At 59.9% G+C, this 42,746-nt stretch carries 23 protein-coding genes and 1 pseudogene (1 of these 24 only partly in view); 16 read left to right on the top strand and 8 right to left on the bottom strand.

The features are described 5' to 3' along the window. Positions 1 to 88: 88 nt before the first annotated feature. Both PHW69_00395 and PHW69_00390 read right to left on the bottom strand, forming a co-directional pair. The gene (locus PHW69_00395; GenBank protein ID MDD4003646.1) at positions 89 to 964 is read right to left on the bottom strand and encodes a hypothetical protein; all 876 of its coding nucleotides are present in this window, start codon (positions 962 to 964) and stop codon (positions 89 to 91) included. A 25-nt stretch (positions 965 to 989) separates the two neighbouring features. Next, positions 990 to 2,063 carry a deoxyhypusine synthase gene (locus PHW69_00390; protein MDD4003645.1) on the bottom strand — a complete coding sequence of 358 codons (1,074 nt, stop codon included), beginning with the start codon at positions 2,061 to 2,063 and terminating at the stop codon, positions 990 to 992. A 218-nt stretch (positions 2,064 to 2,281) separates the two neighbouring features. Here PHW69_00390 and PHW69_00385 point away from each other — a divergent pair, with 218 nt between their 5' ends. The 16 genes and pseudogenes from PHW69_00385 to PHW69_00310 all read left to right on the top strand — a co-directional run bounded on the left by PHW69_00385 (position 2,282) and on the right by PHW69_00310 (position 18,645). Further along, complete coding sequence (locus PHW69_00385; GenBank protein ID MDD4003644.1) at positions 2,282 to 2,908, top strand: DUF47 family protein; 627 nt, start codon at positions 2,282 to 2,284, stop codon at positions 2,906 to 2,908. A gap of 1 nt (position 2,909) precedes the next feature. Continuing rightward, the gene (locus PHW69_00380) at positions 2,910 to 3,893 is read left to right on the top strand and encodes an inorganic phosphate transporter (GenBank protein ID MDD4003643.1); all 984 of its coding nucleotides are present in this window, start codon (positions 2,910 to 2,912) and stop codon (positions 3,891 to 3,893) included. Between the two features lie 124 nt (positions 3,894 to 4,017). Next, positions 4,018 to 6,414, top strand: a complete 2,397-nt coding sequence (locus PHW69_00375) for a sodium-translocating pyrophosphatase (protein ID MDD4003642.1) — start codon at positions 4,018 to 4,020, stop codon at positions 6,412 to 6,414. Positions 6,415 to 6,863: 449 nt separating this feature from the next. Further along, positions 6,864 to 7,994: a GAF domain-containing protein gene (locus tag PHW69_00370; GenBank protein ID MDD4003641.1), complete on the top strand. Its 1,131-nt coding sequence runs from the start codon at positions 6,864 to 6,866 to the stop codon at positions 7,992 to 7,994. After that, on the top strand, positions 7,982 to 8,686 hold the full coding sequence (gene rsmI, locus PHW69_00365) for a 16S rRNA (cytidine(1402)-2'-O)-methyltransferase (protein ID MDD4003640.1): 705 nt from the start codon (positions 7,982 to 7,984) through the stop codon (positions 8,684 to 8,686). The genes PHW69_00370 and rsmI overlap by 13 nt, the downstream gene beginning before the upstream one ends. Continuing rightward, entirely contained in the window at positions 8,667 to 9,284 is a 618-nt protein-coding gene (locus PHW69_00360) for an L-threonylcarbamoyladenylate synthase (GenBank protein MDD4003639.1), read from the top strand. The genes rsmI and PHW69_00360 overlap by 20 nt, the downstream gene beginning before the upstream one ends. A 54-nt stretch (positions 9,285 to 9,338) precedes the next feature. Beyond that, positions 9,339 to 9,716: pseudogene (locus tag PHW69_00355) on the top strand (low molecular weight phosphatase family protein). Between the two features lie 48 nt (positions 9,717 to 9,764). Beyond that, entirely contained in the window at positions 9,765 to 11,015 is a 1,251-nt protein-coding gene (locus PHW69_00350; GenBank protein ID MDD4003638.1) for a serine hydroxymethyltransferase, read from the top strand. Positions 11,016 to 11,039: 24 nt separating this feature from the next. Then, entirely contained in the window at positions 11,040 to 11,936 is an 897-nt protein-coding gene (mtnP, locus tag PHW69_00345) for an S-methyl-5'-thioadenosine phosphorylase (GenBank protein ID MDD4003637.1), read from the top strand. Between the two features lie 299 nt (positions 11,937 to 12,235). Beyond that, positions 12,236 to 12,652, top strand: coding sequence for a cytidine deaminase (locus PHW69_00340; protein ID MDD4003636.1), 417 nt, complete (start codon positions 12,236 to 12,238; stop codon positions 12,650 to 12,652). A 19-nt stretch (positions 12,653 to 12,671) separates the two neighbouring features. Continuing rightward, positions 12,672 to 13,049: a hypothetical protein gene (locus PHW69_00335; GenBank protein MDD4003635.1), complete on the top strand. Its 378-nt coding sequence runs from the start codon at positions 12,672 to 12,674 to the stop codon at positions 13,047 to 13,049. An 8-nt stretch (positions 13,050 to 13,057) separates the two neighbouring features. Next, the gene (locus PHW69_00330) at positions 13,058 to 14,341 is read left to right on the top strand and encodes a hypothetical protein (protein MDD4003634.1); all 1,284 of its coding nucleotides are present in this window, start codon (positions 13,058 to 13,060) and stop codon (positions 14,339 to 14,341) included. Positions 14,342 to 14,358: 17 nt separating this feature from the next. Continuing rightward, positions 14,359 to 15,747 (top strand): acetyl-CoA carboxylase biotin carboxylase subunit, encoded by a 1,389-nt coding sequence (accC, locus tag PHW69_00325; protein ID MDD4003633.1) that lies wholly within the window; start codon positions 14,359 to 14,361, stop codon positions 15,745 to 15,747. After that, positions 15,744 to 16,217 carry an adenylyltransferase/cytidyltransferase family protein gene (locus tag PHW69_00320; GenBank protein MDD4003632.1) on the top strand — a complete coding sequence of 158 codons (474 nt, stop codon included), beginning with the start codon at positions 15,744 to 15,746 and terminating at the stop codon, positions 16,215 to 16,217. The genes accC and PHW69_00320 overlap by 4 nt, the downstream gene beginning before the upstream one ends. 115 nt (positions 16,218 to 16,332) lie before the next feature. Beyond that, the gene (locus tag PHW69_00315) at positions 16,333 to 17,538 is read left to right on the top strand and encodes a pyridoxal phosphate-dependent aminotransferase family protein (protein ID MDD4003631.1); all 1,206 of its coding nucleotides are present in this window, start codon (positions 16,333 to 16,335) and stop codon (positions 17,536 to 17,538) included. Between the two features lie 3 nt (positions 17,539 to 17,541). Then, positions 17,542 to 18,645, top strand: coding sequence for a hypothetical protein (locus PHW69_00310; protein MDD4003630.1), 1,104 nt, complete (start codon positions 17,542 to 17,544; stop codon positions 18,643 to 18,645). A gap of 175 nt (positions 18,646 to 18,820) precedes the next feature. On the opposite strand, the gene PHW69_00305 is transcribed toward PHW69_00310, so the two are convergent. The 6 genes from PHW69_00305 to PHW69_00280 form a co-directional block, all read right to left on the bottom strand. Continuing rightward, positions 18,821 to 20,776: a hypothetical protein gene (locus PHW69_00305; protein ID MDD4003629.1), complete on the bottom strand. Its 1,956-nt coding sequence runs from the start codon at positions 20,774 to 20,776 to the stop codon at positions 18,821 to 18,823. Between the two features lie 49 nt (positions 20,777 to 20,825). After that, positions 20,826 to 22,298, bottom strand: a complete 1,473-nt coding sequence (locus PHW69_00300; GenBank protein ID MDD4003628.1) for a cupin domain-containing protein — start codon at positions 22,296 to 22,298, stop codon at positions 20,826 to 20,828. A 151-nt stretch (positions 22,299 to 22,449) separates the two neighbouring features. Further along, positions 22,450 to 23,703, bottom strand: coding sequence for a glycosyltransferase (locus PHW69_00295; protein ID MDD4003627.1), 1,254 nt, complete (start codon positions 23,701 to 23,703; stop codon positions 22,450 to 22,452). 167 nt (positions 23,704 to 23,870) lie between these two features. Beyond that, positions 23,871 to 25,763: a sulfatase-like hydrolase/transferase gene (locus PHW69_00290; GenBank protein MDD4003626.1), complete on the bottom strand. Its 1,893-nt coding sequence runs from the start codon at positions 25,761 to 25,763 to the stop codon at positions 23,871 to 23,873. A gap of 45 nt (positions 25,764 to 25,808) precedes the next feature. After that, a complete protein-coding gene (locus tag PHW69_00285) occupies positions 25,809 to 26,783 on the bottom strand; it encodes a PorV/PorQ family protein (protein ID MDD4003625.1) in 975 nt (324 codons plus the stop codon). 25 nt (positions 26,784 to 26,808) lie between these two features. After that, positions 26,809 to 42,746, bottom strand: partial view of a DUF2012 domain-containing protein gene (locus PHW69_00280; protein MDD4003624.1) — the 3' portion only. It continues 2,107 nt past the right edge of the window; the window shows 15,938 of its 18,045 coding nt (coding positions 2,108–18,045); its start codon lies off the right edge, out of view — the gene reads right to left on this strand; its stop codon occupies positions 26,809 to 26,811.

Here is a 42,746-nt window from a genome sequence, read left to right as displayed (position 1 = left end):
AACGGAACGCCGGGAATCACGACCCGGCGGCGCGACGGGGCCGGTATCCTCCGGGCCCTGCCCCCCCGGAGGAAAGGTCTGAACCGGATCAGAACGCCAGGCCGGCGCCCAAAGACATCGCGGTGCGGTTATCGCCCGACGAACCCGGATCGAATATCTGGTAATTGGCGTAGATATTGACCATATTAAGGCTTGTGGACGCGCCCAGCAGATAGGTTTTGGAACTGTCGAAAGTGTTTTTGTATTTCGTGTAAGTATAGGAAAGATACGGCGTCACGACCGGCAGCATTCCCCAGTCCAGCCGCACGTTCCAGCTCTGGTCAATATAGCCGCGCTCGAAAGTCATCAGCCCGGGCTCCTCGTCCATATAAGGCTGGCAGGCCGCGTCAATATCCTTGCTGTAGCCGAGGTTTTTCAGGTAAGTGCCGCTGAGCACGGTGCCCAGAATCTGCGCTCCCGCGAACAGGGACATGTCGGTTTCGTTATTTTCGTAGGACACGCCCGTCCCGCTGAATTTGTGCCGGTAATAGGAAAGCGAGCCGCCCACGTCTATCCGGGTCACGCCTTTGGCGGATTTCGCGCCTGCCCCTCCCGACCGGGGTCCGGCCAGCCGGCCGCTGTCGGAGTTGGACGGGGTGAGCGAAAAAGTCACGTCGGCCGCCAGGCCGGTGCGTTCATAACCGTTCTTTTCCGGCACCAGAGAGCCTTTCAAACCCACGCCGTAAGTGTCTTTGTCCAGCCCGGCGCGCAGGCCGTAGTTGAGCATCGTGTCGGACACATATTTGTCCTTGAACGTGTCTATCGTGGGACGGAGCGAAAGCCCGCCCCCGGTGCCCAGTTCCCCGAAGAACCGGTAGCTCTGGTAATCGTCCGACCCCGTCACCGCCGACGCGCCGCCGTTGAAATACGCGAAAGCGCCCGCCGGCAGCGCCAGCAATGAAACAAATGCGATCAATTTTTTCACTGTCGTTCTCCTTTTATAAACGGAATTACCGGCTTTTTTTCAGCGCCACACCGCGGGTTCTGGCGTCTTCCCTGTCAAGATACCCGGAAAAATTGCGCGGTTTGCGGGCCTTCCAGCCTTTCTTGTGGTAAGCGTAACCCACGATAAGCGGCATGGCGAGAGTGGCTTCGGAATAAACCATCTGCTCATGCACGGTGTCCACCTTGCCCCAGGAACAGGCTTCCTTGAGCGTGGAGCCGGACAGCGCGCCGTCGCGCTCGTCGGCCACGGTAACCTGCACCGCGTATTTGTGCATCGGAACCTCCGCGCCCAGCACGTCGGCGCAGACTACGGTGTCCTGCGCGAAATTCTTCGGCACGCCGCCGCCGATCATCAGCAGGCCCGTTTCGCCGGCCTTGATTTTAAGCAGCGTAAGCTCAAGAAAATCCTTGGCGGAATCTATGGACATGTGGCTTTTGCCGTTCTTCCACTGGTGCAGCACCACGCCAAATCCCGCGGAACAGTCGGAAAACGCGGGCACGAAAACAGGCACGCCTTTTTTGTAGGCCGCGAGAACCACGCAGTTTTTCTCCTTGCCGTGCCGGTCCAGATAACGGCCCATCTCCCTGATTATTTCGCGGGAGGAATAGGGGCGGTGCTCGAGGCCGTTGGAGATCTGGTGCATGGTTTCGTCGCACACGCGCAGTTCTTCTTCGTCAATAAAGGTGTCGTAGATGCGGTCAATTTCAAGCTTTCGCAGCCACTGGTCATCCAGCCCCCGGGACTGGCCTTTATAATGCTTGAAGCCGAGCCCTTCAAAGAAATCCTGATCAACGATATTTGCTCCGGTCGAAACGATCGCGTCCACCATGTTGTTGTTGATCATGTCAACCACGATCTGTTTCAGGCCCGCGGAAAACAGCGAACCCGCGAGGCATAAAATGACGGACGAGCCTTTGTCTTTGAGCATCATGTCGTAAATCCGGGCGGCGCGGGCCAGATCGCGCGCGGAAAAAGCCATCTCATTCATGGCTTCCACCAGCGGGACGACGTTATGTTTTTTGATATCAATATGTTTGATCACGTCTTTGAGCAGATCGGATTTTTTGGGGGTTGCCATTATATAATCTCCTGAATTTCAGCTTCCGGCTTCATTATGCGGACTGTCTGATATTATACGAAAATACGGCGCGCTTTACACTGATTTTCGCGCCCGGTTCCCGCGATCCTGCGCGCGCGGTTTTATTGTGCTAAAATATAGACGGGAACATGTTTTCCGCGCGCTGCCGCGCCGGACCGCCGGTTCCCGCCAAACCAACCAATCACAGCGAGGTGAGCATGGCATTCTCATTGATTCCCAAGGAAGTGAAATTCTTTGACCTGCTGGACCAGCAGGCTGAAAACGCCATCACGGTGTCGAAGTATTTCCGCGAAATAGCCGTCAACGGAGTATTTGACGACGCTTCCGTCAAGAAAATGAACGATCTGGAAAGCGAAGGCGACACGCTCTGCCACGAAATCACCGACATGCTCAACCGCACCTTCATCACCCCGCTCGACCGGGAAGACATCTACGCGCTTGCCCACGAGCTGGACGATATCGTGGATTTCATCAATTCCATCTCCTCGCGCATGAAACTTTACAAGCTCGCCAAAGCAGACGACGAGATCAAGCGGTTCGCCGACGTGATCGAAGAAGCGGTCGCCATTCTGGCCAAGGCCGTCAACGGCCTGCGCGATTTCGAGCGGTCGCGCCGGATACTGGATTACTGCATAGACATCAACCGGCTGGAAAACGTCGGCGACCAGCTGCGCGACAACGCGCTCGGCAAGCTGTTCGACACCGAGAAAGACCCTATCATGGTGATCAAATGGAAAGGCATTTACCAGTCGGCGGAAGTGGTGCTGGACAAATGCGAGCACGTCGCCAAGACGATAGAAGCCATCGTGGTCAAACAGAGCTGACATGACGATCGCGCTCGTTCTGCTTATCCTGCTGGCGCTGGCGTTTGATTTCCTGAACGGGTTTCATGACGCCGCCAACTCCATCGCCACGGTAGTGTCCACGCGGGTGCTTTCGCCCCGCCACGCGGTCATGTGGGCCGCGTTTTTCAACTTCATAGCGTTCCTGTTTTTCGGCACGCATGTCGCCGGCACCATAGGCAAGGGGATCATAGACATCGCCATCATGGACCAGCGGATCATACTGGCCACGCTTTCCGGCGCGTGCCTGTGGAACCTCATAACATGGTATCTGGCGCTGCCGACCAGTTCGTCGCACGCGCTGATGGGCGGGCTGATAGGCGCGGCGCTGGTAAAATCCGGCTCGGGCGCGCTGGTTTGGTCCGGCATAGAAAAAACGCTGCTGTTCATGGTCATCTCGCCCATACTGGGCCTGGCGCTGGGCCTGGGTTTTGGCGTGGTGGTGTTCAGGCTGTTCCAGCACTCCTCGCCGTCAAAAGTGGATCATCTGTTCCGCAAGGGCCAGCTGCTTTCCGCGGCGGCCTACAGCCTCGGCCACGGCGGCAACGACGCGCAGAAAACGATGGGCATCATTGCCGGCCTGCTTTTTTCGTCCGGTCTGCTGGGCACCCACTTCTACATTCCGCTGTGGGTGGTGCTTGCCTGCCAGGGCGCGATCGCGCTGGGCACCATGTGCGGCGGCTGGCGGATAGTCAAAACAATGGGCCAGAAGGTTACCAAGCTCAAACCGGTCGAAGGGTTTTGCGCGGAGGCCGGAGCGGCGATAACGCTGTTCGTGGCGTCGGCGGGCGGCATTCCCGTAAGCACCACGCATACCATCACCGGCTCGATCATGGGCATAGGCTCGATCAGGCGGTTCAGCGCGGTCAAATGGGGCGTGGCGGGCCAGATCGTTTGGGCCTGGGTGCTTACGATACCCGCCGCGGCCGGCATTTCGGCGGCCACTTACTGGCTGGTGAAAATATAGCGGGACGCGGGTTTTTCCGGGCAGGAGCCTTTTCTTCCGCCCGTGGACTTGCGCGCGCAAATTAAGTAGCATTTAGGCGGCTGGTCTGCGCGACGGACCCGCCTGAATATCCACAGGAGGATGAATGAAGCGTCTTACAAAGCTGTTCTCCGCGGCCTTTGCGGCTGCCGCGCTGCTGGGCGGAAATGCGTTCGCCAGCGAAGCCAGTATTAAAATCCCGGATCTCGGTTCCGTTGACTTTGTGGGCATGTCCGGCCACAGCCTGCTTGTAGTGGGCATAATAATCTGTCTGCTGGGCATAGCGTTCGGCCTGATGCAGTTCAACCAGATCCGCCTGCTGCCGGTCCACAAATCAATGCTCGAAATTTCGGAGCTGATTTACGAAACCTGCAAAACATACCTTATAACCCAGGGCAAATTCATCGCCATCCTGTGGGGATTCATCGCTGTGGTCATGGTCGTGTATTTCGGCTTCATGCTCAAATTCACGATGCTGCAGTTGAGCATCATCATCATTTCCAGCATCGTGGGCATTCTGGGCAGCTACTCGGTGGCGTGGTTCGGCATCCGCATCAACACCTACGCCAACTCCAGAACGGCGTTCGCCTCGCTGCGCGGCAAACCGTTCCCGACAATGGATATTCCGCTTAAATCCGGCATGAGCATCGGCATGCTGCTCATCAGCGTGGAGCTGGTGATGATGCTTGTCATCCTGCTGTTCATTCCCGGAGATTACGCGGGCCCGTGCTTTATCGGGTTCGCGATCGGAGAATCGCTCGGCGCGGCCGCGCTGAGAATAGCGGGCGGCATCTTCACGAAAATAGCCGACATCGGCTCCGACCTTATGAAAATCGTCTTCAAAATCAAGGAAGACGATGTCCGCAACCCCGGCGTGATTGCCGACTGCACGGGCGACAACGCCGGCGATTCTGTCGGCCCCACCGCCGACGGTTTTGAAACTTACGGCGTTACCGGCGTGGCGCTGATCACCTTCATCGTGCTGGCGGTGAAAGATCCCACGGTGCAGGTGCAGCTGCTGGTCTGGATTTTCGTGATGCGCATCGGCATGATCGTCACCAGCGCGGTTTCGTACTGGATCAACAACGCGGTCGCGGCGGCGAAATACGGCCAGGCCAACCGCTTCGACTTCGAAAAACCGCTCACGTCGCTGGTGTGGATCACTTCCATTATCTCGATCGTGATGACCTATATCCTTTCAAAAATGATCGTGCCGGAACTGGGCGGCTCGCCGGATCTGTGGTGGAAACTGGCCACGATCATCACCTGCGGCACCATCGCGGGCGCGCTTATTCCCGAACTGGTGAAAGTGTTCACGTCCACCAATTCCGGCCATGTGCGGGAGATTATCAGCGCATCGAAAGAAGGCGGCGCGTCGCTTAATATCCTGTCCGGCCTTGTGGCCGGCAATTTCAGCGCGTTCTGGATGGGCATTACCATAGTCGCGCTGATGGCGGGCGCGTGGGCGATGAGCACCTTCGGGCTTGACGCGATCATGACGGCGCCGGCCATTTTCGCGTTCGGCCTTGTGGCGTTCGGGTTTCTGGGCATGGGCCCGGTGACGATCGCGGTGGACTCCTACGGCCCGGTGACGGACAATGCGCAGTCAGTCTACGAACTGTCCATGATCGAAGCCCTGCCCGGCATCGCGGACGAGCTGAAAAAAGATTTCGGCTTCACGCCGGACTTTGAAAACGCGAAACGCCATCTTGAGGAAAACGACGGCGCGGGCAACACGTTCAAGGCCACCGCCAAGCCGGTGCTGATCGGCACGGCGGTAGTCGGCGCGACGACGCTGATCTTTTCGATCATCAAGCTGCTCGGCGAAAAATTCGGCGAGTCGGACATGATCAGCGGGCTTTCGATAGTGAACCCGGTGTTTCTGCTCGGCCTGATTACGGGCGGCGCGATCATCTACTGGTTCTCCGGCGCGAGCATGCAGGCGGTGACGACCGGCGCGTACCGCGCGGTCGAGTTCATCAAAAAGAACATCAGGCTGGAATCGGCCGAGAAAGCCTCGGTGTCCGACAGCAAGAAAGTGGTTGAAATCTGCACCCGTTACGCGCAGAAAGGCATGTTCAACATCTTCGTGGCGGTGTTTTTCTTCACGCTGGCGTTCGCGTGCGTGAACCACTACTTCTTCATAGGCTATCTGATTTCGATAGCGATTTTCGGGCTGTATCAGGCCATTTTCATGGCCGATGCGGGCGGCGCGTGGGACAACGCCAAGAAAATCGTTGAGACCGAGCTGAACATGAAAGGCACCCCGCTGCACGACGCGACGGTGGTGGGCGACACGGTGGGCGATCCGTTCAAGGACACCTCGTCCGTCGCGCTCAACCCGATCATCAAGTTCACCACGCTGTTCGGCCTGCTGGCGGTGGAATTCGCCATAGAGATTGACCCCGTGACGAACCTTTTCATCGCGGCGGTGTTTCTGGCAATTTCGCTGACGTTCGTATGGCGCTCGTTCTACGACATGCGGATCAAAACGGAGGAATAACCGCGCTTTTGCCGGTTTTTAAACCCGTCCGGTTTCAACCGGGCGGGTTTTTATAAATCCGTTCGGAAAAACCCGGCGCGTGCGCGCCGGGATGAAACGCGCCTCTCCGCTGCCGGGGTAACCTACAGCTTGCTTAAAACGAACCGCCCCGGCGCAAGCCGGGGCGGTTCGTTTTCAATCACAGATATCGCAGAATGAGCTGTATGGAACGCCTTTTTATCCTTCTCGCGGCGGCAGGCCTGTGCGCCTGCGCAAATTTCAGCAAAACATGGACGCCATCACAAAGTTCCTGTCAAAAACCGAGCGCAAGCGCTAATATATACATACTATTGTCGAAAAGCGGCGGATTATGCTAACCTACAGATAGCTAGGCAGACAATCCCTACAGAATTCATGTAGGCGCGGCCCGGTCCCTCTTGGGCCGCAAAGCGTAAAACAAGGACTCCGATATGCTTCCCGAAAGCGCATCCAACTGGATAAAACTCGACAGTCTTCTTGCCAGCCTCATGCATATCCACGACATAAGCACCGGCTATACCACCTCGCATTCGCTTAACGATCTGTGCCAGTCGGTGCTAAACCAGGCCTGCGGCCTGACCGGCGCGAAACGCGGCTCCGTGATGATCTTCAACGGCAAAACGCAGGAACTGGAGTTTACCGCTTCGCGCAACCTGACGCGGCAGGTGCTGGAAACGGCGCATTTCAAATCCGGCGAAGGGATCGCCGGGCGGGTTTACCAGTCGGGCGAGAGCGTGGTTGTGACTGACCCGGCGAACGACCCCAATTACGCCAGTTTCATCGGCGCGCCTGAACAGCAGGAACCGTTCGCGGCGATCCCGATAAAAACCCGCACCAACATCTACGGAGTGCTTAACCTGCACGACGCGAACAAAGAGGATATCCTCAACGAATATAATCTGAAACTGCTTTCCGTGCTGACCGGGAAAGCCGCCATGACAATCGAAAACATGCGGCTGTACAACACCCTCAAGAACTTTAATTTCGACATGGTGGAAACGCTCACGCGCGTGATTGACGCGAAAGACTCCTATACCCACGACCACGGCAGCCGCGCGCGCCTTAAAGCGCGCAGCATAGCGCAGGCGCTTGAGCTGGAGCTGGACGAGATAGAGAAAATCGAATACGCGGCCCTGCTGCACGACATAGGCAAAATCGGCATCCGCGAGGCGGTGCTGCTGAAACCGGGCCGCCTGACGGATCTGGAATACGCGGAAATCAAAAAACATCCCGAAATCGGATACCAGATAATTTCGCCGGTGGAATTCCTGGCCGACGTGTCGCGCATGGTCCTGCACCATCAGGAATGGTACAACGGCAAAGGCTATCCGTCCGGGCTGGCGGGCGAAAAAATCCCGCTCGGTTCGCGCATAGTGTCGGCCATAGACGCGTGGGACGCGATGGTTTCGGACCGGCCCTACCGCCGCGCCCTGCCCCGCGAAACCGCGATCGCCGAGCTGCGCAACGGCGCTGGCACCCAGTTCGATCCGGCGATAGTGGACGTGTTTCTCGCGCTCGAAGAAAAGGAATGGCGCGACACCCAGGGCCAATGCTGTATATAGCGGCAACCCCGATCGGCAATCTTGACGACATCACCCGCAGAACACTTGATATTCTGTGTTCCGCGGGTTTGATTTTCTGCGAAGACACCCGCATGACGCGCCGTCTGGCCGACGCTTACGGCCTCAAGGCGCGGCTGCTGCGCTATAACGAACACAGCGGCAAATCGCTCGACGAAGCCATGCGCCTGCTGCACGAAACCGAAGTGGCGGTACTGGTGTCGGACTCCGGCACGCCCTGCATCTCCGACCCCGGCTGGAAGCTGGTGGCGCGGGCGCGCAGCGAAGGAATAAAGATAGTTTCGATGCCCGGTCCCTGCGCGGCGGTGACCGCGCTGGCGGGAGCGGGCCTGGGCGGCGGCGGGTTTGTGTTTCTGGGGTTCCTGCCCAAGCGCAAATCGCGGGCTGTCACGGCGGTGAGAAACGCGCTCGCGCTGGAAAAGCCGGTAATTATCTACGAATCGCCTTTCCAAATAGCCGGGCTGCTGCGCCTGCTGTCCGAAAATATTGAGCCGGACACGCAAGCCGTGCTGGCGCGCGAACTCACGAAAATACACGAAGAATGGCTGAGCGGCACGCTGGCACGGATAACCGCGGAAATAACCGGGCGTGACAGGGTGAAAGGCGAAATAGTCCTGATCCTGCGCGCGCCGGCGGAAGCGGACACGCAAACCAATGAAAACACTGATCCTTAATATTGACACGGCCGGGCCGGACGCGCTGGCCGAAGCGGCGAGGCTGGTGCGGGACGGCGCGCTCGCGGTTTTCCCGACCGACACGGTGTACGGGCTCGGCGCAAACGCGCTGCGCGCGGAAAGCGTCGCCCGGATCTACGCGCTCAAAAACCGCCCGCCCGGCAAACCGCTGCCGGTGTTTGCCGGCTCGGTCGTGACGGCGCGCAAAATTGCACAGTTCACGGCTCCGGCGGAAAAGCTGGCCGCGCGGTTCTGGCCCGGCCGGCTGACCCTGATACTGCCGCCCGCACCCGGCTGGGCCGCCTTTGCGCGCGGCGCGGCGGGCATAGGTGTGAGAGTGCCGGGCCACAGCCGGCTGCGCGGCTGGCTGGCGACAATCGGCGAACCGCTGGCTCAGACGAGCGCGAACAGCTCCGGCTCACCCGCCCTGACCGATGAAGCGGGCGTGCTGGCCCGGTTTGACGGCGCGGTTGACATCATACTGACCGGCGGGCAATTGAACGGAACCGAATCCACCGTAGCCGATCTGACCGGCCTTGCCCCGGTGCTTCTGCGGCAAGGCGCCGTCACGGCGGAAGATTTTCTGGCCGCGCTGTGAACCGGGCGCGGATCCGCCGGTTACTGTCGCCGGTTATTTGAAAAGACGGCAAAAATGAATATACTCATAATATGCGCTGGCAACACCTGCCGCAGCGTCATGGCGGGGCGGTATCTGGCGCGGCGGGCCGGCGCCAGAGCGCAGGTAGCGACGCGCGGACTCAGGCCCGGCGGGCAGGTGCCGGAGGAAGTGTTTGCCGCGCTGGCCAGGTCAGGACTGGCCGGGTTTGCGCACACGCCGCGTAAAGTGACCGCGCGCGACATTGCAAAAGCCGATCGCGTTTTTGTAATGGAAACCCGCCATAAAACGGACTTGGCGCGAATGTTTCCGCAGGCGGCGCGGAAAACGGAACTGTTCGGCCTGACACTGGAGATAACCGATCCGTTCGGCCGGGGCCCGGCGGCCTATGAAGCCGCGCTGGGCCTGATAAAAACCGCGGCTGACAGGATTTTGACAGAATTACCGCAAGGAGATCAAAAAATGTACGAACATGTAAAAACCCAGGATCCGGAAGTATATTCCGCTATCCGCAAGGAAGTTATCCGGCAGCAGACCAAGCTGGAGCTCATCGCATCGGAGAACTACACCTCCCAAGCGATTATCGAGGCGCAGGGCTCGCTGCTTACCAACAAATACGCCGAAGGCTATCCCGGCAAACGCTATTACGGCGGCTGCGAATATGTGGATATCGTGGAAACGCTGGCCATCGAGCGCGCGCAGAAACTGTTCGGGGCGGACTACGCCAACGTGCAGCCCCATTCCGGCACGCAGGCTAATATCTGCGCCTACCTTTCGCTCATCAAACCGGGGGACACGGTGCTGGGGCTCAACCTGTCGCACGGCGGACACCTGTCGCACGGACATCCGCTCAATTTTTCCGGCAAATACTTCAACATCGTGGCGATGAACGTCAGCCGCGACACCGAAACGATTGATTACGAGGAAGCGGAGAAGCTGGTAGAGCAGCACCGCCCGAAACTGATCATGGCGGGCGCGTCGAACTATTCGCGGATCTTCGACTGGGCGCGCTTTAAAAAGATGGCCGACAGCGTGGGCGCGTATCTGGTCTGCGACATAGCGCATTACGCGGGGCTGGTGGCGGCGGGCGTTTATCCCTCGCCGGTTCCCTACGCCGACTGCGTGACCACCACCACCCACAAAACCCTGCGCGGGCCGCGCGGCGGGCTGGTGCTGTGCAGGGAAGAGCATAAAAAGGCCGTGGCGCGCACCAACTTCCCCGGCAATCAGGGCGGGCCGCTGATGCACGTCATTGCGGGCAAGGCCGTGTGTTTCGGCGAAGCGCTCAAGCCTGAATTCAAAACCTACCAGAAACAGGTCATGGCCAACGCCAAAACACTGGTGAAAGAGCTGGTGGACCGGGGCTACAGGATCGTGTCCGGCGGAACCGACTGCCATCTCTGCTCCGTGGATCTGCGCTCGAAGAATCTTACCGGAAAAGACGCGGAAATCGCGCTCGACAAGGCCGGCATCACCGTCAACAAAAACACCATCCCCTACGATCCTCAGCCGCCCATGGTGACCAGCGGAGTGCGCATCGGCACGCCCGCCATCACCACCCGCGGCATGAAAGAGGCGGAGATGGGCGAAGTGGCGGAGCTGATAGACGACGCGCTCGGACACCACGATAACGACGCCTATCTGGCCAAAGTGGCCCGGAAAGTGGAAGAGCTGTGCGCCCGCTTTCCCCTTTACCAGGGCCACGAGCTGTAATCCCGGCCCGGAGCGAAAACGACCATGCCAGAAAAAAAGAAACCCGCGAAAGGCGGTCTGCCGCGCGCGGAAATAGGCGTGATAGGGGGCAGCGGAATATACCGGCTCGACGGCCTGCGCGCGCGCCGCGAAGTGACCGTTAAAACCCCGTTCGGCGCGCCTTCCGGCGCGTTTACGCTGGGCGAACTGGACGGAACGCGGGTGGCTTTTCTGCCCCGGCACGGGCAGGGGCACCTGCTCAACCCGTCGGAACTGCCGCAGCGGGCAAACATCTGGGCGTTTAAAGCGCTGGGCGTAAAAACCCTGCTGAGCGTAAGCGCCGTCGGCTCGCTGAAAGAAGAACTGGCGCCGGGCTGCTTCGTGTTTCCCGACCAGCTGGTTGACCGCACGGCCGGCCGGCCGGGCACTTTTTTCGACAGGGGCGTTGTGGCGCACGTTGACTTCTCGCGCCCGTTCTGCGACAGCCTGTCGGACCGGCTCTATTCGCTGGCCGAAACGCTCGGCATAGCGTGCCGCCGGGGCGGCACGCTGGTCTGCATGGAAGGCCCGGCTTTTTCTACGAAAGCGGAAAGCGAATTTCACCGCCGGATGGGTTATTCGCTTATCGGCATGACAGCCTGCCCGGAAGCGAAACTGGCGCGCGAGGCGGGGCTATGCTACGCGCCGATTTCGATGGTAACCGACTACGACGTGTGGAAAGAGAACGAGCAGGTGACCGCCGGCAAAGTGCTGGAGATCATGTCGCGCAACTCCGAACAGGCCGGAAAACTGCTGGCGCGCGCCATACCGGAAATAGCGAAAACGCACACCGGCTGCGCCTGCCGCGCGGCGCTTAAAGGCGCCAGCCCGACCGACCGGAAACTGATACCCGCGGCGGCAAAAAAACGGCTGGCCCTGTTTCTCGGCGAATTACAGGCCTGAATCAAATGAAACTCCCCCGGCTGTGCCATTGGCCTGCCGGTTGTTATTACGCTTTACCGGCAAGCCGGGGGGGTCTTTCGGTCCAGATTTTGTTTGCCCTGCTTGCGCAGGGTTACACACTCCATACCCCTGCTTGAGCTGTGCCATGCCGGCAATCATTATGTCGTGCCGGCCGGCGCCGGGTTTTTGTGAGCTGAATTTATAAAACGAAAAAGCGGCCGGAATTTCCGGCCGCTTTTTGTTTTTGCTATTGATATATACTAGAATATGGATATCCGGCAGGAAATGGAGAACAACAATTGTTTACACCCGAAATTGAACAGCAGCTCATAGAAACCGCCATAGCGGCGCGCGCGCACTCCTATTCACCGTATTCGGAGTACAAGGTGGGCGCGGCAGCGCTGGGCGGTTCGGGTAAAATCTACAGCGGCTGCAATGTGGAAAACGCGTCCTACGGGCTGAGCAACTGCGCCGAACGGACCGCGATATTCACGGCGATAGCGGCGGGCGAAACGAAGATCAAAGCCCTTTGCGTAGCGGCAAAAGTGTCAAACCCGTGCGGCGCGTGCCGCCAGGTTATGATGGAATTTATGGCCGGCTCATCCCCCGTCACCACGGCAAACGTGGATGACGAAACCGGCAAATACCGGCTCCAGCGGTTCACGCTGGCCGATCTGCTGCCCCGCGCATTCGACCCCAAAAAAGCGGGGCTTTAACCACTACAGGAGCAACCCCATGAACACAAAAACCCTCAGCGACATAAGCGGCTGGCTTAAAACCACCGATCTGGCGGAGTTAATCTACAAAAAAGGCCGGGCGGGTTTTGAACTGCGAACAGAAGAAGCGCTTCCCCGCACCGAACTGCCGGCCTGCGCGTACACCACGATTTCCTCGCCGGGCGTAGGCATCTACCGGCGCAGCGTAAAAGGCAAAACCGCAGTTTTCAGCGAAGGCGCGCGCATTTCCCGGGGCGACAGCCTGGGTTATATAGAAGTGCTCAACACCGAAAAGCCCGTTCTCGCCGACACTGACGGGATAATCCGCATTGTCTGCGTGGAGGACGGCGCGCCGGCCCATTACGGGCAGCCGCTGTATTTCATCGAACCCAGCTGACCAGCCAAATGCCAGAACCCCCGGAAGCGGCCATCTGCGACAGTTGCGGCAAAACGAATTCCGCTGCGCTCGGTTTTTGCGTATATTGCGGCGCGCCTCTGCCGGCAGCCGCGACTGCGGAGCAGCGCTCCACGCAGGCGGGCCAGCCGGAATCGGCGGCTCTTAAATTTCTGTTCATCGTGCTGTTTTTCGCGCTGCTGACGGGTCTGGCGGCTTTCGTGCTGCTGCGCCCGGCATTGCGGCAGCGCCAGCTGGATTCTGCGGTAAACGGCTATTTCGAGGCACTGCGCTCCGGCAATTACCTCAAAGCGTACGCGCGCCTGTCGGGCGGCTCGAAAAAATACTGCACCGCGCCCCGCTTCGCCGCATTGCAATCGGCAACCCCTGCCGCCGCGCGCGACATAACCGTATTTAAAAGAACAGATGCCGGCGCGGTGGTTAAATACCGCACGGAAACCGGCGAAGACGCCTACACTTCATTTTTAAGCGAAAACGGCAAATGGGTAAAACCGTACATACCCGACCTGATGGCGAACACCGAAGCCGCTATCGCCGCCGACCAGCCCGAGCAGGCGCTGCATCTGGCAAAAACGGCGAGAAAGCTTGATCCGTTCAATCCGGCCACCAACGCGCTGTTATGCCGCGCGCAGTTCTCGGCCGGCCTGCATAAGGACGCAATAGAAACCTGCACCGACGCATTGCTCAAGCAGGAATACCCGGCCGGATTTTCCTCCTCGGAATCAGCCACCTGCCTGTATTATCTGGGCACAAGCGAGCTCAAGCTGGGCCGCAGTGACGACGCAAGAAACCGTTTTGAAAAAATCCTGTCCATACCCGACATATCCACTCCGATCGCCTGCCTTGCCAGGCTGGCGATCCCGCAGACGTTTGACAGTTCGGCTGACCGAACCGGACTGCTTGCCATGGCCCGGGAAACCGCGGAACAATGCACCGGACCGCAGGAGCGCGGCCCGGCGCAGAGAACTCTTGACATACTGGCCGGCCGTGCGACCAAAGAAGCCATCGCTTTCGGCCGGAATTACAAGGAAACCCCTTCCTCGTTCACTCTTGAGGAAATCTGGAAAGAACAGAAGAATAACATCGCCCGCTCGGCGGGGCATCTGACCGCTCCGGCCGAGCAGTGGCGCGCCGCGCCGGAAACGCCCGGAGTATATAAAGTAACGCTGGCACTGGGCGCCGGCAAAGGTTCGAAAGGTAAAGTTATCCCCCCAAAAAACATCTGGACGCTTTCCGTGGACCTTTGGGCGGGCGCAATCAGAATGGAACAATAATCCCAAGGAGCTGGAGCATGATACCGTTTAAAAAAGTGCTGGTCGCAAATCGCGGAGAAATAGCCCTGCGGATAATCCGCGCGCTCAAGGAAAACGACATCCTGTCCGTGGCGGTTTATTCGGAAGCCGACCGGGGCGCATTGCACGTCCGCCAGGCGGACGAAGCAGTCTGCATAGGGGCCGCGCCGGCGCGGTCAAGCTATCTGGACATTCCCTCAGTAGTCGCCGCCGCCAAACTGGCCGGCGCCGACGCGGTGCATCCCGGTTACGGGTTCCTTTCCGAAAACCCTGCCTTTTCAAAAGCCGTGACCGACGCGGGCATGGTGTTCATAGGCCCCACGCCTGAAACGATCGCGCTGCTTGGCTACAAAGCCGCGGCACGGAAACTGGCTGTGGAACACAAGGTGCCGATCGTGCCGGGCACAAAAGAGCATGTGCATGAAAACGCGCTGGAGGAAGCGAAAAAAGTAGGGTTTCCGGTCATGATCAAAGCCTCGGCCGGCGGCGGCGGCAAAGGCATGAGAATAGCGCGCACGGAGGCGGAATTCGAAAAAGCACTTCAGACGGCGCGCACGGAAGCGAAAGCGGCGTTCGGCGACGACGGTGTTTACGTTGAACGGTATGTGGAAAAACCGCGCCACATCGAAATCCAGATCGCGGCGGACAGCCACGGCAGCATAATAGCTTTCCCGGAACGCGACTGCAGCGTGCAGCGGCGGCACCAGAAACTGGTGGAAGAATCGCCCGCGCCGGCGGTCACGCCGGCGATCCGGGCCGGCCTTATGCAGGCGGCAAAGCGGCTGATCAGGGCGTCGGGCTACACCGGGGTCGGCACGGTCGAGTTCCTCATGGACAGCCGTGGCGAATTCTATTTCATGGAAGTGAACACCCGGCTTCAGGTGGAACATCCGGTTACGGAAACGGTTTCCGGGGTTGACCTGGTGCAGCTGCAGCTGGATATAGCCCAGAACAAGAAACTGCACATTACCCAGGAGCGCGCGGCGGAAATACGGTGTCATGCGATCGAATTCCGCATCAACGCCGAGGATCCCGGCAGAGATTTCGCCGCCGCGCCCGGGGCCATCTCCGAATGGATCGCGCCGGGCGGGCCGGGCGTAAGGGTTGACACCGGCATCTACCCCGGCTACGAAATCCCCAGTTATTACGACAGCATGATCGCCAAGCTGATAGTGAGCGCGCCGGACCGCGCCGGCGCGATAAGCCGCGGCAGACGCGCGCTTTCGGAATTCCATATCAGCGGCGTGAAATCCACCATTCCGTTCCATCTTCAGCTGCTGGACCGGCCTGAATTTAAAGAAGGCAGCGCCGATACGGGACTGGTGGAAAAAATGTTTTCCGCCGCGCCCGCGCAAACACCCGGAACAAAGGTTAAAGTGCCTGCATGACACCCGCGAAAACCAAAATAATCACCCTGCGCCAGGCGGTATCGTGGCGCAGGGCGCAGGCGCGCAAAGGCAAAACGGTGGCTTTTACCAACGGCTGCTTCGACATACTGCACCCGGGTCATGTAAGAATATTGGAAGGCGCCCGGAAAACGGCGGACTCATTGATAGTCGGACTCAATTCGGACGCTTCTGTCCGGCGGCTCAAAGGCCCGGCACGCCCCGTTAACAGCGAGCGGGACCGCGCGCTGGTGCTGGCCGCGCTCGAAGCGGTGGACCGCGTGGTGATTTTCGGGGAGGACACTCCCGCCGAACCCCTGCGCGCGCTCCGGCCGGACGTGCTGGCCAAAGGGGCCGATTACGCGCATAACCAGATCGCGGGCCGGGAATACGCCGGCAAAACGGCGCGGATCCGGCTCGTTAAAGGGAAATCCACCAGCCGCATAATAAACCGGCTGGCCGGCCGCGCCTGACAAGCGCGGGAGCGACGGCCTGCCGGCACGCGCGCGCAATGCATATCAATTGTCAAACCCGGTCTTTTATTTATAGAATGTAATAACGGCAGTTTTCCTATGGAAGGAACACGACATGTCAGATATTTTTCAGAAGTGCAGAGATTTCAAGACGGTGGAGCTCATGCGCAGCAAAGGGGTATACCCTTATTTCGCTCCGCTTGAGTCGGAGCAGGCGCCGGAAGTAATGTATCTTGGCAGGATGATGGTGATGGCCGGCTCGAACAATTACCTGGGGCTGGCCAACGATCCCCGCATGAAACAGGCCGTGAAAACGGCGGTTGACGAATTCGGAACCGGCTGCGCCGGTTCCCGGTTTTTAAACGGCAACACTCATTTTCATGAAGATCTTGAAATAAAAATCGCCAAATTCAAGCAGAAAGAAGCCGGGTTGATATACGCCACGGGCTACCAGATGAACACCGGCACGGTCGGCGCGCTTGTAGGCAAGGGCGATTTCGCCATTGTTGACAAGCTGGACCATGCCAGCATTCTGGACGGGGTGAATCTGTCCGGCGCGGAAATGAAACGCTTTAAACACAACGATGCCGCCGACCTTGACCGCGTGCTTTCCGCCATACCCGACAGCGCGGGCAAATTGGTCATAGTGGACGGCGTGTTCAGCATGGAAGGCGACATCTGCGACCTGCCCGCTCTCCTCGAAGTGACGAAAAAGCACAAAGCGCGCATCATGATTGACGACGCGCACGCCACCGGCGTGCTCGGCAAAAACGGGCGCGGCACCACCGAGCATTTCGGCATTGACCCGGACGAAGTGGATATCGTGGTGGGCACCTGCTCCAAATCGTTAGCCACCGTGGGCGGGTTCTGCGTGGGGAAAAGCGATATTATGGACTATATCCGCCACAACGCCCGCTCCATGATGTTTTCGGCGGCTCTGCCCGCCCCGTGCGTAGCCTCCATTTCCACCGCGCTTGACATAATCGAGCAGGAACCGCAGCGCCGCAAAAACCTCTGGGACATGACCCGGCGGCTGAAAACCGGGTTCGACGACCTGGGTTTTGACACCGGCCACTCCGAAACCCCCATTATCCCGATCATGGTGCGCGACAACACGAAAGTTTTCATGCTCTGGAAAGCGCTGCTGGAAGAGGGAATTTTCACCAACCCCGTAGTGTCGCCGGCGGTTCCGCCGTCCGACACGCTGGTCCGGGTTTCGCTTATGGCGACCCATACCAAAGAGCACATAGACCGGATACTGACGGCTTTCGACAAGTGCGCCGCCGTCATAGGCATCGCGCGGCCGGCCAAAGTAAAGTAGGTTATGCCGCTTGAACTGGCGGACGGCGAAGACCATCTGCCGGAATTCATAGAGCTTCCCTACCGGCTGCATAAAAACACCCCGTGGGTGCCGGAACTCAAGGCTGAAACGCGCGCGCTGCTCTCGCCAGGCCACCCGTTTGCGGAAAACGGCGAACTGAAGCTTTTTATCGCGCTGCGCGACGGTGTGTGCGCGGGCAGGATCGCGGCGGTGGTCAACCGCCTGCACAACACTTTTCACAACGACAGATGCGGTTTCTTCGGGTTCTTCGAATGCGAAAACAACCCGGAAACGGCCGGCATGCTCATCGGCGCGGTGAAAGAATTTCTTGGAACGCGGGGATTGGGTGCCATGCGCGGGCCGATGAACCCGTCCACCAACCACACCTGCGGAATGCTGTGCGAAGGTTACGATCTGCCGCCGGTCATCATGATGCCGTGGAACCCGTCCTATTATCATGAGCTGATGGCATCCTGCGGGCTGGAAAAAGTGAAAGACGTCGTTTCATTTATCCGCTACACAAAGCAGGACATGTCGCCGCGACTGGAAAAAATACTGGCCCGGATAGACCGCAAGCCGAATATTAAAATACGCCCGTTCGACATAAGCCGGCTGGACAAGGAAATGAGCCTCATGCGTGAGATTTACAACGACGCGTGGAGCGAAAACTGGGGTTTTATTCCGCTTTCGCGGCGCGACGTGGAAGCCGACGCCAAAAGCCTCAAACCGATTTTAAAAGGCGAACACGGCACCATAGTGGAAGTAAACGGAGTGCCCGCAGGCGTGGGGCTGGTTATCCCGGACATCAATCAGGCGCTGGCCAAAACCCGCGGCTCGCTCACACCCCTGAACCTCCTTCCGTTTCTTTGGCAGTTAAAACACATTACGTTTTCCCGGCTCATAACGCTCGGCGTGAAAAAAGAATACCGGATGCTGGGGCTGGACCTGCTGCTGGTGCGCGAAGCTATCCGCACCGCCGCGAAACTCGGCTGGGACGGCGGCGATCTGGGCTGGGTGCTGGAAGACAATGTCAAAATGATCAATATTATCGAAGAAGTGGGCGGCAGGCTTTACAAGCGGTTCCGTATCTATCAGTGTCCTTTATAACGCCTTTTGAGCGGCGGTCATTAACCATTTTCAGGCTCTTCCCCGGCTATCCGGCCAACTCTTGCCGGCGGCAAAATCAACCTGCGCGCGGCAAGCCCGCGCGGTATTAAAGTTAAAAATCAGAAGTTTTACCCAGCGAAAAAACATCGCGGCAACCCGCGCGCAGCAGTCAAGTCTATTTAAACAGGCATAATCCGCGGTCGCAGGCTTTGAGCGTGCGGCACCGGCGCGTCCGGGCGACTATTTTCTCGTTATCCGGCACATAGCCTACCGTTTCCAGATCAATGAATACGCCGCTGATTTCAGGACAGCAGAGCGCGTCGGCGAGCGCGTCGTAATCAGCCCGCCGCACCGTTTCCACCAGCGCGGGAAACCGCTTTGCGCTGCGCCGCCCCGAAAGCAGTTCCAGCACGGACTGGCGGTAGGAAAAAATCTGTATTTTCTCGCCCGGCGCGGCATTCGCGCCGATAAACCCGGCCTGCGACACCACGGTTCCGTCATAACCCGAAAAAGCCAGTTTTTCAACCGCGCCCGCCGCTATGACGCCGGCGTTAACCAGCAATAAACCCGCCACGCTGAAAAAACAGGCCAGCGCGGCGCCGCGCGCCCATTCAAGCGCGCCCGCGCCGCCGGGAAATTCCGGCGCGAGCCGCAGCAGTCTGTCCAGATAAATCCCCGCCAGCAGCCATGCGGGCCAGGAGACCGAATAAAGATTGTAGATATGCGACCGGCCCTGATAATACGAAAACAGCCCCGCGCCCAGCACCGACAGCATGAAAACAACCGCCGCGGACGGACTGTAGCGCGCATCGCGCCGCAGAACGACAACCGAGTGCATCAACCCGCCGGCATAAAGCAGCGCGGGCACATTCCATAAATCCAGCACCCGCATCGGAAGCATATAATAACCCGACCCGTAATAAAAAGAATGATAGGAAAACAGCCTCGAAAAATCTGGCCATGCGCCATAACCCAGCCTGATCGCTCCGGCATACCCGGCAAAAACCAGACCCAGCGAGCACGCGCAGAAACCGATATCCGCGCCAAACAGCTTCAGAGCGCGGGCCGGCTGATCCGAGGAAAACCGCACGAACCCCAGCGTAAGCAGCCACGCGCAGAAAACAACCAGCCCCGAATCAATATTCCACAGCATCCCCGCACAGCAGACCGCAGTGGCAAACGCATGGTTGCGCGCGGCCGGAGCATAACACCACCGCTGGGCCAGCCACAGGCCCAGCGCCGGAAACAGCAGCCGCAAAGGCACATACTGGAAATACACTTCGTCAAAAGACAGCTTGCCCCAGAAATAGTGAAGAAACACCGCCAGCGCAAACGACCAGTACAGCCTTGTCCTGTCGGCGATCTCTCGGCGCACAACGGCGAACAGCAGCAGATAGGAACCGGCCGCCAGGCCCGACATAACCGCGGTGAATTTCAGCACCGACAGGCCGGTCAGTTTAAACAGCGGCGCGAGAAAATGCGGATACAGCCCGTACTGATTGGCGAAATCATGCAGCAGGACTCGCCCGTTAAAAACTTCCCAGACCGAATGGAACACCGCGGGAAAATGTATCGTCCAGCAGAACGTTTCGCGCGTATTGGCCGGCGTGAACAGCCCGTGCAGGAACACCGCCAGCACAAGCAGCGGCGCGATTATCCGCCCGGCCGCTACGGCTATCCGGCCCAGCCCGTCGCGCGCGGCCCGCGCGCGCGGCAACGCCACCCAGCAGGCCAGCGCGATGCCAGCGGCCCAGCTCGCCGCGCCGGTCAGGGACAGCCTGTAACTGCTTAAAAGCGCCGCGGCAGTCCAGAAAATTCCAAGCCCGGCCGCCAGACCCGGCATTTTCGCCGCAAGCGGATCACGCGGCGCGCGCTCGAAATATCTGCGCCACAGCGCGTAGAACGCATAAAGCAGAACCGGCCCGGCGCACAAAACGATCAGATAAACAAGCCGTTCGGCCGGCTCCGGCCTGAATTCTTCCGGCTTGACCGCGCTTGACGCGGCCAGAACCGAAACGTCGGTATCAAACGGAACAAGATTGACAAGAAAAGCCGCCACGCACAAACAGAAAACAGAACACAGAACCGCCAGAACGCACGAAGAAAAAACGCGGCCCGGCCCGGAATTCATATTGAAAAAATCCGGCCCGCGGGCGCAGGAGATTTAAAAAACGGCGCCGTCAACTGAACATTCCGCCTTTCATATCGTCTTCGCGGCCGTACAGATCGGCGAAGCGGACGGTATCGTCCTCCTCGAGATAATCGCCGGACATGATTTCAATCATCTGCACCGGCACCGTGCCGGTGTTCTTCAGCGCGTGGCGCATGCCACGCGGAACATGCATCGTGCCGCCGCGCTTTTTGGAAACCACAGAATCGCCGGAGGTCACTTCGCATTCACCCGCTATAATGGTCCAGAATTCCTCGCGGCGGCTGTGCGACTGAAGGCTCAACCGCTCGCCCGGGAACACCTCGATCAGCTTGACCTTGAACCCCTGCGCCTGATGCAGTATTGTAAACGCGCCCCACGGGCGCTCTATGCGGTTATGCTCGCGGTAAAGTTTGTCTTTGCCCGCGCGGAACCGGTTGGCCATGGCAGCCGCCTCGCCGGCTTTCGCAAGCGGCGCCACAAACACCGCGTCAGCCGTTTCGATAACCGCCATGTCCTCAAGTCCCACAACTCCCACCGTGCGGCAGCTCGCCCGCACAAGGCTGTTGCGCGAGCCGCAATCCACCACCGGGCCGCGGAAACTGTTGCCGCTGCCGTCTTTGGGCAGAGCCGCGTAGCTTGACGGCCAGTCCAGGCACGCGGTAAACCGCATCGGACACGGCACGCAAACCAGCGAACCCGACCTGCCCAGCACTTCCGCCCCGAACGATCGGGCGGACAGCTTCCCGTAATGCTTTTCCAGTGAAACCGTTTTTATGCCGTGTTTCGAGAAATCCGCCCCGGCGATATTGTTAAGCTCGGCGTACAGTTCCGGTATTTCGCGTTTCAGCTCCTCAAGCACCACTTCCGGCTTGAACACCATCACTTTTTCGTAAGCGTGGTATTCGGTTTTTCCCGCCGGCCGCTCGGCCGAGAATACCGCGCTGAAAAAGGAACCCTCCGCGTCGCCGCTGCGCACGACATACCCTTTATGCGCGCGGCTGGCGTCGGGCCTGAACCCGATAACCGCTATCTCGCCGCGGGCCGCGCGGTCAAGCGCGGTCTGCAGGCTGAATTCGAACACGCTTTCGTTTTCAGGGACGAACCCGGCCGGCAGAACCAGCAGCGCCGACCGGTAGCTTTCGTTAAGCGACCACATGCAGGCCAGCTCAAGCGAAACCGCCGTGTCGCGGTAGTCCGGCTCGCAGATTACCTTGTAATCGCGCAGCTGCCGGAAAGCCGCGCCGTAAACCTGCTCCTTGTCAGCGAGCACAAGAATACTATCGCGCGACACAAGCGTCTCGGCGAACCGGGCGGTTTTTTCAAACGGAGAAAGCGGGCCGGCATCATCACCCGCCGCAAACGGGGAATACGCCGTGATCCTGCCGCCGGATTCAGGCTTTTGAAACTGCCAGGGCAGCAGCTCCCGGCTTTCAGGCCACAGGCCCGGCGCGGCTCCGCCCGCCAAAACAACCACCTTCAGATCCAAGGCTTTTTTATTCATAGCAAACCCGCTCCGTTCATTCAACCAAAATCCCTGCACCGGCCGCAAAAATCCCGCCTGCGCCGGCGCGCGGACGCGCCGGCGCAGACCATATGCAATATGATAGCGAAAAGCCTTGCGCTAGTAAATGAAACTCCGCGCAACGGCGCGGTCAGACCGGCTTCACGCACACAAACACCAGTTCGGCCAGCCAGTGCCGCCGCTCCGCCCGCACGGCAAACTGCGCGCCGAGCAGTTCTCTCCACAGGGCGGCTGTGTGACGGAGCGAGCCCGCGTCTTTGCGTGTTTTGCCGGAAAACACGGTCCATACTGGCCTTAAAAACCTCCAGCCAAGGCCGCGGTCCGGCTCGGCCAGGATAAAAACACCGCCCGGTTTGAGCACGCGCCGTATTTCCGCAAGCGCGCCGGCAACATTATTCACAGGCGCAAACGCGTCTATCGCAATCACATTGTCAAACGACGCGCTCTCAAACGGCAGTTCCGCCAGTTCCGCCCGCTCCGCCGGGTACGGACCGGACGCCTGCCCCGTGTCCGTTCCGCGCGCGTCCGGCCGGTTTACATGAATCAAAAACGCCTGATCGGGGAAATCGTCAAACGGCCGGGCGCACGCCACGTCCAGCAGCGAACCGGGCGCGAGCGCGCCTTTGATCCGGGCATACAGGCCGCTGTAATAGGCGCGGCGCAGCCGGGATGAAACACCCGCGTATTTCCGCAGATCCCAGAGCATTTCAAGATACTGCGAAGCCACCCGGCCGCTTAGCTTGCTGTACCCCTGCCTGCGGTCCCTGAAAACAAACGGCACTTCAAGCACGGCCGACACGCCTGCGCGGGTGGCGATTTCCAGCAGGATTTTGTAGCCTTTGGGATTAAGCGAGCCGGCTATTTCCTCAAACACTTCCCGCCGGACGATGAAATAGCCGCTCATAGGATCGCTGATCGCGGTGCCCAGCCACAGCCTGGCGGCCCAGGTCGCCGCGTTGGAATAAAGTTTCCGGTGCCAGGGCCATTTGTCGGCGCCGCCGCCGGGCACCCGGCGCGAGCCGACCGCCAGCTGCGCGCCCAGTTCCACACCCCGCACCAGCTCCGGCAGAATGGCGGCGTCATGCGAAAGATCGGCGTCCATCACGCCAAGAAATCTGCCGCGCGCGATTTTAAAACCGTCAATAACGGCGGAACTGAGCCCGAACCCGGTTTCACGCAGCAGCAATCTGACCGCCGGGTCGGTTTCGGACAGCTTCCGCACGATCCGGCCCGTGCCGTCGGGTGACGCGTCGTCCACCACAATAATTTCATGTCCGATCAGCGGCAGCGCGGCATGCACCCGCCGGACCAGCTCGGCGATATTGTCAGCTTCGTTAAGAGTGGGTATGATAAGACTTAAGATCGGAGTACGTTGAGTCAGCATAACCGGTGATTATCCCGCGCCGCAAAAAATAGTCCGGTTTGCGCCGGACAGAAAGAACCTGTCTGCCATACAGCATTATAGTAAATCCGGCCGCGCAAAACCGCCGGCCGGGCCGGCTCTGCTTCCATTAAACGTGCCCGGCCCTCCTTATTATTGCGCAGAAGGCTTTATGGTTTTTGTCGCGCTGGCGGTTTGAACTCAGGAGCCGCATGCCTGTTTTCAGGGATGTTTTTATCCGCCGGACGCGGGAACCCGGCCATGCAGCCGGGCAGAAAATTTTTCAGCAGGCGCGAATCCTTCGCGGCGGCAAGCCGCGCGCTGGTGCGAAACATCGCGGAAGCGTAATTAAGCGGAGCCGTGCCTTTGGCGTACAGCGGCAGAGCCGGCCCGCGCGCCTCGTCGTTGCCGCGCATGAAAAACCCCTCCGGCGTCACCGCGCCGTGATAGAACACGCTCGACACATACGCCGCCGGATACTGTGCCCGGGCTTCCAGCCCGGCGCCGATAAACGGCGCGGCGGGCTCGTCCGCGCCGCACATGCGAAGAATGCTGCGCGGCAGATCAACAGCGGAACAGATGCGCGCATCTGACCCGGTCCGCTTGAGCCGCGCGGAAAGAATCAGGAGCGGCACATTGAAATCGCGTTCGGTAAACCCCGTCAGATAATGCGGAGCGTGATCGGCTGTTATGATAAAGACGGTGTTTTTATAATACGGACTGTTTTCCGCGCGCGCCAGAAACCGCTCCAGCGCGTAATCGGTGAACCGCACCGCGCGGGAAACGGCGCTCTCGCCGGGCCGGCCCCTGAAACCGGCCGCCACATGGTAGGGCACATGGTTGGCGGAGGTAAGCGCCGCCGCGAAAAACGGCTGGCGGGCCTGCCGCAGAAATCCGTCCAGTTTATCAAAAAGAAGCGAGTCGTCAATCTCGCGCCAGACCGGATCGCTCTCCCTGTACGCCTTATAATCATAAAACCGGCTGAACCCGTTGCGGCGCAGGAACCCCTCCATATTTTCAAAAACGCCGTCCTTTCCGTAAACAAAAAGCGAATCGTAGCCGGCGCGGCCAAGATACCGGGCCACTGTTGGCGCGGTTACCCCGGTCGCGTTATAAATATCCTGCGGAGGCGGCGCGTAGGACGACAGCGCCGCCGTAAGCCCCAGCATCGTGCCGATAACGTTGGAATGATAGCCGCTGAAATACAGACCCTGTTTAATGCGCCGGCTTAAATTCGGCATCAGGCCCGCCTGAAGATGCCCCGTATAGACGCTTTCAAGAAATATCACCGCCACATTCGGCTGTGCGCCGCGGGTCAGTTCCACGGCGGGCGCAAACCCGCCGGCGCACAGGCCGGTATAGGAGGAAACGGTTGCGGCGTCGCTTGCGGAGTCCGGCGCTTTGGAGTATTGCTCGCCCAGCAGCTTTTCCGCCGACTTGAAAACCAGATTGTGCGGCCCGTTCAGCGCCGCCTGATTAAGCAGATTGACGGAACAGAAAAACGCCGCCGCCGGCTCAAGCGGCGTAAAAGCGGGCCGGCCCCAGGCGAGCGCAAAAGCGAGCGCCGCGATCCACGCCAGCGCACGCGCGCGGTTTGAAGTTTCGCGCGGCTTAAGCGCGCGCGCCGCTTCGCCGGACCATTTCCCCGCGAACCACAACAGCGCGCCCACCGGCAGCACCACCCGCAGCGACATCGTGCCGGCCAGTTGTGTCAGCAGCTGATGCGGCCAGGCGATATACTTGAAAAACATGAGATTAAGGCGCGATCCGCATTCGCGGTAAAACGGAAACTCGGCCAGAATAAAAAACGCGCTCGCCGCGCCGAACGCAGCCGCGACGGCGGAAACGGTTCTTTCCCGGCCGTAAAGCCGCAACGCGGCGATCAGCCCGCACGGCAGCGCGCACAGGGCCAGATCAAACCGCAGCCCTGCAACCAACGCGTTCAGATAGTCGGCGTTCAGCGGCAGGCCCGTTGCAAAAGTAAAAAGAAACGCCAGCCGCCCGGCGGTGAAAAACAGGGCGAAAAACAAAGTCAGAACAAGCTGGTAAAGTAAAATATGCACAGTGACGCGAAACCCGCGGATATCGCTCCCGGCCGATCCGCGCGCTTAAAACTGCACGGAGAGCGTATACCTGAACGTGTTGCCCAGATCGCCGAACGGAACCCACGCGAAATCAAACGCGGTTTTGGAGTATTTAAGCCCCGCGCCGAAAGTGGCTCCATTAAACCCGTCCGAATCGGTGTTATGGGTGGTATAGCCCGCGCGCAGCGAACCCCACAACGCCGATCTGACCAGCTCCTGCGTATAATCAGCGCCGAACGCGCCGCACAGTTTATAGTCGCGGTATTTATAGGTTTCCAGCGCCAGCGCGAGCGCGTCGCCGGCGCGGTAGCCAAGCCCGAAAAACACGCCCAGCGGCAGGAAATCAGCCTCCGAACCGTATTTCATTTTCGAGCCCGCGTTGCGCACCGTAACGCCCAGGCTCAGCCGCTCGAATACATACTGCGCGCCGAAATCCATGGCGAACGCGCTGGCTTTCACGTCGTCAATCTGCCCGCGGATGTATTTGGCCGACGCGCCCAGCCCCAGCCCCCTGCTCACGCGGCAGGCATAGCTGAGCGAATAAGCCATGTCGCTGGCGTCAAACAGGCCGGCCGAATTGTCGGTATCCTGGGTGCGCCGCTCAAGGCTGTTCACTTTCAGGCTATAGATCGAAACGCCGATGCTGTGCCGCGTTTCGCCGCTGCCGTCCCTGAACGGATAGGCGAACCCCAGGAACCCGTAATCCGAGTCCTGAAAATAGTTCGTCAGCTGGCCCGCGAACTGCGGACGCGCCATCCGCGCCATGCCCGCTGGATTATAATACAGCGCGTACACGTCATCGGCGAGCGCGGTGTATGCGTCGGCCATGGCGCCGGGTTTCGACCCCGCGCCTATTTTCAGAAACTGGGCGGCGCTGGTGCCTTCCCCTGCGGCAAAAGCCGCGCCGCATGAAAAAACCAGCGCGCACAAAACCGCGCCGAGCGTTTTCGGGATTCGCTGTGTCGGACCGGCGGCGGTAATATTAGGGTTATATTTCATATCATTCTCCTTTGTGCAACCGCCGTTAACGGTATTTTGAATCCTTGACTACGGCCATTTTAAAGAAAGTTTGCTGATCATCGACCTTAACCTCTCCGATATAAACTCCGCTGGCCACTTTTTCGCCGCTGTTGTTGCGCCCGTCCCACGCGAAATACTCGTAGGCGCCGCCCGCAACGCCGCTGATGCCGATCTTGCGCACCAGTTCGCCGGCCATATTATAGATTTTTATATGGCCCGTGCCCGAAACAGCCGACGCCGGCACCGCCACCCTTATAACAGTGCCCTCCGTGGTGATATTCTGTCCGGCAGTATAGGATCCGGAACCCGGCGAGGTGTTGACCTGCTTCGTCTTGGTTTCAAGATTGAACGGGTTGGGGAAGTTGTACGCCGCCAGATTCAGCCCGCCGTATGCGGTGGTGGAGGTATACACCGGCTGCGTTTCCATCACCACGAAGGTGGAGAAGTGGTCCACATCCACCGCGATGGTGTTGTTGATGGTGTCAATGGTCCGGTTGCTGGCTTCCAGCTGGTACCGCCCGGTGTCGGGATTATAGTACCAGACATTGACGTTATTGGGGTCGGACACCGCGTCATAACTGAGCGTCAGCCGCGCGTTCTGGCGCAGGATATGGTTGATGCCGGCGGGCAGGAAGATATTGTAGAACGAGCTGATCGCCCGGTAAGTGGCCGTGGAACTCGACTGCGCGCGGAATGAAGCCGTTATCCGTTTTTCCGCGAACGCTTTTCTCGCGTCCACAATTTCCTGCGGCAGGCGGCCCGCGCCGAACCGGTCGCGCGCGCCCGCCGAAGCGAGCGACTGGGTTGCCGGCACGTCTTCGAGCGCGGTAAACTTCTGCATTCCGATCGTGGTGGACAAATCCACCACGAACGTGCCGGTCGAGTTATTGAGACAGCCGGGATTGAAATCCAGCCCCGAACTTTCGCTTTCGCCTTCAGCCGATTCCACGTTCAAGGCGCCGCCGATGAGGTTGCTGATGCGGCGGCTGGTCGCGCTCTGGATGCCGGTGTAGAAATCAAACCGCTTGGCGATATGGAAATAGTCGCCTGTGGCCGGATCAATGGCGTTGAAATATGCCGTAAGCAAAATGCTGAAGCGGCTGTCTTCAGTGCTCGACATGACGTAGGAGGCGGCCAGTCCGCGCCGGTCGGCGGTGATGGCGCCGTAACCGAGCGTGCCGGTTCCGTCGTCGCCGGAAACAGGCGCGCCGCCTGCGGTTATGCTGCTAAGCCACACCAGCTGGGAAACCGTGCTGTCCGCCGCGGTGAGGCTTCTTAACTGGCGCGAGCAGGTGAACTGGAGGCTGAACGTGGCGGTTCCGGTTTTCTTGGCCACCGCGCCGCAGTCAACGCCGCCCGGCGCATAAGTCAGGTCGGCGGTGACGGTATCGGTCGAGCTGGCCTCGTCGAACGAAACCTGGCCCTCGACGGGGAACGTAATATCCTCTCCGTCAGGCGACACCAGCGCGATGGAATAAAGAGTTCCGGTGCTGAACCCCGTCAGGCTGTAGCTCTGCACTGACCGCGACAGCGCATCCGTGTCGAGCGTGCCGAACAGGTATTCCGAGAAGTCCGGCGAAACCGCTATCACCGAACCGATTTCATCGGTGCTGGGCGAACTGCCGTCGGTTTTCAGTATCGTGCCTTCGGCGCTCGCGCCGCGGCGCAGCGTTATGGTGCCCGCATCCAGCGTGCCGGTGCTGGCCACATTGACCGTGGATGACGCGAACCCGTAACCGATGCTGACAACCTTGAGCGTATATATTCCGGTCGAAACACCGGGCACCTCGAAACTGCCGTCCGACTGGGTATATGTTTCAATGTCGCCCAGCGGATTATTCACGGGCACCACCCCGTAAGGCTGGAGAAAAACCGCGGCGGCGGGATAGCCGCGCAGATCCCCGTAAGGATAATAAAGCGCGCCGCCGTCCGCCGTAATCACACGGCCAGCGACTCCGCCCCGCACGGGGCTGAGCGTGAACGCAAAGGTAGTCCGGTCCTGCAGATCCTGATTACGGAGCGTTACCTCCTTATACATTAACGTGCCAGTGGACACCCCGTCGTAATACTCGCGGGGGCTGGCGGTAATGTCATAATACCGCGACACATAAGTGGACACCCACAGGCTGAACGCGCCGGTCTGGCTGGTATAGGTCTTCACTTCCATGTCAATATCGGACGAGGAAGGTTTGGCTTTGACCAGCATGTTGGGAACAGCCGCGCCGGCCGAATCCCTGACGGTGCCGGTGATGGACTGCCCCTGCTTCAGATCCAGCACGCCAAGATCGCGGCTCTCGCCGGCAGAAGGCTTGACCGCCGCCACGATAGCGGGCGAATAATTCTGCGCGCCGCGCAGGATATAGCCGGAATTCCATTCGGTTTGCCTGCACTGCACGTCATAGGTGACGCCCGGCATCACGGGGCCGATGCGGAATGTGCCGTCCGCTTCGACAGGCTTGTATTCCGTGGCGTTGTTGATCGTGACCGCCACGGAAGAAACCGTAGCGTAATAGCCGCCCGTAACCCACGGGTTGGCCTGCGCGAAACAGCTGAAACTGGGCGCGAGCAGTGTGGCGTTCGTCACGGTAATGAGCGCGCCGGAATTGGCGTCGCGCAATTTGCCGGAAAGCAGCGCGCCGACCACCATTTCAACATTCTGGCCGGTCAGGCTCGACTGCAGACCCGAAGGCGACACCTTGCGCGACGGGAACGTTATCGGCGCGGCGGTATAGCGCACCGCGGCAGTTGAAGTGGCGGTGTCCGCCACGGCGAGCGTGTAAAAATCGTCGCTTGGCAGGCGGCTGAACGTATACGAGGCGGAATTGGCTTTTTCGCCCGTGTAAACGTTGCCTAGCGCGATCTGGGTCGAACGCACAACGTCCCCGCGCTTGTTTGTCAGGGTAAGCGCGAAAACGCGGGAATCCCTGACGCCGTTGGGCAGCGAAATGGAACCGGAAACGTCCCAGCCGTCAATCAGCGTCACATTGACCGCGGAAGTGGAGGTCTGCGCCGAATCCACCACAACCAGCCCCGTGTTATAAATGGCGTGGCGCATGGTAACCAGTTTCTCGACCGGCGCGACGGCGACGGAACAGGTCGTGCATTCCTTGAGCCCGCGGGTACGCAGCGTATAAACGCCCTCCTGCAGGCCCGTTATGGTATAGGTGCCGCTTTGCGTGATATAACCCACGCGCACCAGACTGGGGTCATAATCCACGGTAGTCGAGAAAGAATTCGCGCTGCGCCGCACCATTTCGATCGGCAGCGTGCCTTCCTGCACCGGATAACCCGCCGGCACGGTGACCGTGGAATTGGCGATCAGCCTGGCCATGGTATTCAGCGAATTGGCGTTGATACGGTTTATGACCGCGCCCGAAATGGAATAGGTGTCGGCCCGCATGTCAACAACCGCCGTAACCGTGCTGCCGTTGACAACGGTCAGTTTGTAACTCCTGCTCAACCCGGTGGCTCCGTAAGTGAAAACCATGTCCATGGTCTTGGTCTTCTGTCCGGTTACCGTGAAACTGGCTATGTTAACGCCGTCCGCACAGACGCCGTTAACGGCGGCCGCGCCGTTAAAACACCTGAAACCCGGAAATGAAGTGACGGGATCCGAACCGCCTTCGTTCATCACCTGCCCGATCTCGTAGGGGTTTTCCGACTGGGTCACCATGCCCGTCATGGCGACATTGCCGAAATCACTGCTGCCCTCCGGCAGATACACCGTGCCGGTTATCGTGCCGGACGCCCGCGCGAAACCGATATCAAGGTTCGCCAAGCCTGTCGCGGACGAAATAGTGACCAGTTTGGGCAGCGCGCCCACCGATGTATATTCGCCGGGATCGCCCTCGCTGTAAGGACTGAGCTCCGCGTAAACCTGGTATTCCGCTCCTGCGTCAAGGCCCGTAAGCGTGTATGCGGCTCTGGCAACCAGCCCGCTCACGCTCGCGGAAGTGAATTTCACGTTTTCAGACGCATAGCCAGACCCTTTGGGCGCCCATGCGGTAAGCCGGGCCTCCATAAAACTCCCGTCCATCTGGGTTTTAAGGGCAGACCACTGCGCCGCGTCCTGCACCGTCACCGTGACGGTGCCGCGTATGACGTTGTTCTGCACTTTGGTGAAGTCGAAGTCAACGCCGCTGAGATCATTGGCTGTTATATAGACCAGCGTGGACACGCGCGGCAGTCCGTCGCCCGTGGCGCTGATGGTATAGGAACCCGCGTCAATCCCGTACACATGATAAGCCGCGCCGGAAACGCTGGCGGGTATTTCAGCCGATGCCCAGCCCCAATGGCTTGAGCTGTTGCCGTTTACAGGTTCCGCGTTCAGCGACGCATACCGGCTGTACGCAGCCGAAGCTACCGTCAGCGTGCCCGATACGTTGCGCCGGCTCTCAAAAGCCGGCAGTTCGACCGTGGCGCCGGAAGCGGACACTTCCACCCGCTCGACATACACGTTTCCGTAATTGTCCAGATAGCCGTTTACGCTGTACACGCCCGGAGTGACATCCAGCGCGATCCTGTCGCTGGAAACATAACTGTTGGTCAGGCTGTCCCACACGTCAGCCGCAACAAACGAGGTGGTGCCGCCCTTCAGCCTGATGTTGGTGAAATAGTTCTGCGTTCCGTCATACGCGCTGACCCCGCCGCCGCTATCGTTCGGATAGGGGTTGGATTGCGAAAGCGACGGCACGATAACCAGTTGCGCCGCTTTCTCCATGCCGAAATCAACATTGGTGCGGGCGGCGCCCAGCGTCACCTGCGTAGACAGTTTCACATACCCGCTGGCCGCGATTTCGAACCGGTAAGAGCCGCTCGAAAGGCCGGGAATGGAATAACTGCCGTCCTCGGCGGTTTTGGCGTATCCGCCGCCGCTGGCGCTGAACACGTTGATCACCGCGCCGGCGACAGCCGCCGCGGGCGAAACGGACTCGTCCCGCACGACGCCATAAACCTCCGGCGACTGCACATATATCTTGAGGCTGGTGTCGGTAAATCCGCTGTATGCTATCTTCACATAATACCAGCCGGACGGCACAATGCTGTTATTATAGCTGTACCTGCCGTTCCATACCACTTTACCGGGCACCGGCGTGCCGCTGCCCCAGAACTGCCAGATTTCGCTGACCGCCGCGCCGGCAATAAACGGTTTGGACGCTATAACCACCTGCCAGTTGTCGTAAGTGTTCGCGAGCGAGAGATTGAAATTTATGTAGGCCGCTCCGCCGGTCGCATTCACGCTGGGCACGATCGTGACGGAGGATCTGCCCACCCCGTAAACCGCGCTGGAAACGGCGGCCCCGGTTATCGGAACCCCGGCAAGCGCGGTGAAATACACCGAATCGGTGTACATGCCCGACGACGACCGGAACACCATGGTTTTCTGCGCCCCGGCCTGCGTGGCCCTGACGGTGAAAGGCGCGCTGCTCATGCCCGCCGCGAACGCCACCGTCGCGACGGAAACAAACTGCGAACCGGTGCTGAACAGCACGCTGGGATCGTCGCTGTACATCCACGTCACCGTAGACTGCTTCTGGGCATGGATATTCACATTTACGGTTGACCCGGCGATTGCGGGATTGCCGCAGGTGTCAAGCGCGGTCGCCACGAACGGCACATCCTCGCCCGACACTATGGAAAAGTTATACGCCGCAGACTCGGCCGCGTCCGCCGGCCTGCCGGTAAAACGCGTGGCCGAGCCGGACAGAATTCTCAGAACCGGCTGGCCGCTGCGCAGCGCTTTCGGCGCCAGCGAGCCGTTCTGGCTGGACCCTACGCTGAACGCGAAATCGCCGCTGGCACATGGCAGATAGAGCGGGCCGATCGTAATCTGCACCGTCGCGCCCGCGGCAAGGCCTGCTTCCGAAAGCACGGTCAGCTCGGCGTAAGACTGGCCCGCGCTGACACTCAGCGTCCCGGAATCGTAACCGGGCGCGCTGGCCTGCACTACTCCGTACCCGTATGCCGTAACGGTGGTCAGCGTAGCGTACAGGCCGGACGGCAGCGCCACGCTTATGCGGCCGCCCTGCTGGATACCGCTCGCGCCCGCGACAAAATTGATCTGCCCGGAATAAGAAGAGGCAGCGGCCGCGGATGTGGAAACCAGCGCCGCATAACCCTCTCCGCCGACCGCGGAAGCGGTCGGATCATATCCGGGATCGTTAAGCTGTATGACATAATCAAGCGAAGAGTTCCCGCCCTGTTTCAAATAGACCGGCTGGCCCGAATTGTACGCGCCGGCGGCTTCCGCATTCAAGTCAAACTCGCCGTAGGGCGCGGAATCCGCATAAGCGCGGAAGTAATACGCCGAGCCTCCGGGCACCTGCATGCTGAACGCCTGCGGATATACGGGCGACGCAATATTGCGCACTCCCGCCGGCGTGCCGGTGTAGGCGGAACTGGTCCACGCTTCCACTCGGGCGTTGCCGGCAAGCGAACCGGAGTAGTTCAGCACGCCGCTGACCTGGGCCTGGGAGGCAGGATCGGATACGCTGTTGACGGTAACCCGCAAACCGGACACATCCTGCCCGTTGAGCACGCTTACGCCCTGCGGCACGGTCGAGCCGGCCACGGAATAATAACCGTAATCCTCGCCGGCATCGCGGATGCCGTTGCCGTTGGTGTCAATAAACGCGCCGATATAATAGTTCGATCCGCCCGGCAGACCGCTGAAACTGAACGCGCCGGCCACCGGCAGAGTTGTGTAAAGCAGCGCGGAACCGGTGTATACGTTCGCGTCGCCGAATATTGCCACGATGAATTTTCCGCCGCGGCTGCCGGTATAGTCAACGGTTCCGGAAATCGAGCCGCTGCCCTGCCCGGACCGCAGATATTTAAGTTTGAAACCGCCGGCCGCGGCCTCTTCGTAAGCCACCGCCGCAAGCGTGTAAACTCCGGACTGCGCAAGTTTGTAAGCAAGAATGCTCGCCGCTCCGGTCTGCGCGTCGGCCTCGGCGGAGGCAAGCAGATTATACCGCAGCGCGGAACCCGTCTGGTTCATGTACGGCCCGTACAGATAGAGCCGGGCATACGAAAACCCGCTGGCGGGCGTCATGCCGGCGTTGATCACGTCGCCGGCGGAACCGCTGATCGAAAACAGCCTGGCGTAAGAACCGGGCCGTTCCTGCACATATCCGGTGGCGGAACTCGCCTGATACGCGAATTCGCCGCCGACATTAAGGGAGGTCCTGTCCGACACCGCGAAATCAAGCGCCAGCGTGCCGCTGGACGGAACCGGCGACACAAGGGCAACCGCACTCTGGCCCCACGGCTCGCCGTCATCCGGCTGGTAATTGCCGTTGACGTCAATAAACGCCTGCACCAGATAATTGCCCGATGAAAGCGCGGTGAAAGAATAGGAACTGCAGCCCACGCCCGCCGTACGGGCGATCAGGCCGTTAAGCAAAGGAATCTGCATCGCGTCCGCGCTGTCGGAATACTTGAACAGCAGCGTGCGCAAAGCGCCCGCCGCAGAAGATTTAACCGCGATCAGGCCCGCCACGGTAAGCGCGCCGCTCGACAGGCTCGCCGAGCCGGGATCTTTAAACGTCGCGCTGGCATCGTAAAGCACGGGATCTTTGTAAGTCAGAGCCAGTTGCGCCGAGCCGCCGTATTTGACCTGCGCGTAAGGCTCGAATACGGAATCATAGAGCCCGTTTCCGTTGGTATCAATAAACGCGTCGGCGGTATACACGCCGGTGGAAAGGCCCGCCATCACCACAACCGCTCCGTCCGTATAGCTTACGGGCGAGGATGTCCGCGAAGCGACCGCCCCGCCGTTCTGATACAGCCGCATGTACACATCGCCCCGCTGCGCGCCGTCGTAATCGAAAGAAGCGCGGAGCGTGGCGTTATTCCAGCGGTCTTCGGACCGGGTGACAGTAAAATCCACGCCCGTCAGGGCGCGGTCCGCCTCGCCCAGTTCAAGTTTATCGGGATAACTGGAATAATCCGGCTCGCCGTTATCCTGGGTCTGGTTCTCGTTTACGTCCACATAGGCGTAAATGCTGTAGCTCGTGCTGTCCTGCAGAAATTCGCCCGTGAACGGGTATTGCGTAGCGGTTGTCAGAAGAACGCGGTAGCGCGCGCTGCAATAATCGCTGCGGCAGTTGTCGGAATAAATGTTGACGCTCATGTACTTGCCGGCCTGCGACCCGTAATACCGCGCCGTTCCCGAAATGCTGCCGTCCGGCAGCGCAGACAGCGTCATGGAAACCGCCGCGCTGCCATCCGCCGCGGGATAAACGGGGACTGGATTGCCGTCGCCGTCCATAAACATGGTTTTCGGCTCGCCGGCATCGTCAAACCCGTTGGAATTGAAATCAAGCACCGCGCCGATATAATAAGTGGTGCCGCCCATAATTCCGCTGCGGCTGAAATGCCAGGTGTCGGTGGCTCCGTCCGGTTCGACGAAAGCGGTATAGGGCATATGCCTTCCCTCGGTGTCCGTAAAAAAACCGAGCATAAGCCGGCTCGTCACCGCACCGCCCGCATAGGTGACGGTGCCGGTAATGGAAGCGTAACCGGGCGCGCCGGTGCCGATATCGGCGATCGAAACGGACACGTTCTCCGTCACCGAGCCGGCCGCTACCGTATAAGGTCCTTCAAAAACGTTCGGTTCCAGCGTGTCGCCTGACATGTTGTCATTCGCGTCCACATACGCCGTGATGTAATAGCTCGCGGAAGGCGGCAGCCCCGCAAGCGTAAACGGCGCGCTTACGTTTTCCGAAGCGCGCGCGAACATTGTGGAAGCGTAAAGCACATAGTCGTTCGAATCATTGCCTTCCCGCGGCTGGCGCGCTTCAACCCGCACGCTGCCGCGCGAACTGCCGGAATAAGTCACATAGCCGCTGATGGATCCCATCACGGGGTCGGTCAGCGCCAGCGATACCCGGCTGGCGGCTCCGCTAGACACGGCCAGCGCTTCCGGCTGCACTGACCCGTAAAAACCGTAAGGTTCCCACGTTTCGCGCACGCCGTCGGCGTTAACATCCACATACGCGGTCATGTAAAACAGGCCGTTCTCCATGCCGTACATGGTAAAACTGGCGGCATTGTCAGCCACAGGAGCGGTCGCCATATTAACAGGCCAGTAGTTGCCCGCGTCATACTCCGCCTTGCGGTAGAGCATGAAAACCGCGGTGCCCGTGCTTGCGCCGTAATAGCTGGCGACGCCGGTAATCTTTCCTCCGGAATTGGAATTGATGTAAAGCGACACGTTGACATCGCCGGCAGCGTTCTCCGCCGGCGCGGCCGCTTCGAGATAATAAAAGCCTTCGGTATCCGCGCCGTAATAAATCGTGCCCGTGTTGAACATCGCGTTGAAATCCGGGTCAATCAGCCTCAGCTCGGCCGAACCAAGCCCGCCGCCCGAAGCCGTCAGCTGGATGCCGGAACCGGGCGACACTTTGCCGTCGCCGTACCCCACCTCGAACGAAAAGATTTTCCCGTGCCGCGAAACACCCGAGTCGCGGATTTCGCAGTCGGCGGAGCTGATTACAACATTCAGACTGTCGCCCGGCCTGATCCGGGTTACGGGGCACACCGTAACATTCTTGCTGCCGCTGACGGATCCGTAATTCACATACACGCCGTACGGATACGCTATGCCGCCGTAAGCGCCCAGCGCTTCCCCGGAGTCAAACACACGGTTGGCGTTGGCGTCGGCGAAAGCGCGCACATAGTACAGACCGTCGCTGAGGTTGGGCGCGGAATAAGACTGGCCGTCCGCAAGCGGGATGGAATACAGCGCCGCGCCCAGCGGGCTGGAAACGCTTGATACGGTCACATAATACTGAACCGATGTGGACGCTGAAAGGCTGTATAGCGAACCCTCTATCCGGCCCGGCTGCAAAACATTCACCGGCAGCCCCGTAACGCCGGCACTCTCGTTATAACCCCAGTCCAGCGACTTGAGCCGGTAATAGACAGAACCGCTCGGCGGATTGGAGTCGCTGAACGAGGTTCTGTTCCACGGCACGTAACCGGCCGGTTCAGAACCGGAAATTTCCGCGTAAGGGCCGGCCTGCGCCGTGCTGCGGTACACGCGATAGCCCAGCAGATTGGACGCGGAGGACGGCGCCGTCCACAACACGCTGACGACCCCGTTTACGGCGCAGGCTGACGGCGCGCCGGGCGCCGCAGGCGCGCCGGTCGAAACCGCGAGCGTCATGTTCGCCGTGCCCGCGGCCATGACCGAAGTAGAGTAAAAAACGCTGTCTTCGCCGGGCTCCAGCACCGCGTCGCCGGTAACGTCAACAAATGCGCGCGGATAATACGGCGTGCCGGCAGGCACGCCGGAAATATAAAACGAATTCTGGCTCTGGACGGGCGACACGACACTGTAAGCCGGCTGGGCGAATCCCGCGTACAGCCTTGCCGCCGCCGCGGCGTACAGCTTGCCGTTGAACTGGCACAGCCCGTTCATATAAACAACCCCGGACGGGGCAACCGCCGCCCACCGCCCGTGTTCGGGCGAAACAAGCACGCCCGGCCCGGTCTGCGCCGCGACCGCCAGCTGGCCCCTGAAACTGCTGAAATTCACCACTTTGGTAGCTGCTACGGCCGTATTCGACCAGACTCCGTCCGCCGTTTCCAGCGAAAATATCAGGCCCGAATTGCCGCTGGCCGCATATAACCGGCCGTTCCATACCGCAAGATCATACACGCCAAGCATCTTGGCGTTCAAACTGGCAGTCCATGAACCGAGCGAGGCCAGCGCCGCGCGATACACATAATCGCCCTGCGTTTCCGTATAGGCCGAAACGGAAGGCAGCACGCCGGCGTACATATAACCGCCGAACACAGCAAGGCTGGAAATGGCACGCGCAGCTGGGATGCCCGTTTCCGCAACATCAAACCCGGACCCGGAGGACTGCGCCAGCCGGTTCCCGTCCCCGCAATAGACTTTCCCGTTATAAACCAGCAGCCTGCCCATGCCGGATGACGCGGCGTACACAAGCGACCAGCTGCCCGAACCGGAGCCGGAATAAATCCCTTTCGAGCCTGACAGATAGTACACCGAACCGTTCTGCGCGAAACTCTTTACGCTTCCGCTCACCGTCGCGGCGGAAACCCAATTGATCCCGTCGGTGGATTTATACACCCCGCCGGATTCGGTTCCGGCCAGCATGAACCCGTTGAAAGAAGCGATCGCGGAAAAAGCCGCGCTGCCGTTCGCCACGGCCCAGCCATCGCGCACGGCGGACCCAAACAGCTCCACGCGCAGGTTACCCTGCTGCCGCCCGGAATAGTATACCGTGCCGCGCACATAATCGGCGCCAGCCGCCGAGGGCGTGACCGTTGAAACCGGCACGGACGTCTCCCCCGCCACATAATTGCCGTTGAACGCCGTGGCGGCGTACCAGTACTGCACGCCGGGCACAACACCGTAAATGTCGGCAAACTGGGTAGCTCCGGCGGTAAGCGAGCTTACCAGCACATACGCCGCCGTGGAATTGGCCGAGCGATAAATGTTCACAGCCGTCGCGGCGGGATTGCCCGCCCGGTCAACAGCAAGCCGCACGGACACATTATCCGCCGACATGACGGACAGGGCAACCTTTGCCGCCCTTGTGTACACAGCGTTCTCCACGGTTTTTACCGGGCCAAGCCCGATCGCATTGTAAGCCGCCACTCCGTACAGACCCGATCTGGTATTGGGAACGCCCACGGTTTCCGTATAAGACGTCGCTGAAAGAGTGACGGTGCTGCCGCTGGTAAAGAAAAGCATGTAGCCGGTAGCGCCGAACACCGAAGGCCAGGTCCATACAATCGAGCTTGCCGTCACGGCGTATGTACTTATGGCCGACGGCATGACCGGCACGGTAGAAACGGCTACCAGCGTGATATCGCGGTTGACGACCATCCCCGTCGCGATCGAAATCGGGCCCGCCAGCAATGAAAATTTCTCGCCGTCGTCATAGATGTCATTCATGTTTGAATCATTGAACAGCAGCAGGGAATAGTCAGTCGCGGCGCGCAGCATTCCTATATCGTAGTTCAGGGAAAGGCAGCTTGCGTTGGCAGCGGCGCCGTCAAGCCAGCTGCTCTCCCAGTTTTCGGCCTGATAGCCGGCCGTGCCCGGAATTCCGTGCCCGGCAACAAACATGAACCGGCCCGACAGACCGCAGATTTTTCCGACGCCCGCCAGTCCGCCTTTCGGCAATACGGTAATCGCGACAGGCGCGGAAGTCCCGCCTACGGTAACCGCGACGGTGCCGCCGTTCTGCTCGAACAGCGCCACCGGCCCGTCATACCCGAACATGCCCATGTTCTCAAGTCCGGCGGGTTCTCCGTCGCCGTTGCGATCCTCGAAAACGGCCACGCGGTAAATACCCGGCGCGGGCAGGGCAAGGGTCTGCGTACCGGTTGCAACAGTCCGCTCGAACTCGCTGGCCCCGACTATCATATGCGCAATCAGTTTATCTGCGAACGAGCCGTAATAGGTGACCGTGAGCGGCAGCGCCCCGTACCCGTCAAAAACCGCGAAATCCAGACCGGTGCGAACGCTGCCTGTGTACATGGTGAGTTCTTCGCGGTACTGGCCGACCGCGGAAGTGGAAACGTCAGACCAATAGGCTTTAATGAAAAACGCCGTGCCGGTGGAAATGCCAGTCAGGCTGTAGGGATAGGAACCCGCTCCGTTCAACGCCATGCTGGTGGAAGCCAGAACATCGCCGGATGAAACGGACTGCGCTTTTATAAAAAGCTGCTGCGCTTTGGCGCCGGCGTAACTGACGCTGCCCGCCGCGCCGTTGCCGGGATTGACCGCGCTGAAATCAACAAGCAGGTTGCCGGACGCCGATGAAGTCTGGTATTTGTTCATGGCGAAATACAATTCGCCGCTATAAATCATCGTATAAGTGAACGACGAAGCCGAACCCACCGCGAACCACGGACCGATGCCGACGCGCGCCATCAGCGCGCCGGAATTGACATCCGGCAGAATACCGCCTTTGTAATTCGCTCCGCCAGCGCCGGCCGCGGAACCGGAAATATACCAGGTGCCGGTGGAAACCAGACTGACCACCATGCCGGGTTCCAGATACACGCCCGTGCCCGTTCCGCCAGAAAAGGAGCTGACCGCGACAGCCGCGTCCACGTTGAATTTAACCGTCACGGTGGAGGTTATGGCGGCAAACTCCACATGCCCGTTCGCAGCGCCGATCCCGGAAGAGGCAAGCGAAACGCCTACCGTACTGTTGCGCTCAAGCGCAACCGCTCCGGCCAGCGTGACGCAAAACCGCTCGCTCTGCCCGGTGGAAACAACGACCGGATTGAAACTCACCGTCAGCGGAACCGCCGCCCCGCCGTTCGCATACGCGGAACCGAGCACGCTGTCCGCGGCATCGCACAGGCCGTTATAGTTCGAATCGCGCGTGACATTGACAGCGTACGCGCCCGCCGCGTAATAACTGCCCGCGGAGAAAAACGAGAACGAGGAGATGACCGCCGGGTCGCCTGAAGCCGACGCCAGAAGATTAAACAGCGTCGCGGAGCCGCCGCGCGCATAAATGATGCCGTCATGCCCCGCCGCGGCCGACACGGAAACCGTGCTGACAGCCGCGCTGACCAGCCCGGCGTTGCCCAGATAATTCTCCGCGCCTTTTGAGATTTCAACGTTTTCCGCGGAGAAACCGGCTTCGAAACTGTCACGCGAACCGCTGCCGTTGACATCAACAAACGCGTTAAGCGTATAAGTTCCGGTCGGCAGATAAAGCTCCCAGTGCACGGTGGTTCCGTCAGCAAGAGAACCCAGCTCCACCTGATCAACCAGCGCGCCGGAGCTGTACGCCTGTCCGAGCACCTTGCCGCTCTGTGAAACGCTGTAGAGATACCCCGCGGCTTTGCCGAAATCAGCCAGCGCAACGCTGGCGGCGCCGCTGGAATTGGCGACCAGCGCGACAGCCGCCTTCCCTTTCGGCTCATAACCGTCAGCGACAGCATTGCCATTTTCATCGGCGTATGCCTTTATATAATAAGTGGCCGGAGCGGTAAGCCCGCTGAATAAAATACTCTTGGCTCCGGCTGCCGCGCTGCCTGCCGCGACCGGCGTGCCGGTAACCGTCGTCACTTCAAACCGGTAAGTGTATGTGTCTGTAGCGGAATAAACCGCGGTGAGCGCCAGCGCGGCGGTTCCGCCGCCGTCCGGCTCCCAGCGCAGCGCGCCATCCAGATTAAGACTGTGGACACTGCCCATGTAATTGCCGCCGGCATTGGCGAACACAACCTGCGCGCCGGACGCATTGCCCGTGGAAATAACGTTGTAAACCGCCGAGCCGCCGTAATTGTAAAAATTCCACCGGTCAAAGGTGTTGTAGCCGGACAACCCGTAAACAGTCACCATTGGCGAGGAGGCCTCCGCGCTCAAATTGACCGACACGTTGTCGAATTTCGCAACCGAACCGCCGCGCACGCTTATGGTGCCGGCATTCTGGAACGCCACGCTGCTGATATCGAGCGCCGCGTTTTCAAGCACCACGGAATGCCCGCTGCACCCGCCGAAACCGGCATAATCCGACCCGGTGATGCTTACCGTGCCGCGCAGCACTGAAAAATTATCGGCAGAAACGCCCATCGCATCGGAAAAGACCAGTTCGGAATCAATGGCGTTAAGCGTGCCCACGCTGATGTAGGGCCGCGCACCGGCCGCCGTGCCGCTCATCCGCAGCCTGGAATTATTGATCGTCAGCGTTTCGGCCAGCAGGGTATAACTGCCGACGACATTCAGCGCGCCGGGATAATAATACAGCGTAATCAGTTTCGGCTGGGCAGAGATATTCCATGCGCAGGCTTTCGCAACCATTGAACTGAACAGCACCGTGTCGCCGTTGGCGGGCACGACGCCGGTGTTCCAGTTGAGCGGTTCGGCGGCGTATTCCGTGCCGCCGGCTCCGGTCCACACAATCACGCGTGAAACTATCTGCGGCAGAACGAAAAGCCCGCCGCTGTTATCAGTGAAATAATCGTCGTTGATGGACAGATAGACGCTGTCGGTCGCGGCTCCGGCCGGCGAAGTTATCGTCGCGCTTGAGCCGACGGGATAAAAAACCGTGGAATAATAACCGATGCGCGCCAGCAGCATGCCGCGCGGCGAGCCGGGCAGCTGGCACCCGGTTCCGCACACGGAACCGGACACCCCGTCCGGCCCGGCGGTGCCGGTGGAGGAATATTGCCACTGGCCCTGCGCGACAATCAGCGCACTCTGGCCCGCGGTCAGGGAAATGCTTGTCGCCAGACCGCCGGAGCTGGCGGCATATGCCTTGTAGCCGACCAGCGCGACATTTCCGCCCACCGGCAGCGGCGTAACGGATTGGCCCGCCGCCGAACTGAACCCGGCGAACACGGGATAAACGGTTTTGCCCAGAGCGGAAGACTTGGGCTGTATCATTAAAGTGAACGTGCGGGTCGCGGTGCTTATGGAAAGCGAAACCGGCATAAGCGCTTCCCGTTTCACTGCCGACCCGAGTGTGGAATCGCTGTTATAGGAACTGGCGACCGGAGTTCCGTTCTCATACAGAAACATCGCGAAGATATCGTTATACGACACGCCGGAGTCGGCAAAACTGACCGTCACCGATCCGACAAAAACATTCCTGTCGGCCGACAGCGCCAGCGTGAATGCCGGATAGTTCTCCCACGCGTAAGCCTGCGGCGTGTTTACCGCCGTAACCGTTGCGGAAAGAACCCCGGAATCCTCCGCCGTGAAATCCACGCCCGACACGTCGCCCGAAACCGTCACCACGGAGTAAGCCGGCGAAAACTCCAGCCCTTCCAGCTGCGGCGTGACCGTGTACTGCGCCGCCATCAGATCATAAAATCCGTAGTTGCCGGATCCGTCGGTAACGGCTTCCTCGCTGTGACTGCCGTCTGTTATTCCTATCGAGACGCCGCTTAACCCGGCGGAGTTTTTCGTAACCTGTCCGGCAAGCGCATAAAGCG

Source organism: Elusimicrobiaceae bacterium (assembly GCA_028700325.1).
GTDB lineage: Bacteria > Elusimicrobiota > Elusimicrobia > Elusimicrobiales > Elusimicrobiaceae > JAQVSV01.
This window is presented reverse-complemented; position numbering and strand designations above follow the sequence as displayed.

What these genes read in the sequence shown, in the direction of transcription:
- PHW69_00390 (MDD4003645.1), bottom strand. Translation starts at nt 2,063, where the DNA reads ATGGCAACCCCCAAAAAATCCGATCTGCTCAAAGACGTGATCAAACAT.
- PHW69_00385 (MDD4003644.1), top strand. Translation starts at nt 2,282, where the DNA reads ATGGCATTCTCATTGATTCCCAAGGAAGTGAAATTCTTTGACCTGCTG.
- PHW69_00380 (MDD4003643.1), top strand. Translation starts at nt 2,910, where the DNA reads ATGACGATCGCGCTCGTTCTGCTTATCCTGCTGGCGCTGGCGTTTGAT.
- PHW69_00375 (MDD4003642.1), top strand. Translation starts at nt 4,018, where the DNA reads ATGAAGCGTCTTACAAAGCTGTTCTCCGCGGCCTTTGCGGCTGCCGCG.
- PHW69_00370 (MDD4003641.1), top strand. Translation starts at nt 6,864, where the DNA reads ATGCTTCCCGAAAGCGCATCCAACTGGATAAAACTCGACAGTCTTCTT.
- rsmI (MDD4003640.1), top strand. Translation starts at nt 7,982, where the DNA reads ATGCTGTATATAGCGGCAACCCCGATCGGCAATCTTGACGACATCACC.
- PHW69_00360 (MDD4003639.1), top strand. Translation starts at nt 8,667, where the DNA reads ATGAAAACACTGATCCTTAATATTGACACGGCCGGGCCGGACGCGCTG.
- PHW69_00350 (MDD4003638.1), top strand. Translation starts at nt 9,765, where the DNA reads ATGTACGAACATGTAAAAACCCAGGATCCGGAAGTATATTCCGCTATC.
- mtnP (MDD4003637.1), top strand. Translation starts at nt 11,040, where the DNA reads ATGCCAGAAAAAAAGAAACCCGCGAAAGGCGGTCTGCCGCGCGCGGAA.
- PHW69_00335 (MDD4003635.1), top strand. Translation starts at nt 12,672, where the DNA reads ATGAACACAAAAACCCTCAGCGACATAAGCGGCTGGCTTAAAACCACC.
- PHW69_00330 (MDD4003634.1), top strand. Translation starts at nt 13,058, where the DNA reads ATGCCAGAACCCCCGGAAGCGGCCATCTGCGACAGTTGCGGCAAAACG.
- accC (MDD4003633.1), top strand. Translation starts at nt 14,359, where the DNA reads ATGATACCGTTTAAAAAAGTGCTGGTCGCAAATCGCGGAGAAATAGCC.
- PHW69_00320 (MDD4003632.1), top strand. Translation starts at nt 15,744, where the DNA reads ATGACACCCGCGAAAACCAAAATAATCACCCTGCGCCAGGCGGTATCG.
- PHW69_00315 (MDD4003631.1), top strand. Translation starts at nt 16,333, where the DNA reads ATGTCAGATATTTTTCAGAAGTGCAGAGATTTCAAGACGGTGGAGCTC.
- PHW69_00310 (MDD4003630.1), top strand. Translation starts at nt 17,542, where the DNA reads ATGCCGCTTGAACTGGCGGACGGCGAAGACCATCTGCCGGAATTCATA.
- PHW69_00305 (MDD4003629.1), bottom strand. Translation starts at nt 20,776, where the DNA reads ATGAATTCCGGGCCGGGCCGCGTTTTTTCTTCGTGCGTTCTGGCGGTT.
- PHW69_00300 (MDD4003628.1), bottom strand. Translation starts at nt 22,298, where the DNA reads ATGAATAAAAAAGCCTTGGATCTGAAGGTGGTTGTTTTGGCGGGCGGA.
- PHW69_00295 (MDD4003627.1), bottom strand. Translation starts at nt 23,703, where the DNA reads ATGCTGACTCAACGTACTCCGATCTTAAGTCTTATCATACCCACTCTT.
- PHW69_00285 (MDD4003625.1), bottom strand. Translation starts at nt 26,783, where the DNA reads ATGAAATATAACCCTAATATTACCGCCGCCGGTCCGACACAGCGAATC.